This is a genomic window from Parabacteroides chongii, assembly GCF_029581355.1.
Lineage (GTDB): Bacteria > Bacteroidota > Bacteroidia > Bacteroidales > Tannerellaceae > Parabacteroides > Parabacteroides chongii.
This window is the reverse complement of sequence record NZ_CP120849.1, coordinates 378529-433521: the sequence shown is the minus strand read 5'-3', so window position 1 is coordinate 433521 and position 54993 is coordinate 378529. Positions and strand designations below refer to the sequence as shown.

Annotated in this window: 70 protein-coding genes (2 of these 70 cut by a window edge); 60 read left to right on the top strand and 10 right to left on the bottom strand. The window is 41.5% G+C overall.

The window, feature by feature from the left end; all coding sequences use genetic code 11:
• From P3L47_RS02060 to lptB, 14 genes are all read left to right on the top strand, one after another.
• Positions 1–1612, top strand: partial view of a DUF6383 domain-containing protein gene (locus tag P3L47_RS02060; RefSeq protein WP_277782528.1) — the final stretch only. It extends 2792 nt beyond the left edge of the window; only the last 1612 of its 4404 coding nucleotides appear in the window; the start codon falls outside the window, past its left edge; its stop codon occupies positions 1610–1612.
• A gap of 322 nt (positions 1613–1934) precedes the next feature.
• Entirely contained in the window at positions 1935–2393 is a 459-nt protein-coding gene (locus P3L47_RS02055) for a hypothetical protein (protein ID WP_277782527.1), read from the top strand.
• Between the two features lie 174 nt (positions 2394–2567).
• Positions 2568–3011, top strand: coding sequence for an HU family DNA-binding protein (locus tag P3L47_RS02050; protein ID WP_277782526.1), 444 nt, complete (start codon positions 2568–2570; stop codon positions 3009–3011).
• A 10-nt stretch (positions 3012–3021) separates the two neighbouring features.
• On the top strand, positions 3022–3228 hold the full coding sequence (locus P3L47_RS02045) for a hypothetical protein (RefSeq protein WP_122363803.1): 207 nt from the start codon (positions 3022–3024) through the stop codon (positions 3226–3228).
• Positions 3218–3697 carry a D-Ala-D-Ala carboxypeptidase family metallohydrolase gene (locus tag P3L47_RS02040; RefSeq protein ID WP_277782525.1) on the top strand — a complete coding sequence of 160 codons (480 nt, stop codon included), beginning with the start codon at positions 3218–3220 and terminating at the stop codon, positions 3695–3697. The genes P3L47_RS02045 and P3L47_RS02040 overlap by 11 nt, the downstream gene beginning before the upstream one ends.
• Positions 3694–4134: a hypothetical protein gene (locus P3L47_RS02035; RefSeq protein ID WP_277782524.1), complete on the top strand. Its 441-nt coding sequence runs from the start codon at positions 3694–3696 to the stop codon at positions 4132–4134. Before P3L47_RS02040 ends, P3L47_RS02035 begins: the two co-directional genes overlap by 4 nt.
• Positions 4135–4250: 116 nt before the next feature.
• A complete protein-coding gene (locus P3L47_RS02030; RefSeq protein WP_277782523.1) occupies positions 4251–5438 on the top strand; it encodes a 6-bladed beta-propeller in 1188 nt (395 codons plus the stop codon).
• Between the two features lie 593 nt (positions 5439–6031).
• Positions 6032–7213 (top strand): 6-bladed beta-propeller, encoded by a 1182-nt coding sequence (locus tag P3L47_RS02025; protein WP_277782522.1) that lies wholly within the window; start codon positions 6032–6034, stop codon positions 7211–7213.
• Between the two features lie 144 nt (positions 7214–7357).
• The gene (locus P3L47_RS02020; RefSeq protein ID WP_122363807.1) at positions 7358–7588 is read left to right on the top strand and encodes a DUF3791 domain-containing protein; all 231 of its coding nucleotides are present in this window, start codon (positions 7358–7360) and stop codon (positions 7586–7588) included.
• A complete protein-coding gene (locus P3L47_RS02015) occupies positions 7585–8100 on the top strand; it encodes a DUF3990 domain-containing protein (protein ID WP_277782521.1) in 516 nt (171 codons plus the stop codon). Before P3L47_RS02020 ends, P3L47_RS02015 begins: the two co-directional genes overlap by 4 nt.
• A 13-nt stretch (positions 8101–8113) precedes the next feature.
• Positions 8114–8305 carry a DUF3791 domain-containing protein gene (locus P3L47_RS02010; RefSeq protein ID WP_277782520.1) on the top strand — a complete coding sequence of 64 codons (192 nt, stop codon included), beginning with the start codon at positions 8114–8116 and terminating at the stop codon, positions 8303–8305.
• Between the two features lie 60 nt (positions 8306–8365).
• Positions 8366–9871, top strand: coding sequence for a leucine-rich repeat domain-containing protein (locus P3L47_RS02005; protein WP_277782519.1), 1506 nt, complete (start codon positions 8366–8368; stop codon positions 9869–9871).
• A 20-nt stretch (positions 9872–9891) separates the two neighbouring features.
• The gene (locus P3L47_RS02000) at positions 9892–11013 is read left to right on the top strand and encodes a 6-bladed beta-propeller (protein WP_277782518.1); all 1122 of its coding nucleotides are present in this window, start codon (positions 9892–9894) and stop codon (positions 11011–11013) included.
• A gap of 66 nt (positions 11014–11079) precedes the next feature.
• A complete protein-coding gene (gene lptB / locus P3L47_RS01995; protein WP_122363811.1) occupies positions 11080–11832 on the top strand; it encodes an LPS export ABC transporter ATP-binding protein in 753 nt (250 codons plus the stop codon).
• Between the two features lie 39 nt (positions 11833–11871).
• Here lptB and P3L47_RS01990 read toward each other — a convergent pair whose 3' ends face one another.
• Positions 11872–12762, bottom strand: a complete 891-nt coding sequence (locus tag P3L47_RS01990; RefSeq protein WP_122363812.1) for a CPBP family intramembrane glutamic endopeptidase — start codon at positions 12760–12762, stop codon at positions 11872–11874.
• Positions 12763–12845: 83 nt separating this feature from the next.
• Positions 12846–13091: an RNA-binding regulator gene (locus tag P3L47_RS01985; protein WP_122354268.1), complete on the bottom strand. Its 246-nt coding sequence runs from the start codon at positions 13089–13091 to the stop codon at positions 12846–12848.
• Positions 13092–13415: 324 nt separating this feature from the next.
• Here P3L47_RS01985 and tig point away from each other — a divergent pair, with 324 nt between their 5' ends.
• The 11 genes from tig (at position 13416) to mutL (ending at position 28623) form a co-directional block, all read left to right on the top strand.
• The gene (gene tig / locus P3L47_RS01980; RefSeq protein ID WP_122363813.1) at positions 13416–14768 is read left to right on the top strand and encodes a trigger factor; all 1353 of its coding nucleotides are present in this window, start codon (positions 13416–13418) and stop codon (positions 14766–14768) included.
• Between the two features lie 190 nt (positions 14769–14958).
• Positions 14959–15627, top strand: coding sequence for an ATP-dependent Clp endopeptidase proteolytic subunit ClpP (clpP, locus tag P3L47_RS01975; RefSeq protein ID WP_277782517.1), 669 nt, complete (start codon positions 14959–14961; stop codon positions 15625–15627).
• A 62-nt stretch (positions 15628–15689) separates the two neighbouring features.
• Positions 15690–16919, top strand: coding sequence for an ATP-dependent Clp protease ATP-binding subunit ClpX (gene clpX, locus P3L47_RS01970; RefSeq protein ID WP_277782516.1), 1230 nt, complete (start codon positions 15690–15692; stop codon positions 16917–16919).
• 28 nt (positions 16920–16947) lie between these two features.
• Positions 16948–19128 carry a DNA helicase RecQ gene (recQ, locus tag P3L47_RS01965; RefSeq protein WP_122363815.1) on the top strand — a complete coding sequence of 727 codons (2181 nt, stop codon included), beginning with the start codon at positions 16948–16950 and terminating at the stop codon, positions 19126–19128.
• Between the two features lie 206 nt (positions 19129–19334).
• Positions 19335–20810, top strand: coding sequence for an IMP dehydrogenase (guaB, locus tag P3L47_RS01960; RefSeq protein WP_122363816.1), 1476 nt, complete (start codon positions 19335–19337; stop codon positions 20808–20810).
• Positions 20811–20919: 109 nt separating this feature from the next.
• Complete coding sequence (locus P3L47_RS01955; RefSeq protein WP_345799065.1) at positions 20920–22509, top strand: peptidylprolyl isomerase; 1590 nt, start codon at positions 20920–20922, stop codon at positions 22507–22509.
• A gap of 13 nt (positions 22510–22522) precedes the next feature.
• The gene (locus P3L47_RS01950) at positions 22523–23377 is read left to right on the top strand and encodes a peptidyl-prolyl cis-trans isomerase (protein ID WP_277782514.1); all 855 of its coding nucleotides are present in this window, start codon (positions 22523–22525) and stop codon (positions 23375–23377) included.
• Between the two features lie 22 nt (positions 23378–23399).
• A complete protein-coding gene (locus tag P3L47_RS01945; protein ID WP_122363819.1) occupies positions 23400–24764 on the top strand; it encodes a peptidylprolyl isomerase in 1365 nt (454 codons plus the stop codon).
• Positions 24761–26395, top strand: a complete 1635-nt coding sequence (locus tag P3L47_RS01940; RefSeq protein ID WP_277782513.1) for an OstA-like protein — start codon at positions 24761–24763, stop codon at positions 26393–26395. Before P3L47_RS01945 ends, P3L47_RS01940 begins: the two co-directional genes overlap by 4 nt.
• Positions 26396–26422: 27 nt before the next feature.
• Entirely contained in the window at positions 26423–26728 is a 306-nt protein-coding gene (locus P3L47_RS01935) for a hypothetical protein (RefSeq protein WP_122363821.1), read from the top strand.
• Positions 26725–28623, top strand: coding sequence for a DNA mismatch repair endonuclease MutL (gene mutL, locus P3L47_RS01930; RefSeq protein ID WP_277782512.1), 1899 nt, complete (start codon positions 26725–26727; stop codon positions 28621–28623). Before P3L47_RS01935 ends, mutL begins: the two co-directional genes overlap by 4 nt.
• A gap of 156 nt (positions 28624–28779) precedes the next feature.
• Here mutL and P3L47_RS01925 read toward each other — a convergent pair whose 3' ends face one another.
• Positions 28780–29412 carry an HU family DNA-binding protein gene (locus P3L47_RS01925; RefSeq protein ID WP_277782511.1) on the bottom strand — a complete coding sequence of 211 codons (633 nt, stop codon included), beginning with the start codon at positions 29410–29412 and terminating at the stop codon, positions 28780–28782.
• Here P3L47_RS01925 and P3L47_RS01920 point away from each other — a divergent pair.
• The 34 genes from P3L47_RS01920 (at position 29404) to rplQ (ending at position 48092) form a co-directional block, all read left to right on the top strand.
• Positions 29404–29748, top strand: a complete 345-nt coding sequence (locus tag P3L47_RS01920) for a DUF3874 domain-containing protein (protein ID WP_233577292.1) — start codon at positions 29404–29406, stop codon at positions 29746–29748. The two genes, P3L47_RS01925 and P3L47_RS01920, sit on opposite strands and share 9 nt — an antisense overlap.
• 352 nt (positions 29749–30100) lie before the next feature.
• Positions 30101–30502: a 30S ribosomal protein S12 gene (gene rpsL / locus P3L47_RS01915; protein ID WP_009859549.1), complete on the top strand. Its 402-nt coding sequence runs from the start codon at positions 30101–30103 to the stop codon at positions 30500–30502.
• Positions 30503–30655: 153 nt separating this feature from the next.
• A complete protein-coding gene (gene rpsG, locus P3L47_RS01910) occupies positions 30656–31132 on the top strand; it encodes a 30S ribosomal protein S7 (protein ID WP_009859548.1) in 477 nt (158 codons plus the stop codon).
• Positions 31133–31152: 20 nt separating this feature from the next.
• Complete coding sequence (gene fusA / locus P3L47_RS01905) at positions 31153–33276, top strand: elongation factor G (protein WP_122363824.1); 2124 nt, start codon at positions 31153–31155, stop codon at positions 33274–33276.
• Between the two features lie 21 nt (positions 33277–33297).
• Positions 33298–33603: a 30S ribosomal protein S10 gene (gene rpsJ, locus P3L47_RS01900; RefSeq protein WP_005634728.1), complete on the top strand. Its 306-nt coding sequence runs from the start codon at positions 33298–33300 to the stop codon at positions 33601–33603.
• 21 nt (positions 33604–33624) lie between these two features.
• Positions 33625–34242: a 50S ribosomal protein L3 gene (gene rplC / locus P3L47_RS01895; protein ID WP_009859546.1), complete on the top strand. Its 618-nt coding sequence runs from the start codon at positions 33625–33627 to the stop codon at positions 34240–34242.
• The gene (rplD, locus tag P3L47_RS01890) at positions 34242–34871 is read left to right on the top strand and encodes a 50S ribosomal protein L4 (protein ID WP_009859545.1); all 630 of its coding nucleotides are present in this window, start codon (positions 34242–34244) and stop codon (positions 34869–34871) included. The genes rplC and rplD overlap by 1 nt, the downstream gene beginning before the upstream one ends.
• Positions 34872–34882: 11 nt before the next feature.
• Entirely contained in the window at positions 34883–35176 is a 294-nt protein-coding gene (gene rplW, locus P3L47_RS01885; RefSeq protein ID WP_122357131.1) for a 50S ribosomal protein L23, read from the top strand.
• A gap of 8 nt (positions 35177–35184) precedes the next feature.
• The gene (gene rplB / locus P3L47_RS01880) at positions 35185–36009 is read left to right on the top strand and encodes a 50S ribosomal protein L2 (RefSeq protein ID WP_009859543.1); all 825 of its coding nucleotides are present in this window, start codon (positions 35185–35187) and stop codon (positions 36007–36009) included.
• A 20-nt stretch (positions 36010–36029) separates the two neighbouring features.
• A complete protein-coding gene (gene rpsS, locus P3L47_RS01875) occupies positions 36030–36299 on the top strand; it encodes a 30S ribosomal protein S19 (protein WP_122357134.1) in 270 nt (89 codons plus the stop codon).
• A 53-nt stretch (positions 36300–36352) separates the two neighbouring features.
• Positions 36353–36763 carry a 50S ribosomal protein L22 gene (rplV, locus tag P3L47_RS01870; protein WP_009859542.1) on the top strand — a complete coding sequence of 137 codons (411 nt, stop codon included), beginning with the start codon at positions 36353–36355 and terminating at the stop codon, positions 36761–36763.
• A gap of 6 nt (positions 36764–36769) precedes the next feature.
• The gene (rpsC, locus tag P3L47_RS01865) at positions 36770–37507 is read left to right on the top strand and encodes a 30S ribosomal protein S3 (RefSeq protein WP_009859541.1); all 738 of its coding nucleotides are present in this window, start codon (positions 36770–36772) and stop codon (positions 37505–37507) included.
• A gap of 19 nt (positions 37508–37526) precedes the next feature.
• Complete coding sequence (rplP, locus tag P3L47_RS01860) at positions 37527–37961, top strand: 50S ribosomal protein L16 (RefSeq protein WP_005634742.1); 435 nt, start codon at positions 37527–37529, stop codon at positions 37959–37961.
• Positions 37962–37966: 5 nt separating this feature from the next.
• On the top strand, positions 37967–38164 hold the full coding sequence (gene rpmC, locus P3L47_RS01855; protein ID WP_075558840.1) for a 50S ribosomal protein L29: 198 nt from the start codon (positions 37967–37969) through the stop codon (positions 38162–38164).
• Positions 38165–38173: 9 nt separating this feature from the next.
• Entirely contained in the window at positions 38174–38431 is a 258-nt protein-coding gene (rpsQ, locus tag P3L47_RS01850; RefSeq protein WP_277782510.1) for a 30S ribosomal protein S17, read from the top strand.
• A 1-nt stretch (position 38432) separates the two neighbouring features.
• A complete protein-coding gene (rplN, locus tag P3L47_RS01845) occupies positions 38433–38798 on the top strand; it encodes a 50S ribosomal protein L14 (protein WP_046146311.1) in 366 nt (121 codons plus the stop codon).
• Positions 38799–38816: 18 nt separating this feature from the next.
• Positions 38817–39137, top strand: a complete 321-nt coding sequence (rplX, locus tag P3L47_RS01840; protein ID WP_277782509.1) for a 50S ribosomal protein L24 — start codon at positions 38817–38819, stop codon at positions 39135–39137.
• Complete coding sequence (rplE, locus tag P3L47_RS01835) at positions 39137–39694, top strand: 50S ribosomal protein L5 (RefSeq protein WP_010800552.1); 558 nt, start codon at positions 39137–39139, stop codon at positions 39692–39694. Before rplX ends, rplE begins: the two co-directional genes overlap by 1 nt.
• A gap of 3 nt (positions 39695–39697) precedes the next feature.
• Entirely contained in the window at positions 39698–39967 is a 270-nt protein-coding gene (rpsN, locus tag P3L47_RS01830; RefSeq protein ID WP_009859536.1) for a 30S ribosomal protein S14, read from the top strand.
• Between the two features lie 54 nt (positions 39968–40021).
• A complete protein-coding gene (gene rpsH, locus P3L47_RS01825; protein WP_122363826.1) occupies positions 40022–40417 on the top strand; it encodes a 30S ribosomal protein S8 in 396 nt (131 codons plus the stop codon).
• Positions 40418–40433: 16 nt separating this feature from the next.
• Entirely contained in the window at positions 40434–40985 is a 552-nt protein-coding gene (rplF, locus tag P3L47_RS01820; protein ID WP_122363827.1) for a 50S ribosomal protein L6, read from the top strand.
• Positions 40986–41006: 21 nt separating this feature from the next.
• Positions 41007–41351 (top strand): 50S ribosomal protein L18, encoded by a 345-nt coding sequence (gene rplR / locus P3L47_RS01815; protein WP_122363828.1) that lies wholly within the window; start codon positions 41007–41009, stop codon positions 41349–41351.
• A gap of 5 nt (positions 41352–41356) precedes the next feature.
• Positions 41357–41875 carry a 30S ribosomal protein S5 gene (gene rpsE, locus P3L47_RS01810; protein WP_122363864.1) on the top strand — a complete coding sequence of 173 codons (519 nt, stop codon included), beginning with the start codon at positions 41357–41359 and terminating at the stop codon, positions 41873–41875.
• A 16-nt stretch (positions 41876–41891) separates the two neighbouring features.
• On the top strand, positions 41892–42068 hold the full coding sequence (rpmD, locus tag P3L47_RS01805; RefSeq protein WP_009859531.1) for a 50S ribosomal protein L30: 177 nt from the start codon (positions 41892–41894) through the stop codon (positions 42066–42068).
• Between the two features lie 29 nt (positions 42069–42097).
• Complete coding sequence (gene rplO / locus P3L47_RS01800) at positions 42098–42544, top strand: 50S ribosomal protein L15 (RefSeq protein ID WP_122363829.1); 447 nt, start codon at positions 42098–42100, stop codon at positions 42542–42544.
• A gap of 3 nt (positions 42545–42547) precedes the next feature.
• Complete coding sequence (gene secY / locus P3L47_RS01795) at positions 42548–43888, top strand: preprotein translocase subunit SecY (RefSeq protein WP_122363830.1); 1341 nt, start codon at positions 42548–42550, stop codon at positions 43886–43888.
• Between the two features lie 4 nt (positions 43889–43892).
• Entirely contained in the window at positions 43893–44678 is a 786-nt protein-coding gene (gene map / locus P3L47_RS01790) for a type I methionyl aminopeptidase (RefSeq protein ID WP_122363831.1), read from the top strand.
• 10 nt (positions 44679–44688) lie between these two features.
• Positions 44689–44907, top strand: coding sequence for a translation initiation factor IF-1 (gene infA / locus P3L47_RS01785; RefSeq protein WP_009318521.1), 219 nt, complete (start codon positions 44689–44691; stop codon positions 44905–44907).
• Positions 44908–44919: 12 nt separating this feature from the next.
• Positions 44920–45036: a type B 50S ribosomal protein L36 gene (ykgO, locus tag P3L47_RS01780; protein ID WP_005645768.1), complete on the top strand. Its 117-nt coding sequence runs from the start codon at positions 44920–44922 to the stop codon at positions 45034–45036.
• 34 nt (positions 45037–45070) lie between these two features.
• Positions 45071–45451 carry a 30S ribosomal protein S13 gene (gene rpsM, locus P3L47_RS01775; RefSeq protein WP_009859527.1) on the top strand — a complete coding sequence of 127 codons (381 nt, stop codon included), beginning with the start codon at positions 45071–45073 and terminating at the stop codon, positions 45449–45451.
• A gap of 11 nt (positions 45452–45462) precedes the next feature.
• Positions 45463–45852, top strand: coding sequence for a 30S ribosomal protein S11 (gene rpsK, locus P3L47_RS01770; protein ID WP_005634781.1), 390 nt, complete (start codon positions 45463–45465; stop codon positions 45850–45852).
• A gap of 123 nt (positions 45853–45975) precedes the next feature.
• A complete protein-coding gene (gene rpsD / locus P3L47_RS01765; protein ID WP_122363832.1) occupies positions 45976–46581 on the top strand; it encodes a 30S ribosomal protein S4 in 606 nt (201 codons plus the stop codon).
• A gap of 12 nt (positions 46582–46593) precedes the next feature.
• Complete coding sequence (locus P3L47_RS01760; protein ID WP_122357146.1) at positions 46594–47586, top strand: DNA-directed RNA polymerase subunit alpha; 993 nt, start codon at positions 46594–46596, stop codon at positions 47584–47586.
• Between the two features lie 8 nt (positions 47587–47594).
• Positions 47595–48092, top strand: coding sequence for a 50S ribosomal protein L17 (gene rplQ / locus P3L47_RS01755; protein ID WP_122363833.1), 498 nt, complete (start codon positions 47595–47597; stop codon positions 48090–48092).
• An 80-nt stretch (positions 48093–48172) separates the two neighbouring features.
• Here the strand turns inward: rplQ and P3L47_RS01750 are convergent, their stop codons facing one another.
• The 7 genes from P3L47_RS01750 to P3L47_RS01720 all read right to left on the bottom strand — a co-directional run bounded on the left by P3L47_RS01750 (position 48173) and on the right by P3L47_RS01720 (position 54365).
• The gene (locus P3L47_RS01750; RefSeq protein ID WP_122363834.1) at positions 48173–49753 is read right to left on the bottom strand and encodes a tetratricopeptide repeat protein; all 1581 of its coding nucleotides are present in this window, start codon (positions 49751–49753) and stop codon (positions 48173–48175) included.
• A gap of 21 nt (positions 49754–49774) precedes the next feature.
• The gene (locus tag P3L47_RS01745; RefSeq protein WP_277782508.1) at positions 49775–50713 is read right to left on the bottom strand and encodes a PstS family phosphate ABC transporter substrate-binding protein; all 939 of its coding nucleotides are present in this window, start codon (positions 50711–50713) and stop codon (positions 49775–49777) included.
• A 198-nt stretch (positions 50714–50911) separates the two neighbouring features.
• Positions 50912–51727, bottom strand: coding sequence for an energy transducer TonB (locus P3L47_RS01740; RefSeq protein WP_199715796.1), 816 nt, complete (start codon positions 51725–51727; stop codon positions 50912–50914).
• A 14-nt stretch (positions 51728–51741) separates the two neighbouring features.
• A complete protein-coding gene (locus tag P3L47_RS01735) occupies positions 51742–52404 on the bottom strand; it encodes an ExbD/TolR family protein (protein ID WP_122363837.1) in 663 nt (220 codons plus the stop codon).
• Positions 52405–52416: 12 nt separating this feature from the next.
• On the bottom strand, positions 52417–53025 hold the full coding sequence (locus P3L47_RS01730; RefSeq protein WP_122363838.1) for an ExbD/TolR family protein: 609 nt from the start codon (positions 53023–53025) through the stop codon (positions 52417–52419).
• Between the two features lie 5 nt (positions 53026–53030).
• Positions 53031–53840, bottom strand: coding sequence for a MotA/TolQ/ExbB proton channel family protein (locus P3L47_RS01725; protein WP_277782507.1), 810 nt, complete (start codon positions 53838–53840; stop codon positions 53031–53033).
• Positions 53841–53966: 126 nt separating this feature from the next.
• Positions 53967–54365, bottom strand: coding sequence for a hypothetical protein (locus tag P3L47_RS01720; protein WP_277782506.1), 399 nt, complete (start codon positions 54363–54365; stop codon positions 53967–53969).
• Positions 54366–54576: 211 nt separating this feature from the next.
• On the opposite strand from P3L47_RS01720, the gene eno reads away from it, so the two are divergent.
• A protein-coding gene (eno, locus tag P3L47_RS01715) for a phosphopyruvate hydratase (protein WP_122363841.1) crosses the window boundary here: on the top strand, positions 54577–54993 show its 5' portion. It continues 870 nt past the right edge of the window; the window shows 417 of its 1287 coding nt (coding positions 1–417); it begins with the start codon at positions 54577–54579; its stop codon lies beyond the right edge, outside the window.

Genomic DNA, 54993 nt, shown 5'->3' with positions numbered 1-54993 from the left:
AGAATTCACAACAGATAAAACGTTGGGTTACTTTATCGATCCTGAAAAGAATCTAGAAGCTGACGATCAGTTGAGAGTATTTTCATTGAACTATCTGAACAATTTGAATAATGACCTGTTCGTTGGTTACAATGACGCAGACTCTATCCTGAATGTGGCTAAGACGGAAGATGCCGATCGTATTTATTTCCGTTTGATTCGTGCAACAGACTCTATTGCTTACGGGCCTGCTGAAGTAAAAGATATTGCAACTCAGTTGAAACGTATTCCTTACTACCTGCAACTGGAAACTGCCAATAAGAATATCAAGGACGAAGATAAACTGTTCATCACTCTTGATAAAGACGGTAAGTTCAAACTGATCAACTCTACGTTGACAAATGGAAAGGTAAACTATGCCAATCTGGATGCTTTCTTCCTGAAAGAATTTAAAGAAGCAGACGCACAACATTATTATGCTATTATCAAAGCTCAGCAAAATGAGAAAAACGAGATTACAGGGGCTTTGGGTTCTAAAAAGATTTCTGTAAAAGATTATCCTTCAATCCTTGTACAGGAAGATCTGGAAGGTGAAAATCAGTCGGAAGATTACTCTATATACAACTGGGGTTACCTGAATGACGGTCGTACTTCTACTTTCGGCCTGGTAGCCAAAGATGCTCCTAAATACCGTCGTCTGGGTGTAACTGATGCTGAAGACGGTTTGAACAACATGGGAACTAACGTTGCCAAGATCAACCTGACTCGCGAAGACAACCGTTATCTGTATGAAAATACAGCCAACAGAGTAGCCGGTTACGAATCAGATCCTACAGGTATCAACTACCTGGGTGCATTGTTCAATGGCGAAAACAAAGCTGCCATGTTCATCGATACTGCTTATGTACGTAACGAAACTGCACGTCCTCAGTATTTGCTGGCTGTTCGTCCTGACTTTACTCCGGATACAACATTCTGTCCGATTGACCACGGCCATCCGTACGAATTGGTAGACCAGGTTCGCGCTAACTATCTGGTAACATTGTCTGACTCTGTAGCTGCTTACAAGGGCGATAAGAAGATGTTGGATAAGTTTATGTATGAAAACAGAACTTACACTCGTCTGGCATTCGTTGATGCTGTTCACCAGGGTGATACCTTGTTGATCATGAGTTCTAAGTTCAAAGGAACAAAACTGGCTGCTAACGATACGATCGATCTAAGCAAGAACGAATTCAACAACGCTGCTGTTCAGTTCCGTCTGACAAAGAATGACGACCAAAAGGCTGAATTCTACATCGAAACTCAGAATAACGAATTCGTTCGCCTGATCAACGGTGTAGCTGTATTAACAAATGACATCGCAGACGCAGAACGTTTCAACATCGCTAAGACTGACGATAAGCCGGTTGCAAATGACGAAATCAATGCTGCCGAAGTATCAGTAATCGCAACAGAAGGTGCTGTTATTGTTAAGGGTGCTGCAGGTAAGAATGTTGTTGTCACTAACGTACTTGGTCAGACAATTGCCAACACAGTAATCACTTCTTCTGAAGCTCAGATCTCTGCTCCTGCAGGTATCGTAGTAGTAGCCGTAGAAGGTGAAGCTGCTGTTAAAGCAATCGTAAAATAAGTAACTATTTATAATCAATAAATTTAAATTGACTGCGTGGTGGGCGGTTCACGAACCGCCCCTACCAATTACCCTGTGACAGGCGAACAAGCAGTCAGTATTAATACTAAAGTAATGAAATAAAGTTCTTCTGTTCGATCTCTGTGAAGAGCGAAGACAGACAAAAAAGCAAGCCCCGGGGATTAAGTTCTTCGGGGTTTTGTGTTTTTTAGAGCCACTGAAAAAGATGCTGGAAGAGCTGGATTTAAATCCTCTTTACAGGCCTTGTTATCTTGTTTGGTGGCTTGAGGGGTGAAGGGCTATTCAACCTTCTAAGAATGTTATGAAAAAGTTATTAATGGCATTGCTGGGTGCCCAACCAGCTGTTTGTGTTTATCAGCAACATGTGAATAATTTGTTACCAGAGGAAAAGGAGGGCTTTTATAAAGATTCCTTTACTTTGGCTTTTTCGGATTGGAGAAATCTGAGTCCGGCGTATCGTGATTTTTTTGTTAGCCTGATTAAAAGTGAACGTCAGCGTTTTATCGATTTTGTGCGCAATGATACTGTTTTAGGAGAGTTTCTTTACGACGTGAAGGATGAAGCATTGTTTATCCGTATCCTGAGCCTTTTGGAACGACCGGATAAAAAGCGTAAAACATCTTATACGAAGTTGGCATTCGCTGTTAAGCTCGGATTTAATGTTGATCTGAAAGTGAAGTATTTATCGGATAAAATCCGATATGCAAGAGCAGATACGGATGACTTGTATGAGTTATTCGAGAAGATAGCAATAGAATAAAGATGTTAAAATTTTAGATTTCTGAAAAGCAACGGGAGTGTAATGGTTGCTGGGCTGTTGACTCTTTGAAGTTGAAAATCATCTTATACATGTAAGTTCCTGTTGCTTTTTATCCTTTTTTTGCCGGTATATCTTTGTGCTGTACTTAATTATTCACTAAAAACATTTTTAATTATGGCACAAGGTTACAAATTGGTTCTGCGTCCGTCGGAACCGGGAAAGAAAGATTCTCCGAAGTTGTATTATGCGGTATCGAAAAGTACCGGGTTTACAGACCTCAGACGTTTGTGCAAGTTGATTGCTGCAAGAAGTACGGTATCGAGTGCGGATGTGAAAGCGGTACTGGATAATCTGAATTATATTCTGGATTTGGAATTGCAGGATGGTCGTATTGTTCAGTTGGGAGAATTTGGCAATTTCCGTATTACGGTCGGGAGCGAGGGCATAGAAGATAAAAAGAAGTTCTCTGCAAGTCTGATTCGTGCTCCGAAGATCGTATTTACTCCCGGATTTGACCTGCGTGAGACAAAAAAGACAATGGGATATTCGCTGATTGTTCCGGAAGTGGAAAAGGCTGATAATTCCGGTGGTGAGGATGACCGTCCTGTAATCGAGTAAAGCATTCGGAATGAAAAAGATGAATGTACAATTGGTAATGGCCGTGCTGCTTTGTGCAGCCGGCATTACTTTGGTCTTTTCCGGTTTTTGGATTGCTCCGGCCGGAGAAATTCATAATAGCGTATTAGTGGCTTTCGGAGAGATCAGCACGTTTGCCGGAGCGTTGTTTGGTGTAGATTATTCATATAAAATCAAAAAAAACGAACATGGAAGATAAAGAGTTCATATTTGAGTCTCCTTTGAGTGCACAACAACAGGCTTGGAGGACTAAGCATCCGGATTGGATCAGTGACCATTTTTATATGGGAGAGTTTATGTATAGTGCAGTGGCTGTAGAACGGGGATTGGAAAATACACCGACACCGGAGGCACGGAAGGCGATCCGGAATCTGGTTAAAAATTTATTAGAGCCGCTCCGTAGATATGCCGGTTGTTCTGAAGGCATGCATATTAGCAGCGGGTATCGTTGCGAGGAACTGAACCGTTTGGTGGGAGGTGTCAAAAATTCACAACATTTGACCGGTGAGGCTGTCGATATTTATACATTGGATAATTGTTATCTGTTTAATGCCTTGCAGAGAAGTGGGTTGAATTTCGATCAGGTGATTTATAATCGTCGCCGTAATTTCATCCATTTGTCTTTGAAGTTAAAGGGAAAGAACCGTCGTCAAGTGATAATCAAATGAGAACCGTTCTTTATTTGTTTTTGGCAATGGCAGGATTATCCGGCTGTGTTACACGTAATTCCGGAAGCAAGGAACAGTTTTCTGCGTATAAGGATTCAATGACGTATACCCGGTTGGATACATCCTGTTTGCATTATAATCGACAGACCCGGTTACGGGGAACCTCCCGGTTGAAGGAGATTTCTTTTTCTTTACCGGATAGTTCGGGGAAACAGCATGTGGAGCGTGTTGTGTATGCAACGGAAGAATGGAATGTGGCAGATTCGGCAGAAATACTTTCTGCGGGACTGGCTACGACAAAAAAGCAAGTCATGAATACCGGTGTGTCAACAGAGAAAACGATTACAAAACATGAATCGAGGTATACTGGTAAATGGATGCTGGTTTTGTTTTTGTTGCCTTTCGTTTACTGGTTATGGAGAAAGTGGAGTGATTAAGTAATTTTTATTCTTTTATTTACGAAATGTTCGGAATAATGTGTATCTTTCGGATACCTTATTTTGATAAAATGTTTGTAAGTTGTTTTTGGTATACTCTTTTAATGACTCTTATTATGGATAGAAAAAAAATAGTATTTATTCTTTTGTTGTTTTTGTGCGGGTGTAAATCTGAATTAAAGCAAAAAGAGGAAGTAGTAAATAGACAAGAGTATATAGACTTGTCCAATGTGAAATATGAAAATGAACCGGTAAAGTTATCTTCATTTATAGATGAAATTACGTATATACCTCTTTCTGATACAAAACTATTAAAGGATATTGTTCAGTTATATGTAGCTGATAGTTTATTGTTCATTAGATGCGATAATGATCCATCTATCTATATATTTTCTTCTAATGGAACTTATGTAAAACCTTTATTTGATGTGGGAAATGGACCAGGTGAGGCATTTTGCCATACCTCATTTATATGTAATGATGAAAAATCAGTAATCGCTTTTAATGGTTCGGGTTATATATATAATTATACTTATGGGGGAGAGTTCTTAAAAAAAGAGAAGAGTGAGATAAATAGTAGGTTAAAAAAACTAGTAAGTTATCAGGGAGATATACTATTTTATCAATTGTCGAATTTGCTACCACAAAAAGGAGAATTGTGTAATCCTAATGGTGATTATCTATTATATGGGGAAGATGCGAATAGTAATGAACTTGTTTATTGTTATGAGAATTATGGAAAAGATGAAAAGGCTGAATATCGGGGTGTTATTGCAGAACTTGAAACTGCTGATTTTTTAACAGGGAAGCTCGATGATTCTTTCTGGTTTAAAAATCTATATATGGATACCTTGTTTATTTTTAATAAAGAAAAGTCGAATTTTTTACCTAAATATGTATTTAACTTAGGAGATAATTCTTGGGATTATAGAACTTTTGTTCATTTATATTATTTGGATAAAGATTATTTGAATATATATGATACTAAAACTTTATTACAAGAATTGTTTTTGGGGAATAAATATCTAGTTTATAGAATGAAAAAGGGGAAAGATGAAGGTGTTGGAGTTTATTCTATGTCGGATAATAAAAATTTATGTTTTACTAATAAATATCAAAATGACTTAGATTCTTTTTTGAGTATGATAGATTTAAAAGCTTTATTACCGTATAGCTTTTGTGATGGTGAGTTTTTATATCTGCCAATTAATTCATATATGTTTTTTGAAGAAGGTAATTCTCCATTTTCTTTACAGTTGACAGAAGAAAGTAATCCTATTATTCTTAAAATGAAATTGAAATGAATATCTTTGTTATTTCTGTTATTATGGAATTTACTGAGCGGCCGTTCACTGAGCGGCTGCTTAGTAAATGCAAAAATAGTATTTCCTGCTGAGAAACAAAATATTATTCAGATAAAAGCTTTGTAGCATTGTTAATGCTTTCATTGTATCTTTTAAAGAATATAAATTGTTGTCGGCTGTTGGAGGCTTTACAAGAAAGTCGATTGAACTTTGACCAGGTACTGTCGCCGTGGGTTTATTCATTTATCTTTGAAGTTAAAGAGAAAGAACCGTCGTCAAGTGATAATCAAATGAGAACCGTTCTTTATTTGTTTTTGGCAATGGCAGGATTATCCGGCTGTGTTACACGTAATTCCGGAAGCAAGTCATGAATACCGGTGTGTCAACAGAGAAAACGATTACAAAACATGAATCGAGGTATACTGGTAAATGGATGCTGGTTTTGCTTTTGTTGCCTTTCGTTTACTGGTTATGGAGAAAGTGGAGTGATTAAGTAATTTTTATTCTTTAATTTACGAAATATTCGGAATAATGTGTATCTTTCGAGATATTTGAGTGGCTAGTATAATATTAACCTTATGAAATAAAATGCCATGAAGAAGAAAAACGTAATCTTATTGCTCATACTTTTCTTAGTGAGCAGTCAAATTGTAAGTCCGCAATCAAAGACTGGGGATTTGCCGGTGTTCGATTTTTCAAAAGACTATCCCCAAAAGAAATTACGTCTTCAGGATATGGCTGATATCGAATATGTGCCGTTGGAGACAACGGATGATATTTTATTGGGCGAAATGGCTGCACTTTCTGCTGTTACAGATAAATATATTCTTGTACATGAAGCTCGGAGGGGAGATATATTTGTTTTCGATCGTAAAACAGGAAAACTCTATTCTCATTTTAATCATAAAGGGCAAAGTGGGCAGGAATATACATGGATTAATGTAGGTACTATTTTGGATGTGAAAAAAGAGGAAATCTATGTGTGTTCCCAATATATTCAGGTTTATTCGCTGAAGGGAGAATACAAACGAACATTGAAAATAAATACATTTGATAATGAAATGAGTATTTTCAACTTTGATGATGAATCTTTACTTATTTATGAAGGTGTGATAATAGAACCAGGTCGTGAAAATAAAACAAAAGAAGCACCTTACCGTCTTGTCTCAAAAAAAGACGGAAGTTTGATTTCTGTACTAGATATTCATTTTACTAAAAGATATTCAAATAAAATAGCTCAAAAATTAGATGGTAATATGTGGAGACCTTTTGTAATTAGTTATCCTCAAAATATACATTATGGTCCGGATTTAATGATTGCTGATATATCATCTGATACGCTGTTTCAGCTATCTCCGGACAAGGGGCTAATTCCCCTACTGACCCGCAAGCCTTCAGTTCATGTTTCTGAACCTCGTAATATATGGATACCATTTGTAACAACTGATAAATTTATGTTGATAGGTACGCTTATTTTGGATTTTGAATCGTTAAAAGGAGGGCCGATTCCAACGTTCATGTATGACTTTAAAACCAGCGAGATAATGAAAGTCCCGATTTTGGATGCAGAATATGACACGAGAGCCTGGAGCCAGGGAAGATGGTCACCGGAAGCATCGCCTGCCATCGGCAGGAATATGGTTGCCGAATTTATTCAGGCATCATCTGTGATAAGTGCTTATAACGGAAAACGCCTGGCTGGAAATGGCATGAAGATAGCAAAAAATCTTGTCGAGGATGATAATCCGGTGGTCAGGATAATCAAATTCAAGTAATAAGTAGCATGTATGATGAATCACTTTCTCCGATAATGTTACATTTGTTTTCAGGGGGGCTATTGCTGGAAAAAACGGTAAGATTATTATTGGATATGATTCTTTTCATTATATTTGTCCTTATCATCTCAAAAGGTAAAAGACATGACGCTGGAAGAAAAGAAAATGGAATTTGCCGTGTTTTGTATTGAAAATGTGGCGGCTCAATTGAATGAATTGCCGGAAGATATATATGAAAGACTCAGTAAGCAGGGACTTATCGATGAATTGATTTTTGATTGTTATGATGCGCTTCATACTCAAAGCAAACTGCATATTGTAGAAGATGTCATTACAGCTTTGAATAATCGGGAGAAAGGAGGGACGGTTGTATGAAAGTGTATCATGGTTCTACGTTCTGTGTGGATCTTCCTTTAGCTAGTGTTTGTCGGGATAATCTGGATTTTGGCAAGGGCTTTTATGTGACTGACTTGAAAGAACAGGCTGTTAATTGGGCTTTGAGGATCGCAGCTATTACCAAGATGGTTCCTTATCTTAATGTGTATGAGATGGATATGGAATTGGTACGTAATAACTATCAGGTGCTGACTTTCGATAGTTATAATGATGATTGGTTGGATTTTGTAATCTCTTGTCGTCGGGGTATACCTGTGTGGAGAGATTATGATGTCGTAGAAGGTGGTATAGCGAATGACCGTGTGTTCAATACCGTTGAATTATATTTTTCAAACCTTATAGGAAAAGAAGAAGCCTTAAAACGTTTGAGTTTTGAATATCCGAACAGGCAGTTGTGCTTGATTAATCAAGAGATGATAGATAATAATCTCAAATTTGTTGAATTTGTAAATTTAAGTGAGAAAGGAGGTCTGTATGTCTCAGGCAAATGAAATATTGCTTCAAATGAAGTATGCTCGTATTATTATGGGATTCTCGAAACGGCTGGAGATTGACAGTCGCCGTGGCTTACGTCTTTTTTATCAATCTGATTTGTATAAGGTTTTACGTCAAAAAATAGGTGATATTCATTGTCTTGGCGATAACTATTTAATTGATGAGTTAATCATTGAATATGCTCGTAAACAAGGTGCTTGATGAAAATAAGTTTGATCATCTGTGCCATTAAATAAATTGTTAACCTGTAAAATGAGTATCATGAAAATAAACAAAGGTCTGTTGGTATTGAGTCTGCTATTACTCTCGGTCGGGAAATTATCGGCTGAAGATTTTGGTTATGAACTGAAAGATGGTACGCTGACCATTTTGATGTATGGAGGTTTTGACGACTGGAAAAAGGCCGGTATCCATGATAAGAGTTCTGTTACTAAGATAGTGATAGATGAGGGAGTTCCTATTGTTCCGAATCAAGTGTTTAAGGATATGAGGCATGTGAAATCCGTAACAATTCCATCGTCTGTGACTTCGATCGGGACAGGAGCCTTTTTTGAATGTACGAATTTGTCATCCATCACATTTGCTGAGGATTCCAATTTGAAGTTTATCGGAGGATATGCTTTCTATCAGACAGACTTGACTTCTATCAGTGTTCCGGCTTCCGTGGAAAGGATTGGAAAAGCTGCTTTTAGGGAGTGTCCGAATTTGTCGTCGGTGAAATTTGCATCTAAGCCGCGTTTGAAGACGGTCGGAGAATGGGCTTTCTACGAAACAGATCTCAAAGAGGTTGTTATCCCGATATCGGTGACGACTATAGGGAAAGCTGCCTTTGAGGGATGCAGAAGGCTGACTTCTGTTGCTTTTCACGAAAATATCAGGCTGGAAAAGATCGGGGCAGGCGCCTTCTCCAGAACATCCATTACTTCTGTAAATATTCCTTCTTCTGTGACGGCTATCGGTGAGGGGGCTTTTAGGCTCTGCAGAAGACTGTCGTTGGTCACTTTTGGAGGTTCGAACCTGAAGACAATTGGTGAACAGGCTTTTTCAAGGACGGCTCTGACTTCTTTTTCTATACCGCCTTCAGTGACTACGATTGGGGTGGGAGCTTTCGCAAAAACTCCTTTGGAGTGGGTAGAGGTTCCTTCTTCAGTGACGAATATTGAAGGTGCTGCCTTTACGGATTGTAAAAAGTTATCTTCTGTTACGTTTGTCGGAAAATCGGAATTGGAGAAGATTGGGGCTGCCGGATTTTACGGGACAGCTTTGAAGTCGGTAGAAATTCCTTTTTCGGTGAAAACGATCGGAGCCGGTTCCTTTTCTCACTCGGCTCTTCAGTCGGTAACTATTCCTGCTTCTGTTACAAACATAGAGCGGGCCGCTTTTTCTCAAACTTCCCTGGCATCTGTTATCATACCGTCATCTGTAAGGATGATAGGGAAAGAAGCGTTCCATAGTTGTTCTAAACTGACAGATGTTACTTTTTTGCCATCGAAAGCGCCGGATGGTTTTGAAGAGAATGTATTTGGCGCGTGTTTCTCTTTGGAGACAATTTATGTACCGGAAGGAAGTATGGGTTATTCAGGAGGGCAATGGGTTAAATATGAGGATATTATCAAACGTAAAGCTACACTCATTTCGTCCGGTTCGTTAACGGCTTTATATAATTTGTTTTCTGTAGGCGGAATGGGAAGTTGGAGTACCTTTAATCCTATGTTCTATGCTCTGTTTTTGATCATGTACGTGCTGAAGAAAATGTTTTTGGGTTAATTAGGATAAAAGAAGTAGTTATGAAAAGAAGTAGTTTGGCTTTCTTACTGATTATCTTGTTTGTTATTGTCGGATGTAAAAAAGGTTCGGACGATAGAAAAGATTCTCTTCCTGTTTTTGATATGGAAGCTGTTATCGGCAGACAGATCCCCGATACGTTTACATGGAATGGCGTAGCTAAAAAGATTGACTATGTCCCTTTATCTACATCATCGGATGCCCTGTTTGGGGCGGCCCAACTAGTGCATATTGATAACGATTTTTACTGTATGATAGACCCAAAAACGAGTTCTGTCTTTTATTCAGATAAAACTGGAAAGATTATTCATTCGTTTTCGAGGAAAGGGCAAGGTCCGGGTGAGTATGCATGGCTCACGTATGTATCTATGAATCCGAAAGACTCGACTATCAGTGTCTTTGATCAAAAGAGCGGGAAATATATTATTTATGATTTGATGGGTAATTTCATAAAAGAAACTTTTTTAAAAGAGAAAGGGTTGAATACAGTTCATTTGATATCAGATAATTTTGCTGTAGCAAAAGGGCTGGATGCTGGTGGTTATAAACTCTGTGTAACTGATAAAGACCTGAACATCCGGAAGAATTTGTTCCCTATGGATACTACTCTTACGGAAATGGAACGTTTTTGTATGATATGGCAATTAAATTATAGTAAAAACCGGGATATGTTTATTGCAAATTTTGCCAATGAAGATACTGTTTTTGCAGTAACGGCAAAAGGAGCACTGCCCGTTTGTGTTTTAAAGAAAGGAAAATATGCTCTTCCGGAAGAGGAAGCAAAGAAACCTATGGATATAATTTCTACCCCTTATATTCGTTCGATGTGGCTGTCTACTGTATCTGATTACTATTTGATAACTTACCTGTTTGAGAATCAGTATTATGACGAGATATGGAATGGACGGGATAATAAAATAATATCACGTTTGTCATGTGAAAACGGAGAATGGGGTTTTCCTCTTTGTCTGCCATCTGGAAAAAAAGTATTGCTTAATACAAGGCTTTTGTATGTCAATGGCAATATAGTCGCTTCATTTATCGATGCAGCAACGGCTGTAGAAGGTGGCGTCGAGGGAGTGGAAGAGGATGATAATCCAGTCTTGGTGGTGATGGAATTGTAAGAAATGATAATAGTCTTGTGGAAAACTAATTAATTGCGTTTCTTTGTACCCGTAAATTAGTAGGATATGGCAGACGAACAACAGATGGTACTCCGGACGGAGGACCTGGTGAAGAAATATAGAACACGTACGGTAGTGAACCATGTTTCCATTAATGTGAAACAAGGGGAGATTGTTGGATTGCTCGGTCCGAATGGGGCGGGAAAGACGACTACATTCTATATGACTGTGGGGCTGGTTACTCCTAATGAGGGGAAGATATTCCTGAATGATATGGAAATCACGAAGTTCCCCGTTTATAAACGTGCCCGTAACGGGATTGGTTATTTGGCACAGGAAGCTTCTATTTTCCGTAAGATGACAGTGGAAGATAATATCCGTTCCGTGCTGGAAATGACGGAGACGACTGCAGAATATCAAAAGGAGAAGCTGGAAAGCCTGATCGCTGAGTTTGGTTTGAACAAGGTCCGGAAGAACCTCGGTGACCAGTTATCGGGTGGTGAACGCCGTCGTGCCGAGATTGCCCGCTGTTTGGCGATCGACCCTAAATTCATCATGCTGGATGAGCCGTTTGCCGGTGTCGACCCGATTGCCGTGCAGGATATCCAGACCATCGTTGCTAAATTAAAACATAAAAATATCGGTATCCTGATTACTGACCATAATGTGTACGAGACATTGAGTATCTGTGACCGTGCCTATTTGTTGTTCGAGGGTAAAGTCCTTTTCCAGGGAACGGCAGAGCAGCTGGCAGAGAATGAAATCGTCCGTGAAAAGTATTTGGGTAAAGACTTTGTGTTACGGAAGAAAGATTTGTAATAATATGCCAATTTGCTAATTAGCCAATGGATGAGGGGATTATTGGATGGTTTTCCTGATCCGTTGTACGCATACGATAAATAATAATAATGTGATGACAGCCAGTGCTGAATAAGGCAGCAGGTTGGCGTTGGATATATCTCCGGTGATAAATTCATTCTCTTTCAACCGGTTATCAGACATGCCGATCACAGCAAATGCATTATTTGCGAAATGGGCAAACACAGGGATCCAAATGTTCCTGCTCCAATATAACAGATAACCAAAATAAGCTCCTAATAACATGCGTGGAAGGAATCCATAAAATTGCAGATGGAAAGCACTGAATAATATGGCGGCCGACCAGATGACAATATGGTGATTGGCAGTCCATTGACCGATAATGCGCTGTAATGCTCCCCGGAATAAAAACTCTTCGGTGATACCAGCCATTAAAGCCATGACTACCAGATTGGATAAAAACGTCAGGAGACCATCACCGGCTAAAAGCGTATTGGTCAGCTGTTCGGCAAGCGCTTCCTGGGTCTGCATCCAGGCTTCGACAGGGGCCATGAACGAGGGTAATACCATTTGCTTGTTCAGTAATGCAGTCAGAGTGATGGTCGGCGACATCAGGATCATGCTGGCCAGTACGAGCAACAGAATCTTTGTATCCGTTTTCCGCTTTATGCAAAGGTAAGCCTCCGGATCCGGACTGCATAGCCATGCTACCGCCAGTGCCGGGAAGAGGAATGTCCCGATAGCGGAGATCAGTTGCATCATCCGCATCATCCCGGGATAATGCATTATATTACCGGCTGTACCATGCAACATAAAAAATATCCCCGTTCCGATCAGGGAAGAAAAAATGGCTCCGAGTAAAAGAGAAACTAACAGGAGCAATAACTGGAACAGTGCCGGTTTGCCGGCGTATATACCTTTTAGCATCATATTATTAAATATAAAGTAGGGACATAAAAAAACTTCTGCCCAAATATAGGCAGAAGTTTTTTATTTTTTCGAGGAAGAGTGAATTACATTTTAGGTCTGGCTTCTTTCACAACCATCTGACGACCTTCGAATTCAGCTTCGTTCAATTCGGCAATAGCTTTTTTTGCTGCTGCGTCATCAGGCATTTCTACGAATGCAAAGCCTTTAGATTTACCTGTTTCACGGTCTATGATGATCTTTACAGAATCTACCACTCCGTATTCTTCCATTACTTGTTTCAGATCTTCTTCCCGAACACGATAGTTCAGGTTACCAATGTAAATGTTCATAAAAATAGAAATAATTAAAAAATAAAATTGTTACTGATGAAAGTAGTAAACCGGAATTTCGTAACAGAAGTAGATAAATCGACACGTAACAAGTAAATGAAGAAATAAAAACAATGTTATTTACGTTCAAGGTAAATCCCCTTTCACATTACAAAGGAATACATTTATTTTAGATAAACAAGATTTTGGGTAGAAAAAAATAATATGTGTCTAAATTTGTCTTACTTAGAACAAATTAGGTAAACAATTTGCGAGATTAAAAGAATAACTCTAATTTTGCAGCCTAAAATTCGATACGACTATTAATTAAATAAATCATTCAGAATGAACGTTTCGCTTAAGAACATTGATGCCGTTAGCGGTATTGTGAAATTAGAAATAGTGAAGGCTGACTACGCTGAACAGGTTGAAAAGAGCCTGCGCAACTTCCGTCAGAAAGCAAATGTACCAGGTTTCCGTAAGGGTATGGTACCGATGGGTATGGTGAAAAAAATGTATGGAAAGCACGTGCTGGTTGAAGAAGTTAACAAGTTGGTTTCTGAAAATCTGTTCAACTATATCCGTGATAACAAATTGAACATTTTAGGTGAACCGATGCCTAATGAAACAGAACAACAGTCAATTAATTTCGATACACAGGAAGATTTCGAATTTTGTTTTGATGTAGCTTTGGCTCCGGAAATCAAAATCGAACTGAGCAAAAACGATAAACTGCCTTTCTATCAGGTGGCTATCGATGAAGAAATGATGAACCAGCAGGTAGAAGCTTATACTGCAAACTTCGGTTCTTATGACAGCGTTGAAGAAGTAGAAGAAAAAGACCTGGTAAAAGGTACTATCGCTGAATTGGAAAACGGTTCGCCGAAAGAAGGCGGTATCGTTGTTGAAGATGCAGTCCTGATGTCTTCCTATATAAAAGATGAAGCTGAAAAGGCTAAATTTATCGGCGCAAAGGTTAATTCTGTAATCGTGTTCAACCCGAACAAGGCTTATGAAGGTGCAGAAGCAGAAATCGCTTCTTTGCTGAAAGTTGAAAAAGAAGCCGTTGCCGGTATCACTGGTGACTTCAGCTTTGAAATCAAAGAAATTACCCGTCACAAAAATGCAGAACTGAACCAGGAATTGTTCGACAAAGTATTCGGCGAAGGTGTTGTTACCAGCGAAGAAGAATTTAAGAACAAGATCAAAGAAGCATTGGCTGAACAGTTCACTCCTCAGAGCGACTATAAGTTCCTGTTGGATGCCCGAGACGTATTGGTACAGAAAGCCGGCGAACTGAAATTTGCTGACGAACTGCTGAAACGTTGGTTGTTGACAGCAAACGAAAAGAATACACCGGAAAAACTGGACGAAGATTATCCTCAGATCATCGAAGACTTGAAATATCAGCTGATCAAAGAAAATCTGGTGAAGAACAATAACCTGAAGGTAGAAGATGCAGATATCGAAAACTTCGCAAAACGTGTGGCTAAAGCTCAGTTTGCACAGTACGGTATGCTTTCTGTTCCTGAAGAAGTATTGGCTAACTATGCAAAAGACATGCTGAAGAACAAGCAGACTTTGCAGAATGTTATCGACCGTGCAGTAGAAGAAAAACTGGCTGGCTGGTTGAAAGAACAGGTTGAACTGGAAGTAAAAGAAGTTTCAGCAGAAGAGTTCAACAAACTCTTTGAATAATATTATTCTTCAGAAACTGTAGTGTTTATTATGGTTTCAGCAAGAAAAAGGGGTTTCTCTCTAAAAAATATCTTACCGGATAGCAAATAAATTGTTTCTTTCAGAAATTTATTTATAACTTTGTTATTCCGATAAGTCAGAGGGAAATCCCTTTTTGTGTGACTTGCGGTTATACAATAAACAGTAAACTATGGACGATTTTAGAAAGTATGCAACAAAACATTTGAGGATGAACAGTAATGCGCTGGATGGTTATATGAATATCACCAGCAGTTATATTTCTCCGACAATTATTGAAGAACGTCAGCTGAATGTTGCGCAGATGGACGTGTTTTCCCGTTTGATGATGGACCGTATTATCTTCCTGGGAACACAGGTCGACGATTATTCGGCCAATGTGATTCAGGCGCAATTATTATATCTGGATTCAAGCGACCCCGGCAAGGATATATCCATTTATATTAACTCCCCCGGTGGTTCCGTATATGCTGGCTATGGTATTTACGATACCATGCAGTTTATCGGTTGTGACGTTTCTACTATCTGTACAGGTATGGCGGCTTCTTTTGCTGCCGTGTTGCTGGTAGCCGGAACAAAAGGCAAACGTATGGCGTTGCCTCATTCACGCGTTATGATCCACCAACCTCTGGGCGGTGTACAAGGACAGGCTTCGGATATCGAGATCACAGCTCGCGAGATCCTGAAGGTGAAAAAGGAACTGTACACTATTATTTCAACTCATTCAGGAAAACCTTATGAAGAAGTAGAACGCGACAGTGACCGCGACTACTGGATGACCGCCGAAGAAGCGAAAGCTTACGGTATGGTCGATGAGATCCTGGTTCGTAATAATAAATAACAAACATAGAGACAAGGCTTTTTGTGCCTTGTCTTTTTTGACAATTAAATAAACAAAAATCTATGGCCAAAACAGGCGACGTTTGTACGTTTTGTGGGAGGAGCAGCCGGGACGTTAATATGTTGATAAATGGGATATCCGGTGCTATATGTGACGAGTGTGCACAGCAAGCGTATGAAATTGTAAAAGAACAACAGCCTGCCAGGAAAAGCTCTTTGGGTCTTGACCGGGCAGAACTGCCGAAGCCGGAGGATATAAAAAACTTTCTGGACCAATATGTGATCGGACAGGATGACGCCAAGCGCTACCTTTCTGTTTCGGTGTATAACCATTACAAGCGGTTACTTCAGAAAGTCACCTCGGATGATGTGGAGATCGAGAAATCTAATATTATTATGGTTGGCGCAACCGGTACGGGTAAAACTTTGCTGGCGCGTACGATCGCGAAATTACTGCATGTGCCGTTTGCTATTGTAGACGCTACGGTGCTGACTGAAGCCGGTTATGTAGGAGAAGATATTGAAAGTATTCTGACCCGTCTGTTGCAGGCTGCCGATTATGATGTGGATGCGGCACAGCGGGGAATTGTATTTATTGACGAGATAGATAAGATAGCACGTAAAAGTGACAATCCTTCTATAACCCGCGATGTCAGTGGTGAAGGTGTACAGCAGGGCTTGTTGAAGCTGTTGGAAGGTTCGATCGTAAACGTACCTCCCCAGGGCGGAAGAAAGCATCCTGAACAGAAAATGATTGCGGTGGATACAAAAAATATCCTGTTTGTCTGCGGGGGAGCCTTTGACGGAATCGAAAAGAAGATTGCTCAACGTCTGAACACCCGTGTCGTCGGATATTCTGCCAGCAAGGAAACTGCCCAGGTCGACAGGAATAATTTCCTGAAATACATTACGCCGACAGACCTGAAGTCGTTCGGATTGATTCCGGAGATCATCGGCCGTCTGCCTATTCTGACTTATTTGAACCCGCTTGACCGGAGCACGCTTCGCAGCATCCTGACAGAACCGAAGAATTCGATCATCAAACAGTATGTCAAACTGTTCGAGATGGACGCCATTAAACTGACGTTTGATGAAGATGTTTACGAATACATTGTAGACAAAGCTTTGGAATTTAAGCTGGGAGCCCGTGGTCTTCGTTCAATCGTCGAGGCTATCATGATGGATGCTATGTTCTGCATGCCGTCAGAAAAGAAAAAGAAACTCCATGTTACTTTGGAGTATGCGAAGGAGAAGTTTGAAAAATCAGATGTAAACCGTTTGCAGATAGCGTAATGCCTGCGGTTTGTAAAATATAATAAGTATGGCGAAGAAGGATAGTATAACTGAGCATTTAAAGACTCATTTTGGTTTTGATACCTTTAAAGGGAATCAGAAAGCAATCATTGAAAATGTGCTGGCCGGGAATGATACCTTTGTGTTGATGCCCACCGGCGGAGGTAAGTCTCTCTGTTACCAGTTGCCTTCTATTATGATGGAAGGTACGGCGATCGTAATTTCCCCCCTGATTGCTCTGATGAAGAATCAGGTAGATGCCATGCGTAATTTCAGTGAAGAAGATGGGGTAGCCCATTTTATCAATTCGTCGCTGAATAAGTCTGCCATCGACCAGGTGAAGGCTGATATAATGGCCGGTCGTACAAAATTATTGTATGTTGCCCCGGAGTCGCTGACCAAAGAGGAAAACGTGGAATTTCTGAAAAATGTGAATATCTCGTTCTATGCTGTCGACGAAGCGCATTGTATTTCTGAGTGGGGACATGATTTTCGTCCGGAGTATCGTCGGATACGCCCCATCATCAATGAAATAGGGAAACGTCCGTTGATCGCATTGACAGCCACTGCCACTCCGAAAGTGCAGCATGATATCCAGAAAAACCTGGGCATGATAGATGCTTCAGTTTTCAAATCCTCCTTTAACCGTTCTAATTTATATTACGAAGTTCGTCCGAAGGATGAAAATATAGACCGCGAGATCATTAAATATATTAAGGCCAACGAAGGTAAATCGGGTATTGTTTATTGTTTGAGTCGCAAGAAGGTGGAAGAGTTTGCCGATATTCTGAAAGCAAACGGGATCAAAGCCCTTGCCTATCATGCCGGAATGGATTCGGCGCAGCGTTCAGCCAATCAGGATGCGTTCCTGCTGGAAACGGCAGATGTCATTGTGGCTACTATCGCTTTCGGTATGGGTATCGATAAGCCGGACGTGCGTTATGTCATTCATTACGATATACCGAAAAGTCTCGAAGGTTATTACCAGGAGACAGGCCGTGCCGGCCGTGATGGCGGCGAAGGCCAGTGCATTGCCTTTTATGCTTACAAGGATTTGCAGAAGCTGGAAAAGTTTATGCAGGGAAAACCTGTAGCGGAGCAGGAGATCGGCAAACAGTTGTTGCTTGAAACAGCCGCTTATGCCGAGACTTCCGTGTGCCGCCGTAAAGTTCTGTTGCATTATTTTGGTGAAGAGTACCTGGAAGATAATTGTGGAAGTTGTGATAATTGTTTGAACCCCAAAAAGCAAGTGGAAGCGAAAGAATTATTGAGTGCAGTACTTGAAGTGATAAGTACGTTAAAGGAAAAATTTAAGGCAGACTATATTGTCAATATGTTGGTCGGAAACGAGACCTCCGAAATTCAATCTTACAAACACAATGAAATGGAAATCTTCGGTTCCGGAACGGACGAAGATGACAAGACCTGGAATGCAGTGATCCGTCAGGCACTGATCGCCGGGTATCTGACAAAAGATATCGAAAATTATGGTCTGCTGAAGATTTCGCCGAAAGGGAAAGACTTCATGAAGAAACCGGTGTCTTTCAAAATAACGAAGGATAACGAGTTTGAAGAAGAGGAAGAAGAAGTGCCGGTACGCGGTGGTGCTACTTGTGCTGTAGACCCGGTTCTTTATTCTATGATGAAAGATTTGCGTAAGAAATTGTCCAAACGTCTGGAAGTTCCTCCTTTTGTGATTTTCCAGGACCCGTCATTGGAAGCAATGGCTACCACTTATCCGGTGACGTTGGATGAATTGCAGAATATCCCCGGTGTCGGGGCCGGCAAGGCAAAACGCTACGGGCAGGAATTTATTACGCTGATCAAAAAACACGTCGAAGAAAACGAGATCGAACGTCCGGAAGATTTGCGTGTACGTACGGTTGCCAACAAATCGAAACTGAAAGTTTCCATTATCCAGCGGATCGACCGTAAGGTGGCTTTGGATGAGATCGCCTTGACGAATGGTCTTGAATTTAACGAATTGTTGGATGAGATCGAAGCGATCGTTTATTCCGGAACACGCATCAATATCGATTACTTTGTCAATGATGTGATGGACGAAGATCATGTGGAGGATATCTATGAATATTTCAAGGATTCTGAAACGGACGATCTGGAAGATGCGATCGAAGAATTGGGCGGTGATTATACGGAAGAAGAAATTCGTCTGGTACGCATTAAGTTCCTTTCAGAGATGGCCAATTAATACACGGTCCTTCTTAAACAGGAATTAAAAAGGTTCTTTCCCGCAAACTGAACTGCAGGAAGGGACCTTTTTAGTTTCCATCCGGGAGAAAATTCAGTTTCATTCGGATGAAAATTATATTTCTTTCGAAAGGAATTTTTCAAACATTGCATAGTTCCCGGAAAAATCGTATATTTGCGCGCAATAATTTTTAAAGCATACGTTTTATGTCATTTATTGCAGACAGGTTAGTTATGGACGGATTAACATTCGATGATGTATTGTTGATCCCTGCTTACTCAGAAGTTCTTCCCCGAAATGTCGACCTCACGACAAAGTTTTCACGAAACATTACGTTGAATATCCCGATGGTATCGGCGGCCATGGATACGGTTACCGAGGCAAAGATGGCTATCGCTATTGCCCGCGAAGGAGGAATCGGTGTTATTCACAAGAACATGACGATTGCTGAACAGGCAAAGCAGGTTCAGAGCGTTAAGCGTGCTGAAAACGGGATGATCTATGATCCCGTAACCATCACGAAAGGGAAACGTGTAGCCGATGCATTGGCTATGATGGCGGAATATAAGATCGGCGGCATACCTGTGGTGGACGAAGGCGGTTATCTGGTGGGTATTGTGACCAACCGCGACCTTCGTTTTGAAAGAGACATGAACCGTTCGATCGATGAGGTGATGACGAAAGAAAATCTGGTGGTGACGGATCAGTCGACTGACCTGGAAGCTGCTGCCCAGATACTTCAGGAACACAAGATCGAAAAACTGCCGGTGGTGGACAGCCATAATAAACTGATTGGGCTGGTAACCTATAAAGATATTACGAAAGCGAAAGATAAACCGTCTGCCTGCAAAGACTCTAAAGGACGTTTGCGCGTAGCTGCCGGTGTCGGTGTGACATTCAACACGTTCGAACGTGTTGCTGCCCTGGTGGAAGCCGGAGCAGATGCGCTGGTTATCGATACGGCTCACGGGCATTCGAAAGGAGTGGTCGATGTGCTGAAACAGATCAAAGCCCAGTATCCGGGTATCGACTGCGTGGTAGGTAATATCGCGACGGGCGATGCAGCCAGATACCTGGCAGATGCCGGAGCAGATGCTGTTAAAGTAGGTATCGGTCCGGGATCTATTTGTACGACCCGTGTGATTGCCGGAGTCGGTGTGCCGCAGTTGTCTGCGATCTATGATGTGGCAAAAGCACTCAACGGTACAGGCATTCCTTTGATTGCCGATGGCGGACTCCGCTATTCAGGCGATATCGTGAAAGCCATTGCTGCCGGCGGATCATCTGTGATGATGGGATCGTTGTTGGCGGGAGTTGAGGAATCACCGGGTGAAACAATTATTTTCAACGGACGTAAGTTTAAATCCTATCGTGGTATGGGATCGCTGGAAGCTATGCAGAAAGGATCGAAAGACCGTTATTTCCAGGATGTGGAAGACGATGTGAAGAAGCTGGTTCCGGAAGGTATTGCTGCCCGCGTACCTTATAAAGGTTCTCTGTTTGAAGTCATCTATCAGATGGTCGGCGGTCTGCGTGCCGGTATGGGATATTGCGGAGCCCATAATATTGAAGAACTGCACAAGGCTAAGTTTACCCGTATCACCAATGCCGGTGTACAGGAAAGCCATCCGCATGACGTTGCAATTACACAGGAAGCGCCTAATTATAGCCGTGGCGAATAATAAATGCGCATAAATCCCGTTATATAAAAAACACTAATTTAATCGGGTAGCATACTTTTTGGGGATGCTATCCGTTAGATTAGTGTTATTTTTGTAATGTGTACGTAGTATGATAAACGGATTTTTGATGAAAAAGTTACTTGTATTATCTTTGTTATTCGCTTGTTTAACCGGAGAAGCCGCTAATAAGGCAGACTCTGTAGTAATGACTGTGGCCGGAAAACAGGTATCGCTGGATGAGTTTGTTTTTATGGCACGGAAGAATGGTGAAGTTAATTTATCTGATCGTAAATCGTTGGAAAGTTATGTGGAGCTGTATAAAAACTTCAAGTTGAAAGTGGCGGCAGCAGAAGCAGCAGGTCTGGACAAGACGAAAGAGTTTACCGACGAGCTGGAAGGATACCGCGCTCAGTTGACATCGAGTTACTTGTCGGATAAAGACGGGGAAGAGGCTGCCGTTCGGGTTGAGTATGACCGCTTGGGAGAAGTCCTGGAGTTAAGCCATATCCTGTTCCGCCTGCCGGAGAAGACGGTTTCGAAAGATACGGTAGCTGTTTATGAAAAAGCCATGAAAGCCTATGAACGTATAAAGAACGGGGAAGATATTGCCGTTGTCGGTCAGGAGCTTACCAAGCTCGATTCTACCAAACAGACCGGATACGAATATACGCGTTGTCTGATGCCCATGCAGACTATAAAAGCGTTTGAAAATTACGCCTACTCCATGAAGCCGGGCGAATTATCCATGCCGGTTCGTTCTACCCTGGGATTTCATATCATCAAACTACATAGCCGCAAACCCAATCCGGGTATGCGTCATGTCGCTCACATCCTGATCCCGTTCCAGAAGGATTCTGTAACACGCAGTGATAGTGAAACGCTGGCTTTGGCTGAAGATGTTTATCAGAAGATACAGAACGGTGCCGACTTCGGGAAGCTGGCTGAAGAATATTCATCGGACGGAGCTTCGGCACGCAAAGGTGGCGAGCTGCCTTGGTTCGGTGTCGGAGAAATGGTGGAACCGTTTGAAAGAGGCGCCTTTGCCTTGAATACTCCGGGTGAACTTTCAAAGCCCGTCAAAACACGTTTCGGTTATCATATCATCAAACTGATTGAAAAGCGCGGAATACCTTCTTTCGAAGAAAAGAAAAAAACATGGTCACGCACGATGGCGCAGGGCGAACGTAATTTTGAATATTACAAGGCATTCGACGAACGCCTGAAAAAAGAATACGGCTATGTGTTCTATCCGGAAGCATATGCCGAACTGCAGGCTTTGTGTAATGATCATTTCCCTACCGATAAGGAATTCTATGAAAAGGCGAAGGATATGGATAAGACACTGATCCATTTGGTGGATACCGATTTCCCGCAGAGTGAGTTCGCTTACTATATTCAGCGCTGTCCGTTCTCGACAAAAACATATGCAGGTGATTTTATGCAGGAAGTGTTCGACCTGTTCGTCCGTGATATTGTCACGACAGCCGAACGTAAGAATCTCGAAACCAAACATCCTGAATTTATACATCTCATGCAGGAATATCGTGACGGCATCCTGTTGTTCAATATCAGTAACCAAAAAGTCTGGAGCAAGCCCGCTGCCGAACAATCCGAGCTGGAAAATGCCTGGTTGAAGGAGTTGAATAAGGAATATCCTGTTACGATTAACTGGAAATTGTTGAAAAAACTAAAGAAATAAGAAAGAGAAGGTTATGAAGTATTGCTTCATTTTTATAGCATTCGTATCTTTGCTGTGTTCTTGCAAACGGACCCAGCCCACCGACGATGCGGATGTGCTGGTAAGAGTGAAGGACCGGGCGTTGAAACGTTCGGATGTGGTTAGTCTGATTCCGCGGGGGACGTCCTCTGCGGATAGTTTGTTGTTAGCCGAAAGCTTTGTAAAGAAATGGGTGAAAGATGCCCTGGTTTACGAAGTCGCCCAGCGGAATCTGGGAAACGAAAAGGAAGAGGTCGACAAGCTGGTAGAAGAATACCGCCATTCGCTGGTCCGTTACCGTTATCAGGAGCGCCTGATCAAAGAGAAATTGTCGGCTGATATCCGCGAAAGCGATAAGCTGAACTATTATGAAGAGAATCAGAAAAAGTTTACACTCGATAAAGCCCTGATCAAAGGACTTTTCCTGAAGATACCGGCAGATGCTCCCGGTTTATCGGAAGTAAAGGGGTGGTACAAATCGACTTCTGAGGCTTCTTTGGAAAAAATTGAGAAGTATAGTGTGCAAAATGCCGCTATTTATGACTACTTTTACGACAAATGGGTGGATTTTGACGAAGTGATGGATAATATCCCTGTTCATGTATCCAATCCGAACGCCTATCTGAAGGCGAATAAATTCGTGGAAGTGGCAGACAGTAGTTATTGCTATCTGCTGAATATTAAGGAGTATCTTCCGGAAGGAAGTGTCGCTCCCTATGATTATGCCAGTGCGCAGATCACTGAGATGCTGATCAATCAGCGGAAAGTGGATTTTTTGAAGACGTTTGAAGAAGAGTTATATAAAGATGGAATCAGAGGAGGTGATGTAAAGTTTTATACGGAACCGTAATTTGTAACTTATAAAGGTAGATATGATGAAAAAGATTTTAACTGTATTCTTTCTTGCCTGCTTATCTTGTGTGGCAATGGCACAGGATAATGTGATTGATGAGATTGTGTGGGTGGTAGGAGATGATGCTATTTTACGTTCGGACGTAGAAGCGCAACGTTTGTATATGCAAAACGAAGGCGAACGTTTGGATGGCGATCCCTATTGTGTGATTCCGGAGCGGATGGCAATACAGAAACTGTACCTGAATCAGGCGAAGATCGACAGTATCGAGGCCAGCGAAAGCCAGGTGATACAACAGGCCGACCAGTGGGTGAACTGGGCGATCAACCAGATCGGATCACGGGAAAAGGTAGAGGAATATTTCGGAAAGAAAATCTCGCAGATACGGGATGAACAAAAGGAGAAGTTCCGCGAGCAGCAGATTGTATCGGAAATGCAGCGTAATCTGATCGGTGAGATCAAGTTGACACCTTCCGAGATCCGTAAGTTTTACAACCAGTTGTCGAAAGACAGTCTGCCGACTATCCCGACAACCGTGGAAGTACAGATCATTACTATCGAACCGAAGATCCCGTTCGATGTGACGGATGCCATCAAAGCCCGTCTGCGTGATTTCACAGAACAGATCAATAGCGGAAAGATGGAATTTTCCACACTGGCCCGTCTGTATTCGGAAGACCCGGGTTCGGCTGCACGTGGTGGTGAGCTGGGCTTTATGAGTAAGACCGACCTGTTGCCGGAGTTTGCCAACGTGGCGTTCAACCTCTCGGATCCGAAACGTGTGTCACAGATCGTACAGACTGAATATGGATACCATATCATCCAGCTGATCGAAAAACGTGGTAACCGTATCAACTGCCGTCATATCCTGTTGAAGCCGAAAGTGTCGGAAAAGGAACTGACTGACGCGACGGTTCGTATGGACTCTTTGTATACGGACCTGAAAGCTGATAAATTCTCGTTCGAGGAAGCCGCTACATTTGTTTCATACGATAAGGATACCCGTAACAACAAAGGGTTGATGGTGAATCAGAATCATGAAGGAAACAATTACGGTACTCCGAAATTTGAAATGCAGGAGCTCCCTCAGGAAGTAGGTAAAGTGGTGTATGATATGCAGGTGGGCGACATCTCCAAACCGTTTACCATGATTACCGACAAGCAGAAGGAAGTGGTTGCTATCGTTAAGTTGAAATCCCGTACAGAACAACATAAGGCGAATCTTTCTGATGACTTCCAGGCGATGAAGAATCTGGTGGAGCAGCAGAAGAGAGAAGAATTATTGGATAACTGGATCAAGAAAAAGCAAAAATCCACCTATGTTCGTATTGCCGAAGGATGGCGTAATTGCGATTTCAAGTATCCGGGTTGGGTGAAAGAATGAAAATTGTAAACAAGTATTTCCTTACAGGACTGTTCTGTCTGCTGATTGTTTGTGCCGGTGCACAAGCGCAGGATATTGTTCCCGTCAACCGGGATTCGGTTCCGGGAGAGACACTTACTGCCGATACAGTCACTACTAAAAAGACATTGGTTTATCTGTTGCATGCCGATACGGTGTCTTATGATAAGGACGTGATGAAGGCGGATGCACAGTTTTTGGAGGGAAATGTCAGTTTCCGGCACGACAGTTCGTATATGTATTGCGACAGTGCTTACTTTTTTGAGACAACCAATTCATTGGAAGCATTCAGTAATGTGCGGATGGAACAGGGCGATACCTTATTCGTGTATGGCAATTACCTGTTTTATGACGGCAATACGCAGATTGCTTACCTGCGCGAAAATGTCCGTATGGAGAACGGGGAGGTGACGCTTTTTACCGATAGCTTGAACTATGAACGTATTCCTGATATCGGCTATTATTTCGAGGGCGGTCTGATTGTCGATTCATTGAACCAGTTGTCTTCTTTCTACGGACAATATTCTCCGGGAACGAAGCTGGCAGTCTTCAATGATAGCGTGCGTTTGGAGAATCAGAATTTCACATTGTATTCGGATACGCTCCATTATGATACGGAATCGAAGATTGCCACTATACTGGGACCGTCGATTATAGTTTCCGACAGCGGCACGATCCATTCTTCCCGTGGTTGGTACAATACGGAGACAAGCACCGCTCTGTTGCTGGACCAGTCTGAAATCTATTCGGGCGACAAGATCCTGATCGGTGACTCTATTGCCTATGATCGGGATGCCGGTTTCGGTGAAGCTTTCGGGAATATGTGTCTGCGTGATACGGCTCAGAAGGTGATGCTGGAAGGACAATACGGTTTTTATAACGAACGGACGGAATATGCGTTTGCTACCGACAGTGCCCGTTTCCTGGAGTTTTCGCAGGGAGATACGCTGTATCTGCATGCCGATACGCTTGAGATGACGACGCTGGATTCGACAGCCCGTGAGATCAAGGCTTTCCACGGGGTGCGTTTTTATCGTACCGATATGCAGGGTGTTTGTGATTCCATGCAGTTTAATACGCGTGACTCTATATTATATATGTATGATAATCCGATCCTGTGGAATGAGCAATATCAGATATCCGGCGATACGATCGTTATCTATATGAATGACAGTACGATCGACTATGCACATGTGATCCAGTATGCGTTTGCTGTGCAGCATCTCGATTCGTCTTATTATAATCAGTTGAAAGGGAACGACCTGAAAGCCTATTTTGAAGGTCAGACTGTCCGGCAGATCGATGTTGAAGGGAATGCGGAATCCATCTTCTACCCGTTGGATAACGGTGCGATGATCGGTTTGAATGAAACCAAGAGCGGATTCCTGACAATTTGGGTGAAAGACAATGCTTTGGAACGGTTGAAGATATGGCCCAGTCCGCAAGGAAGCCTTACGCCGATACCCGACCTGAAGCCGGAGCAGAAAACACTGAAGGATTTTTATTGGTTCGATTACCTGCGTCCGAAAAACAAAGACGATATCTATCATGTGATACGGAAGAAAGTCGAAGACGCACCGGTTCGAAGTAATAAGTTTAAGCACGAGCAATAGCACATTAATTATTAAATTTAGTAAGTCATGGCACTTTTCTCATTTTATAATACACGTAAGCCCCGGCAGTTCAATCATAAGCCGATCTATTGGGATCCCCATAAGGAGGCGATGGAAGAACGCGTGCGTAAAATTAAGCGCGAGATGGGAATGGAAGAATCGCTGGAAGATTATAAGCCGCAGATCAAAGGAACTTTTGTTGAAGGTACTTCTCATCTGAAGAAAAGCCTTGACAGAGGCGACGATGCGCGAAGCCGTAAATATAAGAGTGCAAAACTAATCGTTGGCATTGCTGTCCTGGGTGCATTACTTTGGTTCCTGTTTTGGTCATGAGCGATATAATTCATTTATTACCAGATAGTATAGCCAATCAGATAGCGGCCGGTGAAGTCATTCAACGGCCTGCTTCCGTTGTAAAGGAACTGGTTGAGAATGCGATTGACGCAGGTGCCGGTCATATCCAGGTGAATATAAAGGATGCCGGTCGTACATTGATTCAGGTGGTCGATGACGGGAAAGGTATGTCCGAGACAGATGCCCGTATGGCATTCGAACGGCATGCCACTTCTAAAATATCTTCTGCCGAAGACCTCTTTTCCCTTCATACCATGGGCTTTCGCGGCGAAGCGTTGGCTTCTATTGCTGCAGTGGCCCATGTGGAATTGCGTACCCGTCTGAAAGGAACTGAACTGGGTACGAAGCTCTCTATTGCCGGATCCGACCTGGTCGATATAGAACCGGATGCTTGTACCGAGGGGAGTATCTTTTCGATCAAGAACTTGTTCTTCAATGTGCCTGCCCGTCGTAAATTCCTGAAATCGAATGAAACGGAGTTCCGTAATATCATCAATGAGTTCGAGCGGATCGCTTTGGTCAATCCGCAAGTGGCATTGGTACTGAATCATAATGATACCGAGATATTTAATTTGCCGGAATCCGGTTTGCGCCAGCGTATCATTAACGTATATGGCAAGAACCTGAACCAGAAGCTGCTTTCTGTGGATGCGCAAAGCTCGCTGGTCACTATCTCCGGTTTTGTAGGCCGTCCTGATTCCGCCAAGAAACGCGGTGCCCTGCAATACTTCTTTGTGAACGGCCGTTTCATGAAGCATCCCTATTTTCATAAGGCTGTCATGCAAGCCTATGAACAGTTGATCCCTTCCGGTGAACAACCCAATTATTTTATCTATTTTACGCTTGATCCGGCAACGATCGATGTAAATATCCATCCGACCAAGACCGAGATTAAGTTCGAAAATGAGCAGCCTATCTGGCAGATACTGATGGCGGCCACTCGTGAGGCGCTAGCCAAATCGAGTGCTATTCCTACCATTGATTTTGATGTGGAAGATGCGATAGACATACCGGTCTACAACCCTGTCAGGGAGGTTGATGGCTTTAAGGCACCGACCGTGCAGCTCGATTCGGGATATAACCCGTTCAAATCGTCTGCTCCGAGGTCTTCCTATTCGCCGTCGTCATCACCGGCTTCGTCTGCCGGAAAGTCGAATTTCGACTGGTCACAACTCTATCAGGGCTTTGAAAGCGACCGGGATGCCGTGCGTAAAGACCTGGAAATGATGGGAGAGGTGATCGATACGGAAGAGGATGAGTTGTCGGAACCGGTTGCACCGGTTGCTTCCGGCGAGACTTTGTTTGCAGAAACGACTACTCCCTGTTATCAGTATAAGGGACGTTATATTATCACTTCCTTGAAGTCCGGTCTGGCATTGATAGACCAGTACAGGGCGCACGTCCGCATCCTGTTCGACCAGTATCTGAACAATATGAGGCAACAGAAAGGGGCGTCGCAACAGGTTCTTTTCCCCGAAGTGATCGAATTTACAGCCGCCGAAGCTGCTGCATTGCCCGTTCTCCTGGACGATATGCGTTTTATCGGTTTCGATTTGTCCAATCTGGGAAATAATAGTTATGCTGTCAACGGCCTGCCTGCCGGACTGGAGAACGTCGACCAGGTGGTATTGATTAAGGATATCGTGAACCGTGCCATCGAGACCGGTTGCGAAGTGCATGAGGAGATCTGTGAAGCAATCGCCTTGTCGCTGGCTAAAGCAGCTGCTATCCGTCCGGGTAAAACCTTGTCGGCAGATGAAATGGATCACTTGATCGCCACGTTGTTTTCCTGTCCAAATTCGAATCTGACACCCGACGGAAAGACGATTATTTCCATGCTGACTGACGACGAGCTGGAGAAACGTTTCAAGTAAGAAAGCCTGTATTCGTCCTATTATTGTATGGATATTACCGGTCGGCAGATTTTCCTCCGTTTAATGCGATGGTAACCGGTATACCCTTCACCTGTCACCTTGATGTAATGGCCAGGTGAACAGCTTGTTAAGGTGAAACCAGACGTTTCACCTTTGTTATTTTCTGTAATTCCCGGGAACCGGTGCGTACACAGGAAAACGGTATAACCCTTCCTTCCTGAGTTTCCCTTCCTGCACCAGTTGGGCCAGTCTGCGATTGGCCGTTCCTTTGGTGAAACAACACAGATCCTGAAATTTTTCCCGGCTGATGGATGGATGATCGAGAAAATATCCGGTCAGCAGGTTGTCCACTTCTATTTCTGAATAGCTGGCAGAATGATTTTTCCGTGTGGTGCGTACGAAGTGGGTTGTTTTCAGTGCATCCTTCAAGGCTATCTCCGGTCGGAAGGCTACCGACTTGAAATGTACCGACTCGGCACGTATTTCTTTGGGATATTTAACCGGAGGACATTGCAGAGTCATCTGCAGATACCCCAATCCATTAATGTGAACACGGTCGCCGCGCCGCAAATGTTCGGTTATCATCTTGCTGAGCGAGATGAGTGTAGCATGGATATCAGCGGTTGTCAACGTGCTCCGGCCATGTATTTCTTCAGCCAGTTCTTCCGTACTTATTGTTCCGTTTGTTACTATGCGTGCGTGTAGACGCGGTTTTCTCTTGCTACCGGGAGGTATTGTTTTCTTTGTGTTGAGATAGAAGAGAAGATCGACTGTTCGCCTGTGGATCATGCCCAGCTGTATGCCCAATTGAAAGCGGAATTACTTGCCGGCGAACGTTATTGGTTTACGGGGGAAGAAGAAGCAAAGATAATGGCTTCGAATGCTGCTTTCTATAAGAGTCCGGTCGAGGAGGAGGTGTTTTACTCTTGCTTTCGTCCGGCCGAATATGGTGAGGAAGCATTGTCTCTTTCGTCTGCCGAAATCTTCAAACGATTGAAAAAATTTAATCCGGCAGCTATGCGAAGCGTATCGGTAGCCAATTTCGGCAAATTGCTGGTTGCTATGGGTGTGGAACGCAAACATACCAAGTATGGAAACTTTTATCAGGTGGTGTCACTGCAATAGATTGACAAATAGAGTATTGCAAGCAGTGACGGGTGAAGGGTAGTTGTGTTGTTTCTGTTGTAGATATACTTTTAGCTTATTATTTATGTGTGCGAAGGATGCCGGCAAGCCCCGTTGGTTTTAAGCCGGCGGGGCTTCGTGTTAAATAATAATAAATAGTTTAAATTCGAATGTTATAGAGCAGAATCAAACGGAAACTATTACGTAACTTTGCACCGTTTTTAGCGCGGATTATGCAGAAAAAGAGTTGTAACTCGTTGGTTATACGGAAATAATGCGTATCTTTGCAGCCTGAAATAGAAAAAGAGATAAATATAATTATAACACATTCAAAGTTTAAAAAGAAAAAGAAATGCCTACAATTCAGCAATTAGTTAGAAAAGGAAGGGAAACTTTGGTGGTAAAAGGTAAATCACCTGCACTGGATGCATGTCCTCAGAGACGTGGCGTTTGTGTACGTGTGTATACTACAACCCCGAAAAAGCCTAACTCTGCAATGCGTAAAGTAGCGAGAGTTCGTTTGACAAATGGTAAAGAAGTAAACTCTTACATTCCGGGAGAAGGACATAACCTGCAGGAACACTCTATCGTATTAGTACGTGGTGGTCGTGTAAAGGACCTTCCTGGTGTACGTTATCACATTGTACGTGGTACCTTGGATACAGCTGGCGTTAACGGTCGTACTCAGCGTCGTTCTAAATACGGTGCAAAACGTCCTAAAGCAGGTGCTGCTCCAGCAAAAGGAAAGAAGTAAAAATCACCCTTTCAAACTGAGAATTTAAATTTAAGTATTAAAGCTGGTTTGAGTTATTTGGATAGGCTATAGGTTGAGTAAATGGTTCAGCGGAACCGTTGAAGACAAAGTTAAAAAGGCAACCAAAGACAAAAACGAAATTTTTGAAACAAAATGAGAAAAGCAAAACCAAAGAAAAGACAGATCCTGCCGGATCCTGTTTTCGGTGATGTAAAGGTTACGAGATTCGTTAACCATTTAATGTATGATGGCAAGAAAAATACTGCCTTCGAAATTTTCTATTCCGCTCTGGAAAACGTTAAGGCTAAATTGCCTAACGAAGAAAAGTCTGCTCTCGAAATTTGGAAAGCTGCACTCGACAATATTACCCCTCAAGTCGAAGTGAAGTCACGCCGTGTAGGTGGTGCTACTTTCCAGGTACCTACTGAAATTCGCCCCGATCGTAAAGAATCAATTTCTATGAAGAACCTTATTATCTTCTCACGTAAGAGAGGTGGTAAGACAATGTCTGACAAGCTGTCTGCAGAGATTGTAGATGCTTACAACAACCAGGGCGGCGCATTCAAAAGAAAAGAAGATATGCATCGTATGGCTGAAGCTAACCGTGCATTCGCTCACTTCAGATTTTAATTTAGCATAAAGGATATACAATGGCAAACGATAAACAATTAATGTTTACAAGAAACATCGGTATCATGGCGCACATCGATGCAGGTAAGACTACGACTTCTGAACGTATTCTTTTCTACACAGGTTTGACGCATAAGATCGGTGAAACACATGATGGTACTGCTACCATGGACTGGATGGCTCAGGAGCAGGAACGTGGTATTACAATTACTTCTGCTGCTACAACAACTTTCTGGAACTACTTGGGTGACAAGTATAAGATCAACTTGATCGACACTCCGGGACACGTTGACTTCACAGTAGAGGTTGAACGTTCACTTCGTGTACTGGATGGTGCTGTTGCTACTTTTTGTGCAGTAGGTGGTGTTGAACCTCAGTCTGAAACTGTATGGCGTCAGGCTGATAAATATAATGTACCTCGTATCGGTTACGTTAACAAAATGGACCGTTCTGGTGCAAACTATTACGAAGTTATCCGTCAGATGAAGGATGTACTGGGTGCTCATCCGTGTCCTATCCAGATTCCTATCGGTGCAGAAGAAACTTTCAAAGGTGTAGTAGACCTCATTAAGATGAAAGCTATTTTCTGGCATGACGAATCAATGGGTGCTGAATATTCAGTTGAAGAAATTCCTGCTGACCTGCAGGCTGAAGCTGAAGAATGGCGCGACAAAATGTTGGAAGCATTGGCTGAATGTGATGATGCTATTATGGAAAAATACTTCGATGATCCTTCTACTATCACAGAAGAAGAAATCAAGGTGGCTATCCGTAAAGGTACATTGGCTATGCAGATCAACCCGATGACTTGTGGTTCTTCTTTCAAGAACAAAGGTGTTCAGACATTGCTTGACGCTGTGTGTGCATTCCTGCCTTCTCCTGAAGATACTCCTGCTATCGAAGGTACTGATCCTAATGATCCCGAAAAAGTAATTATCCGTAAGCCGTTGTTTGAAGAACCGTTGACTGCTTTGGCATTTAAGATTGCAACAGACCCTTATGTAGGACGTTTGTGCTTCTTCCGTGTGTATGCAGGTTCATTGAATGCAGGTTCTTACGTTTACAATACTCGTTCAGGTAAGAAAGAACGTATTTCTCGTCTGTTCCAGATGCACTCAAACAAACAGAACCCGATGGAAACTATCGGTTGTGGTGATATTGGTGCAGGTGTAGGTTTCAAAGATATCCGTACTGGTGATACTTTGTGTGACGAAAATCATCCGATCACATTGGAATCTATGGACTTCCCGGATCCGGTTATCGGTATCGCAGTAGAGCCTAAAACTCAGAAAGACCTGGATAAACTGGGTATGGGATTGGCTAAGCTGGCTGAAGAAGATCCTACATTCCGTGTACAGACTAACGAAGAAACAGGTCAGACTGTTATTAGCGGTATGGGTGAGCTTCACCTCGATATCATCGTTGACCGTTTGCGTCGTGAGTTTAAGGTTGAATGTAATCAGGGTAAACCTCAGGTTACTTATAAAGAAGCTATCACTAAGCCTGTTGAACTTCGTGAAGTTTATAAGAAACAGTCTGGTGGTCGTGGTAAGTTTGCTGATATCATCGTTCGCGTTGAACCGGCTGACGAAAATTTCGAAGGTACTCTGCAGTTCATTGACGAAGTAAAGGGTGGTAACGTTCCTAAAGAATTTATCCCTTCTGTTCAGAAAGGTTTCGAAAAGGCTATGAAGAACGGTATCCTTGCCGGTTATCCGTTGGATAAGCTGAAAGTGACTTTGATCGATGGTTCATTCCACCCGGTTGACTCTGACCAGTTGTCATTCGAAATCTGTGCTATTCAGGCATTCAAGAACGCTTCTGAAAAGGCAGGTCCTGCTTTGATGGAACCGATCATGCAGATGGAGGTTGTTACTCCGGAAGAGAGCATGGGTGATGTTATCGGTGACTTGAACAAACGTCGCGGTCAAGTAGAAGGCATGGAAACAAGCCGTACCGGTGCACGTGTTGTTAAAGCGAAAGTGCCTTTGGCAGAAACATTCGGTTATGTAACTGCTTTGCGTACTATCACTTCAGGTCGTGCAACATCTTCAATGCAGTTCTCTCACTATGCTCAGGTATCTTCTTCTATCGCTAAGCAGGTACTGACAGAAGTACAGGGTCGTGCTGATTTGATCAAATAATTTAGAAACATATATAACAATATGAGCCAAAAGATCAGAATTAAATTAAAGTCTTACGATTATTCTCTGGTAGACAAGTCTGCCGAGAAGATCGTGAAGACGGTAAAGGCTACAGGTGCTGTTGTTAGCGGACCGATTCCTCTGCCTACACACAAGCGTATCTTTACTGTGAACCGCTCTACTTTCGTTAATAAGAAATCACGTGAGCAGTTCGAACTGTCATCTTATAAAAGATTGATAGATATCTATAGCTCAACTGCAAAAACAGTTGACGCATTGATGAAGCTGGAATTACCCAGCGGTGTTGAAGTAGAAATTAAAGTGTGAGTTATTTAAAAATTAAGTGAAATGCCAGGATTATTAGGAAAAAAAATCGGAATGACATCCGTTTTCAGTGCCGAGGGAAAGAATCTTCCATGCACTGTTATCGAAGTGGGTCCTTGTGTTGTTACACAGATTAAGACTTTGGAAAAAGATGGCTATGAAGCTGTACAGTTAGGTTTCGAAGACAAAAAAGAGAAACATACTACACAGCCTGAAATGGGTCACTTCAAAAAAGCCGGTGTAACTCCCAAGAGATACTTGGCCGAGTTCAAGAATTTTGAAACTGCATACAATCTGGGTGACGTGATCACTGTGGATTATCTGGAAAATGCAGGTTTCGTTGATGTAGTTGGTACATCAAAAGGTAAAGGTTTCCAGGGTGTAGTAAAACGTCATGGTTTCGGTGGTGTAGGTCAGACTACTCACGGTCAGCATAACCGTTTGCGTGCTCCCGGTGGTATTGGTGCTTGTTCTTACCCTGCAAAGGTATTCAAGGGCATGCGTATGGCCGGACAGATGGGTAATGAACGTGTAACAGTTCAGAACCTGGAAGTGATCAAGGTAATGCCGGAACACAATCTTTTATTGGTTAAAGGATCTGTTCCAGGAGCAAAAGGTTCAATCGTATTAATTGAAAAGTAATGGAACTGAGCGTATTTAATATTAAAGGTGAAGATACCGGAAGAAAGGTAACTTTGAACGATGCTATCTTCGGCATTGAACCCAATGATCATGCCATCTACCTGGATGTAAAACAGTATTTGGCTAACCAGCGTCAGGGTACTCACAAATCGAAAGAAAGAAGTGAGATCTCTGGTAGTACACGCAAACTGATCCGTCAGAAAGGTGGTGGTGGAGCCCGTCGTGGTGATATCAACTCTCCTGTATTGGTTGGTGGTGCTCGCGTTTTCGGTCCGAAACCGAGAGATTATGAGTTCAAATTGAATAAGAAGGTAAAAGGTCTGGCTCGTAAGTCTGCTTTGGCTTATAAAGCTAAAAATAATGCAATTGTAGTTGTAGAAGATTTCGCTCTGGAAGCTCCGAAGACTAAAGAATTTGTAACAATTGCTAAAAACCTGAAAGTGGCTGATAAAAAGTTACTTATGGTTTTACCGGAGAAAAATAATTTTGTATATTTGTCGGCTCGTAATTTAGAAAAGACAAATGTTATAACAGCTTCTGAATTAAACACATACAAAGTGCTTGATGCAGCTAATTTGGTTTTGACTGAAAGCTCTGTTGCTGTTATAGAAAAACTTTTTAATGCATAAGGAGTAAAGAAATGGGAATTATCATTAAACCTATAGTAACAGAGAAGCAAACAGCGATTACAGAAAAAATGGCTAATCGCTATGGTTTTCGTGTTTCTCCTGATGCCAACAAGTTGGAGATCAAAAAAGCTGTACAGGATATGTATAATGTAACCGTAGTTGATGTTAACACCATCAACTACTCTGGCAAGCAGAAAAGCCGTTATACAAAATCAGGTATTATCAATGGTAAACAATCAGCTTTTAAGAAGGCAATCGTAACGTTGAAAGAAGGAGAAACAATAGATTTCTTTAGTAATATCTAAAAAAAGAAATGGGAATACGTAAATTAAAGCCCACAACACCGGGGCAGAGACACAAAGTTATTGGTGCATTTGATAAAATCACTGCAAGTACACCAGAGAAGTCTCTTGTGGTAGGTAAGAGCAGTACTGGTGGTCGTAACAACACAGGTAAGATGACTATGCGTTATCTTGGTGGCGGTCACAAACAAAAGTACAGAATTATCGATTTCAAGAGAAATAAAGATGGCATTCCTGCAACAGTAAAGTCTATCGAGTACGATCCAAACCGTACTTCTCGTATCGCTTTATTGTATTATGCTGACGGAGCAAAGAGCTATATCATCGCTCCGAACGGCTTGGAAGTTGGCCAGACAGTGGTTTCAGGTAGCGATGCCGCTCCTGAGGTAGGTAATACTTTGCCTATGGCAAATATTCCCGTTGGTACTATTATTCACAATATTGAGCTTCGTCCTGGACAGGGTGCTAAAATGGTACGTTCTGCAGGTGCATTTGCTCAGTTGACTTCTAAAGAAGGTGCTTATGCAATTATTAAGATGCCTTCTGGCGAAACCAGAAAGATTCTTGCTGCATGTAAGGCTACAATTGGTAGTGTAGGTAACTCAGACCATGGTCTTGAAAAATCAGGTAAAGCCGGTCGCTCTAGATGGTTAGGTCGTCGTCCTCACAACCGTGGTGTTGTAATGAACCCGGTTGATCACCCAATGGGTGGTGGTGAAGGTCGTGCTTCCGGAGGTCATCCAAGATCTCGTACAGGCTTGTATGCTAAGGGCTTGAAGACAAGAGCACCGAAGAAGCATTCTTCAAAGTATATTATTGAAAGAAGAAAGAAATAATCTGATTAATTAAGTAAACTATGAGTCGTTCACTAAAAAAAGGCCCGTATATTAACGTAAAGCTGGAAAAGAAAGTCTTGACTATGAATGAGTCAGGAAAGAAAGCCGTAGTTAAGACATGGGCAAGAGCTTCAATGATCTCGCCTGATTTCGTAGGCCATACTATTGCAGTTCACAATGGAAATAAATTTATTCCTGTTTTTGTAACCGAGAATATGGTAGGTCACAAGTTGGGAGAATTTTCACCAACTCGTACGTTCCGTGGTCACGCCGGTAACAAGAAGAAATAATTATCGGTAGTAACAGGAATTCAGGAATCTGAAAATAAAAAGAATCAATAAAAATGGGTGCTAGAAAAAGAATATCAGCTGAAGCAAGAAAAGAAGCCCAAAAGACCATGTACTTCGCAAAATTGCGTAATGTACCTACTTCTCCGCGTAAGATGCGTCTCGTTGTAGACATGATCCGCGGTATGGAAGTATTCCGTGCACTTGGTGTTTTGAAGTTTTCTAACAAGGAAGCTGCAGCAAGAGTAGAAAAATTGCTTCGTTCAGCAATTGCCAATTGGGAGCAGAAAAATGAACGTAAAGCAGAAACTGGTGAGTTGTTTGTTTCTTCAATCAGCGTAGACTGCGCTACTACATTGAAGAGAATGCGTCCGGCTCCCCAGGGTAGAGGATACAGAATTCGTAAACGTTCGAACCATGTAACCTTGTTTGTGGATACACTTAGTAAAAACGATAGTCAAAATTAATTGTAGATGGGACAAAAAGTTAATCCGGTTAGTAATCGTTTAGGAATCATCCGTGGTTGGGATTCCAATTGGTATGGCGGCAAGAATTACGGAGATACTTTGCTGGAAGATAGCAAAATTCGTAAATATCTGAATGCTCGTCTTGCTAAAGCTAGTGTATCTCGTATCGTTATTGAACGTACGCTTAAGTTGATCACAATAACAGTTTGCACATCACGTCCGGGCATTATCATCGGTAAAGGTGGTCAGGAAGTTGATAAATTGAAAGAAGAGTTGAAAAAGATTACCGACAAAGAAGTTCAGATCAACATCTTTGAGGTAAAAAGACCCGAATTAGACGCAGTCATTGTTGCAAACAATATTGCTCGTCAGCTTGAAGGAAAAATTGCTTACCGTCGTGCTATCAAGATGGCTATCGCCTCTACCATGAGAATGGGTGCCGAAGGTATTAAAGTGCAAGTATCTGGTCGTTTGAATGGTGCTGAAATGGCCCGTTCTGAAATGTACAAAGAAGGAAGAACTCCGTTACACACTCTGAGAGCAGATATCGATTACGCTTTGGCTGAAGCGTTGACGAAAGTTGGCTTGCTGGGTATCAAGGTGTGGATCTGCCGTGGTGAAGTTTATGGTAAGAGAGATCTTGCTCCTTCATTCACTGCCTCTAAAGATTCAGGCCGCAGAAATGACAATGCCGGTGGCAACAGAGGAGATAAAAACTTCAAGAGAAAGAAAGCTAATCGTTAAACGTTAGAATTAAGAAGAGATGTTACAACCAAAGAAAACCAAGTTCAGAAGACAGCAGAAAGGCCGCATGAAGGGTGAAGCTCAACGTGGCAACCAGCTGGCATTCGGTTCGTTTGGTATAAAAGCGTTAGAGAATAAATGGATTACCGGTCGCCAGATTGAAGCTGCCCGTATCGCGGTAACTCGTTATATGCAACGTCAAGGTCAGGTTTGGGTTCGGATTTTCCCGGATAAACCTATTACAAAGAAACCGGCCGAAGTACGTATGGGTAAAGGTAAAGGTAATCCAGAAGGATTTGTTGCGCCTGTTACTCCAGGTCGTCTTATTTTCGAAATCGAAGGTGTTCCCTTTGATATTGCCAAAGAAGCTTTGCGCTTAGCTGCTCAAAAGCTTCCGGTGACAACGAAGTTTGTTGTGAGACGTGATTATGATATGGCTAATCAAAATGCGTAATTGTTATGAAGATTGCAGAAATTAGAGAATTAAGCACAAAAGAATTGCTTGAAAGAGTAGATGCTGAGGTTGCTGCCTACGATCAGAAGGTTATTAACCACACTATCTCTCCGACAGACAACCCTGCTCAGATTAAACAACAACGCAGGATGATTGCGCGCATGAAAACAGAATTGCGCCAGAGAGAACTTAACAACAAATAATTGAGCCTGATGGAAACTAGAAATTTAAGAAAAGAAAGAGCGGGCGTGGTTACTAGCAACAAGATGGAAAAAAGCATCACTGTTGCTATTAAATGGAAGGAAAAACACCCCATTTATGGTAAGTTCGTTAATAAAACGAAGAAATATCATGCTCATGACGAAAAGAACGAGTGTAATATAGGTGATACCGTAAAAATTATGGAAACTCGTCCTTTGAGCAAAACAAAGAGATGGAGATTAGTTCAAATAATCGAAAGAGCTAAGTAACATGATACAACAAGAATCAAGACTAGTAGTAGCAGATAACAGTGGCGCAAAAGAAGCATTATGTATCCGTGTTTTAGGCGGAACAAGAAAACGCTATGCCACTGTTGGGGATGTAATTGTAGTTGCAATTAAGAGTGTAATCCCGTCAAGTGACGTGAAGAAGGGTGCTGTTTCTAAAGCTATCATTGTTCGCACTAAAAAAGAAATCCGTCGCCAGGATGGTTCATACATCCGTTTCGATGATAACGCTTGCGTATTGTTGAATGCCGGTGGTGATATTCGTGGAAGCCGTATCTTCGGTCCGGTTGCCAGAGAACTTCGTGCAACAAATATGAAAATTGTTTCACTTGCACCTGAAGTACTTTAATTCGTAAAATTTAAGGTAATGAGTAAATTACATATCAAAAAAGGCGATATAGTTTTTGTTAATGCCGGCGAAGACAAAGGTAAAACAGGTCGTGTTTTACAGGTGCTCGTAGACGAGAACCGTGCTATTGTTGAAGGCGTTAATATGGTATCAAAGCATACCAAGCCTAATGCAAAGAATCCGCAAGGAGGAATTGAAAAGAAAGAAGCTCCTATCCATCTTTCAAACCTGAACGTGGTTGACCCTAAATTTGGAAAACCGACGCGTATCGGCCGTAAGGAAAATGCAGAAGGTGCTTTAGTTCGTTATTCTAAAAAATCAGGGGAGGAAATTAAGTAATGAGCAATACTGCCAGTCTTAAAAAAGAATATCAGGACAGAATTGTTCCTGCTTTGACGAAAGAGTTCGGATATAAATCAGTAATGCAGGTTCCTGTACTGAAAAAGATTGTTATCAATCAGGGATTAGGTATGGCTGCTGCTGACAAGAAGATCATTGATATCGCTATCAGCGAATTGTCTACAATTACAGGTCAGAAAGCTGTTGCGACAGTATCTAAAAAGGATATCTCAAACTTTAAGTTACGTAAAAAAATGCCGATCGGTGTGATGGTAACACTGCGCCGCGAGCAAATGTACGAATTTTTGGAAAGATTAGTTCGTATCGCTCTTCCGCGTATTCGTGACTTCAAAGGTATTGAAAGTAAATTAGATGGTAGAGGTAATTATACCATGGGTATTCAGGAACAGATTATTTTTCCTGAAATTAATATCGATAATATTACTAAAATATTAGGAATGAATATTACCTTTGTGACCTCTGCGAAAACAGATGAAGAAGGGTATGCTCTGTTGAGAGAATTTGGGTTGCCTTTTAAAAATGCAAAAAAAGACTAAGTTATGGCTAAGGAATCAATGAAAGCCCGCGAGGTTAAGAGAGCAAAGCTTGTAGCTAAATATGCTGCTAAAAGAGCAGAATTGAAAGCTGCCGGCGACTATGAAGCTTTGCAGGCTTTACCTAAAAATGCTTCTCCTGTACGTTTGCACAACCGTTGCAAGATCACAGGACGTCCGAAAGGGTATGTACGCCAGTTCGGCATTTCACGTATTCAATTCCGTGAAATGGCATCCAATGGTTTAATCCCGGGTGTAAAGAAAGCAAGTTGGTAAGTTTTTTTATTTAAATATTGTCCGGGTGGCCGGATCAATTTAATTCATTTATATATGACAGATCCTATTGCAGATTATTTGACAAGATTGCGTAACGCAATCAAAGCGAAGCACAGAGTTGTTGAAGTGCCGGCGTCAAATTTAAAGAAAGAGATCACGAAGATCCTTTTCGAAAAGGGCTACATTCTTAATTTTAAGTTTGTAGAAGAAGGTCCTCAGGGTACAATTAAGATTGCCTTGAAGTACGACTTGGTAAACAAAGTGAATGCAATCAAGAAACTTGAGAGAGTTTCTTCTCCAGGTTTGCGTAAGTACACTGGTTACAAAGAAATGCCGAGAGTATTGAATGGTTTAGGTATTGCCGTTCTTTCTACTTCTAAGGGTGTGATGACAGACAAAGAAGCCCGCGATCTTAAAATCGGTGGCGAAGTATTATGTTATGTTTATTAATTAGGAGGAAAGAAGAATGTCAAGAATAGGAAAATTACCAATTCATGTGCCAGCCGGTGTAACGGTTACGATTAAGGATAGCGTAGTGACTGTAAAAGGTCCTAAGGGCGAAATGACTCAGGCTGTTAATCCTGATATTAATGTAACTCTGGAAGATGGAGTTATGCATTTAACAAGACCGACTGACGACAAGAACCATCGTGCATTACATGGTTTGTATCGTTCTTTGATCAACAATATGGTGATCGGTGTATCTGAAGGATACAAGAAAGAACTGGAACTGGTCGGTGTTGGTTATCGTGTGACTAACACAGGACAGCTGTTGGATCTTTCTTTAGGTTATACTCACAACATCTACATGCAGTTACCTAAGGAAGTGAAGGTTGAAACGAAGACTGAGAGAAATAAGAATCCTCTTATTATCCTTGAATCAGCTGATAAACAATTATTAGGTCAGATTTGTGCTAAGATTCGTTCATTCAGAATGCCGGAACCGTATAAAGGTAAGGGTATCAAGTTCGTGGGTGAAGAAATTCGCAGAAAGTCTGGTAAATCAGCAGGTAAGTAATCTACGTAAACTGAAATTATCATGACAACGAAGGAAGAAAGAAGATTAAAAATAAAACAAGGCATTCGCGGTAAAGTATCAGGTACTTCTGAACGTCCGCGCCTTACTGTGTTTAGAAGCAATAAGCAGATCTATGCACAGGTTATAGATGATACTACAGGTAAGACTTTGGCTGCTGCTTCTTCTTTGAAGCTGGATGTAAAAGCTCCTAAAAAGGAAGTTGCTGCAAAAGTTGGCGAATTAATAGCTAAATCAGCTCAGGAAGCTGGTATTCAGACTGTTGTTTTCGACCGTAATGGTTACCTGTATCATGGGAGAATTAAAGAATTAGCAGATGCTGCACGTAACGGCGGCCTTAAATTTTAATGAAGATGGCAGGAGTTAATAATAGAGTTAAATCGACCAACGACTTAGAGTTGAAGGACAGATTGGTTGCAATCAACCGCGTAACTAAAGTTACAAAAGGTGGACGTACTTTTAGTTTTGCTGCTATCGTAGTAGTAGGAAACGAAGACGGTATCATCGGTTGGGGCTTAGGTAAAGCTGGTGAAGTAACGACAGCTATCGCTAAAGGTGTAGAAGCTGCTAAAAAGAATTTGATCAAGGTTCCTGTTCACAAAGGTACTATTCCTCACGAACAACTTGCTAAATTCGGTGGTGCACAGGTGCTGATCAGACCGGCATCTCATGGTACTGGTGTAAAAGCCGGTGGTGCTATGCGTGCTGTATTGGAAAGTGTTGGTATTACTGACGTTTTGGCAAAGTCTAAAGGTTCTTCAAACCCTCACAACTTAGTAAAAGCTACTATTGCTGCTTTGAGTGAATTGAGAAGTCCGTTTACTGTTGCTCAGAATAGAGGTATTGCTGTTGAAAAAGTGTTTAGAGGTTAATTAGGGAGGAAAAATTATGGCGACTATTAAAATTAAACAAGTTAAGAGTAGAATTAAGTGCCCGAAAGACCAAAAAAGAACACTGGATGCACTGGGCCTGACAAAGTTGAACCGTGTAGTAGAACATGAAGCTACTCCGGCTATCTTGGGCATGGTTGAGAAAGTGAAACATTTGGTTTCAGTAGAAAAGTAATAATTGGTTGAAAAAATAAATTATAAGATATGAACTTATCAAATTTAAAACCTGCTGAAGGATCTACTAAGACCAGAAAAAGAATCGGCCGTGGTCCGGGTTCAGGATTAGGAGGAACTTCAACAAGAGGTCATAAAGGAGCAAAGTCTAGATCTGGTTATTCAAGAAAGATCGGATTTGAAGGTGGTCAGATGCCAATTCAGAGACGTTTGCCTAAATTTGGTTTCAAGAATATTAATCGTGTTGAATATAAAGCTATCAATATCGCTACATTACAGTTAATGGCTGAAGCTCAGAACTTAACTAAAATTGGTGTTAACGAATTGATCGAAGCTGGTTTTATTTCTTCATCTCAATTGGTTAAAATTCTTGGTAATGGTAGCCTGACTGTTAAATTAGATGTTGAAGCTCACGCTTTCTCTAAGAGTGCAGAAGCAGCTATCCAGGCCGCAGGTGGAACTGTTGTTAAACTCTAAGTCATGAGAGCAGTTGAAACAATAAAAAATATCTGGAAGATTGAGGATCTGAGAAATCGGATCCTCACCACTCTTTTATTGGTGGCTATATATCGCTTCGGAACGTATGTAGTACTTCCTGGTATTGATCCTCAAGCGTTAACCGCTTTACAGGCGCAGACAAGAGGCGGATTGCTTGCACTGTTGGATATGTTTTCAGGTGGTGCATTCTCTAATGCTTCAATTTTTGCATTGGGTATTATGCCTTATATTTCCGCTTCAATTGTTATGCAGTTGTTAGCCATAGCAGTTCCTTCTTTCCAGAAACTACAGAGAGAAGGCGAGAGTGGTCGTAGAAAGATCAATCAGTGGACACGCTATTTGACAGTAGCTATCCTGTTATTCCAGGGACCGACTTATCTTGTGAATCTGAGTGTTCAGTTGAAAGCCGCTGGTGCAGCATTACCTCCGGGTATCATGTTTACTGTCTCTTCTACTATTATTTTGGCTGCAGGAAGTATGTTTATCTTATGGCTAGGTGAAAGAATTACAGATAAAGGTGTTGGAAATGGTATTTCATTTATCATTTTGATTGGTATCATAGCCCGTCTGCCCCATTCATTGTTCCAGGAATTTATTTCAAGAACAAGTGAAAAAACTGGTGGTCTGGTTATGTTCTTGTTTGAGATGCTGTTTCTTTTACTTGTTATTGCCGGTGCTATTTTGCTGGTTCAGGGAACTCGTAAAGTGCCCGTACAGTACGCAAAGAGAATTATAGGAAACAAACAGTATGGTGGCGCACGTCAGTATATCCCGTTAAAGGTAAATGCTGCGAACGTTATGCCTATCATCTTTGCTCAGGCAATTATGTTTATTCCTATTTCTATTGTAGGATTCTCTAGTACTGGTGATCAAAGTGGTTTTTGGGCTGCATTTATGGATAATACCGGTTTTTGGTATAACTTCGTTTTTGCGGTATTGATTATCCTCTTTACTTATTTCTATACAGCTATCACGATCAATCCGACGCAGATGGCTGATGATTTGAAGAGAAACAATGGATTTATTCCGGGTGTTAAACCTGGAAAAAGTACCAAAGACTATCTGGATACAATCATGGACCGCATTACTCTTCCAGGTGCATTCTTCCTGGCATTAGTAGCTATTATGCCTGCTTTTGCAAGAATCGCTGGTGTGAGTATGGAGTTCTCTCAGTTCTTTGGAGGAACATCTTTGTTGATTTTGGTTGGTGTAGTGTTGGATACGTTACAGCAAGTCGAAAGTCATTTGTTGATGCGTCATTATGACGGTTTGTTAAAGTCAGGAAGAATTAAGGGTCGTACAGGCTCAGTTGCCGCTTATTAATAGAATGATCTATTTAAAAACAGATGAAGAAATCGAGTTGATGCGTTCGGCCAACCAGTTAGTAGGCCGGACACTAGGAGAGCTTGCTAAGCACATTGCTCCCGGAGTAACAACTCTTCAACTCGATAAAATTGCTGAAGAATTCATTAGGGATAATGGAGCAGTTCCAGCCTTTTTAGGGTATGGTGGTTTTCCAAATTCAATATGTGCTTCTGTAAACGAGCAAGTAGTACATGGTATTCCTTCCTCAAAAGCTATTTTAAAGGAAGGTGATGTCATATCTGTTGATTGTGGAACAATATTGAATGGTTTTGTTGGTGATTCCGCCTATACATTTTGTGTGGGAGAAGTCGATCCGGCAGTGAAGAAATTGTTGAAAACAACGAAAGAATCTCTTTACCTGGGTATCCAACAAGCTGTGGAAGGAAAACGAATAGGGGATGTGAGTCATGCGGTACAGTCATATTGTGAATCGAAAGGATACTCTGTAGTAAGAGAACTGGTAGGGCACGGTATCGGTCGCAAAATGCATGAAGAACCTGAAGTACCTAATTATGGAAGATATGGTTGCGGACCGTTGTTGCGTAGTGGAATGTGTATTTGCATTGAACCTATGATCAATATGGGAAGTAAGAATATCGTTTTTGAAAAGGACGGTTGGACGGTACGTACAAAGGACAGAAAGTGCTCTGCTCATTTTGAACATTGTATTGCAATCAGACCCGATGGTCCTCAGATTTTGTCTTCATTTGAATTTTTAGAAGAAGTCCTAGGAAGTAACGCAATTTAATTTGATTTATATGGCTAAACAAGCAGCTATTGAACAAGATGGAGTTATTGTAGAAGCATTGTCAAACGCAATGTTTCGTGTAGAATTAGAGAACGGACATGAGATTACTGCCCACATATCAGGAAAGATGCGTATGCATTATATTAAAATTCTTCCTGGTGATAAAGTGAGAGTGGAAATGTCTCCGTATGATTTATCAAAAGGTAGAATTGCTTTTAGATATAAATAAAAATAACTAGATATGAAAGTAAGAGCATCTTTAAAGAAGCGTACCCCTGAATGTAAGATTGTAAGAAGAAAGGGTCGCTTATATGTAATTAACAAGAAAAACCCTAAGTATAAACAACGTCAGGGATAATTTATTATTTTTGCAAAATAATTAAGTAAGTAATATGGCTATAAGAATAGTTGGTGTAGACTTGCCACAAAATAAAAGAGGAGAAATCGCTTTGACTTATATCTATGGTATCGGTCGGAGTGCTTCAAAATCTATTTTAGAGAAAGCAGGCGTTGATCGCGATATCAAAGTGAAAGACTGGACAGACGATCAGGCTGCAAAAGTACGTGAAGTCATTGGCGCTGAGTACAAGGTAGAAGGTGATCTTCGTTCTGAAGTTCAGCTAAACATCAAGCGTCTGATGGATATTGGATGCTACAGAGGTGTTCGTCACCGTATTGGTTTACCGTTGAGAGGTCAGAGTACAAAGAACAATGCTCGTACTCGTAAGGGTAAGAAGAAAACTGTTGCAAATAAGAAAAAAGCTACTAAATAATAAGAGTTGATATGGCAAAAAAAACAGTCGCAGCAAAGAAGAGAAACGTAAAAGTTGACGCTTACGGTCAAGCTCATATTCATTCTTCTTTCAATAACATTATTGTGTCTCTTGCCAATAGCGAAGGTCAAGTTATCAGCTGGTCTTCTGCAGGTAAGATGGGATTCAGAAGTTCTAAAAAGAACACTCCGTATGCCGCTCAGATGGCAGCACAAGATTGTGCTAAGGTAGCTTATGATCTTGGTTTGAGAAAAGTAAAAGTATTCGTTAAAGGACCGGGTAACGGACGTGAGTCTGCTATCAGAACTATCCACGGTGCCGGTATTGAAGTAACAGAAATTGTTGACGTTACTCCGCTGCCTCACAATGGTTGTCGTCCTCCGAAAAAGAGAAGAGTATAATTAACTATAGTTTCTTGAACATTGAATCCGGAATTGTGAATAGATTGCACAAAGACCTTATCCTCTCTGTAATCGCGGCTGCACGGTTCCAGATTCAGACAGAAAAATTAAAACAATAAAAAAATGGCAAGATATACTGGACCAAAAACAAGAATTGCCCGTAAGTTTGGTGAGGCTATATTCGGACCGGATAAAGTTCTTTCTAAAAAGAATTATCCTCCCGGACAACATGGTAACGCCAGAAAGAAAAAAACTTCTGAATACGGAATTCAGCTTCGCGAGAAGCAAAAAGCAAAATACACTTATGGTGTATTAGAAAAACAATTTAGAAATCTGTTCGACAAAGCGCAGAGTTCAAAAGGTATTACCGGTGAAGTTCTGCTTCAGTTACTGGAAGGCCGTTTGGACAATGTTGTATACCGTTTAGGTATTGCTCCCACAAGAGCTGCTGCTCGTCAGTTGGTTTCTCACCGTCACATTACAGTAGACGGTAAGGTTGTAAATATTCCTTCTTACTCTTTGAAAGCCGGTCAGATCGTTGGTGTTAGAGAGAAATCCAAGTCGTTGGAAGTGATTGCTGATGCATTGTCAGGATTCAACCACAGCAAATATCCTTGGATTGAGTGGGATCAGTCTTCTTTAAGCGGAAAATTACTGCATCTGCCGGAAAGAACTGACATTCCTGAAAACATTAAAGAGCAGTTGATCGTAGAATTGTATTCTAAATAATAATTGATTTCCATGGCGATATTAGCATTTCAAAAACCCGATAAAGTATTAATGTTGGAAGCGGACAATTTCTTCGGAAAGTTTGAATTTCGTCCGTTGGAACCCGGCTATGGTATTACTATAGGTAATGCTCTGCGCCGTATTCTCCTGTCGTCGCTTGAAGGTTTTGCTATTACATCCATTAAGATCGAAGGGGTTGACCATGAATTTGGTACAATCCCCGGTGTTATTGAGGATGTAACAAACATTATCTTGAACTTGAAACAGGTACGGTTCAAGCATATTGTAGACGACATAGAGAATGAAAAAGTAAGTATTACTGTTTCGGGTTCCGAAGTGTTCAAAGCCGGTGATATAGGTAAACAACTGACCGGATTCGAAGTATTGAATCCTGACCTGGTTATTTGCCGTTTGGATCCGAACGCTAGTTTCCAGATTGAATTAACGATAAATAAAGGACGCGGATATGTACCCGCTGACGAAAACAGAGATCCGAATGCAGACGTTCACGTTATTGCTATTGACTCTATTTTCACTCCTATACGTAACGTTAAGTATTTAATCGAAAACTTCCGTGTTGAGCAAAAGACGGACTACGAAAAGTTGGTTCTTGAAATAGCCACAGATGGTTCTATTCATCCGAAGGAAGCGTTGAAAGAAGCTGCTAAGATTCTGATTCATCATTTTATGTTGTTCTCAGATGAAAAGATTGCGATCGAGACAGTGGATACTGACGGCAATGAAGAATTCGATGAAGAAGTACTTCACATGCGCCAGTTGCTTAAGAGCAAGCTAGCAGATATGGACCTTTCCGTTCGTGCTCTGAATTGCTTGAAAGCTGCAGATGTTGAAACGTTGGGTGAACTGGTTAAATTCAACAAGAACGATTTGTTGAAGTTCCGTAACTTCGGTAAGAAGTCGCTCACTGAACTTGATGAACTGCTTGAAAGCCTGAACCTTTCATTCGGTATGGATATCACGAAATATAAATTAGATAAAGAGTAAGTAAAGCGATGAGACATAATAAGAAATTCAATCATTTAGGTCGTACAAATACTCACCGTGAAGCAATGCTGTCTAATATGGCTTCTTCTTTGATCAAGCATAAGAGAATCTTTACGACAACAGCAAAAGCAAAAGCACTTCGTAAGTTTGTAGAACCTCTGATCACAAAATGTAAAGAGGATACAACTCACTCAAGACGTGTAGTATTTAGTACTTTACAGGATAAAAACGCTGTAACAGAACTGTTCAAGGAAGTAGCTCAGAAGATCGGTGATCGTCCGGGTGGTTATACTAGAATTATCAAGACTGGTAACCGTTTAGGTGACAACGCAGCAATGTGCTTCATTGAATTAGTAGATTACAACGAAAACATGTTGAAGGACACTGCAACTAAGAAAACTGCGAAAACAAGACGTTCTCGTAAGAAATCTACAGCTGCTGAAACAGCTGCTCCGGTTGCTGAAGCTCCTGCAGCAGAAGCAACAGAAGAAAAAGCTGCAGAGTAATTTCTGTAACTTATATAAAACAAAAAGAGCCGTCATTTTTATGATGGCTCTTTTTGTTTTATAGGGTTCTATATTTCTGTTCATTTGATATTCTTTAACGCCTCTTGAGCGGTAGTATTGGAGGGATCGATAGTTATAATCTTATTCCAGTAATTTTTAGAATTTTCCATATCCTGTTTCAGGTAATGGTAGTAACCCAGATAGCGGTAGCATTCTATCAATTCATTTCTATATTTATCTTTATTCTTTTCAAGAATTGGAATACATGATTCGTAATAAGGTTTAGCCAAGCCCTGTTCCGTTTCCGGATCTGACAGAGCCTGCGTACGTGCCTGCCATAAACTACCCAGATGACTGTCAGGTACGCGTTCTTTTACAATAGCAAACAGACTGTCAGCTTTAGACAGGTAGTTTTTTGATATCGTACTGTCCTTGGATGCAGCTGTATAATAATATTTACCTAACTGATAATAGTCAGCGGCTTCTGCAGACTCTCCCATTGCTTCTATATATTGCCTGTATGCAGTTATGGCTTCAGTGTTATTCTCGCTATTACTATAGACTTCCGCCAGGTCTTTGTAGATCTCACTGTGGGAAGGGTTTTCTTTTATTGCTTTTTGTAATGCCTCCGCAGCCTTATCGTACTGTTTTGCTTTATTGAGTAAGCGGCCATAATATAAATAATCCTGCCATATGTATTTGGCATCCGGATCATTGAAGAATGTTTTTACTTCTTCCAGTCCTTTTTCATAAGCCTTGGTTTCATAATCGTTGTAGATAGCCAGGCGTTTCAGTAAGAAGTTGCCCGGATCTGTAGCCTGTCCTTTATTGATTGCTTTTTCTGCTTCTGCATATTGCTTGTTAAAGAACAGAGCTGATGCATAATGAATCAGATTGTCTATTGAATATACTCCTTCGGTCATGTAGGTTTTATAGGCTGCTATTGCCTGGGAATAATTCCCTTGTAATGAGTATATATTACCTAGCTTGTAATATGCCGGTAAATAATCCGGATAATTGGCTATTACTTTTCTGAGCATTTCTATAGACAAGGCTGGAGTGACCCCCTGATATACATCTGCATATTTAATATAAGCTTCTTTGCAGGCCGGATCAAAATGGATAGCCTGTTCGTATCGTCCGGCGGCATCTCCGGGTTTGTCTTTACTGATAAGCCAGTCCCCTTCATATAGGTAAATGGACGGATCGTTGATGTTCTGTTTTTTTGCATTATCGAGAGCCGCCTGCGCTTCCGCTTCCATTCCGTTTATTAAATAAGCTTTTGCAATGGCAACATAGACGGGAGGATCTTTTTTATTCACTTTGATTGCGGTATCAAACGCTTTTTGTGCTGCAGATTTGTCCGTTTTAAGTAATACTTTCCCTTCTCCGATTTTATTGTATGCATAATCAGGAGATGCATTCCAGCCTTTTTGGTAATAAGTCAAGGCTTCAGAGATTTTGTTCGTATCATACGCTATTTCTCCTAAATAGTACAAAGCCTCTGCCTGATCGGCAGGGGAACCGTTAAGCTGTTTCTCAAAAAGCCGGCTTGCAACGGTTGGTTCACCGGCTTTGAAGAAATCAATGCCTTGCCGGTTATCAGCCTGAACGGCTAAAGCAATAAGACTTAAAATAATTATATATAAATTTCTTTTCATGACTGTAGATATTTATAGGGTTTATAACTGATCTCTGACATTTACCAACCTGACAGGTTGTGTTGCTGGAATAATTCCGGATTTGAGTATGATCCGTTGTCCGCGATCGCTGGAAATAAAGGTCGTGAACCCGGAAGCCAGTCCCATGCGCGGTTCTGATAAAATCAGAACAACCGGTCTTGTCATTGGATAGTTCTTTAAAGCAATATATGCCTGATACGGTTTGAAACTATTTGTGACAGTCGCATTCCTGTAAGGACTTACTGCCATAACTCTTATATTTTCAAGAAAGCTCATGTTTGTGCTATCAGATGGATTGCTGATCCAGTTTACTCCAATGATTCCTAATGCTCCTCTGTTTCGGGTTACATACTCTATCACTTGCCTGTTATCTTTCATAGCATGCAGATTTCCTGCAAAAGCCTCTCCTGCGCAAATCGAGTCAATGGCATAATGCACTGTTCCGGAATTGGGATTATCGAATACGACTTCAATCATCCCTGATTTATTATCCCGATTGACATCTTTCCATTCTTTCATCTTTCCGGTCAGTATGTCTTTCAATACAGGTATTCCGATCAGGGAATCCGTATTTTCTTTATTAACGATCAATGCGATGGCATCAGTCGCTATTTGCATACTTTTAGGGAATAACTTTTTTGAATTCATGAATTCTGTTTCTTCTTTGGTCAGCGGACGTGACGTGATTGCCAGTCGGGTACTATCGTGCAACAAACTGTTGATCGTTTCTGTTTCACCGGAGAAATAAGGAACAATTCCCGCTTCCTTATAAATACTCTCGAATACCGCTATCTCCTCTTCTACGACAGGAGCAAAGCAACCATCAGAAGCGATTGCTATCACGCCACTGGTAGGTGTATCTGTCGGAGTGTCGGTATTTTTGTTTTTACAAGAAACCAACAGAACTATACATACCGTTATATAAAAGAAGTTTTTCATTGTTTACTGTCTTTTTTTAGTCTATAGCTTCTGAATAAAGTATAACAGAAGAATAGAATGCCAAATAACATTCTCATCGGGAATGACATCTGCTCATTAAACAAATTGGTGAAAATCAAAAGAAAGGTCATGCCGAGGTATATCAAAATCATGAATATACCCCAGACAACCTTCATATTTATACACTTTACCTCCATATCACTGTAATTTGAATCGTACCGGAACTGTAAAATAGACCGGAACCGGTTTGCCATTCTGTTTTCCCGGGAGCCATTGCGGAAGAGACTTGATAACACGTATCGCTTCTTTATCGCAAGATGGATCCAACTGCTTTAGTATTTCCACTTTCGTTACATCTCCAGTAGGACTGACAACAAAGCGGAGAGTTACTGTTCCCTGAATACCGTTTTCAGCGGCAATAACCGGATACTTCAAATGAGTACTGATGAATTTCAATAACGCTTCGTTTCCTCCGGGAAATTGCGGCATTTGCTCTACTGCAACGTAAGGGACTGTTTCTTCCTCAATCACCTCTTTGTTATCCTTCAAGTCCGCAATATCTATTGCATCTTCACTTTCTGAACCTTTTACATCAGCAACGGATATGGCTAGTTTGGAGGTCGTCAACTCTTCCTGTGTCTTGATCTCTTCTTCATCCCTTACATCTTTATCCGCCTTGATGACAGGTGGTGTAAATTTGATCGTACTTTTCAGTACAGGGGGAGGAGGAGCCTCGATCGTACGAATTTGATTTTCTTCCGGTACTTTCGTTTCCATTTGCAGATTAGAAAGTGTAGTCACTTCCAGTACCTGCTCTTTTGCATGTTGTGGAATTACAGATTTGATCAAAGCCGGCACCGTCATTACCAGAATTGCTCCGATAGCGACGATGATCAGGGCGCGGATATGTCTGTTTGAGGAATTTTTGCGTAGTTCGTACGCTCCGTATTCTTTGTTTTTCCCCATAAAGATCAGCTCGCACCATTCCGGAGAATTCAGATTTATATTTTTAATATTAATCATGATCGTCATTTTTTATTTGCCTGAGCTATTTCCTTCGAAAGTTCTCCTCCGCTTTTCAGATTGTCGACCAAAAACTTGTCTCCATCCGTGATGTCGACGATTGCATATTTGCCGATATTGCATATCTGCATTTCGTCGAGAGCATCTACCAGGTCTTTATAAGAGGCTTCATTGGTAGCTTTGATCAGTACGACCGGCGCATCTTTGCCACCTTTTATTTCTGTAGCCTGCTTTTTGAACTCATCTTCAGAAATTTCCTTGTTTAACTTTTTCACTTTCAACTCTGTTATCTTTTGCACGGCATCGGAATTACGTTCCAGTAAGATGTTGCGTAATCCGGTAGGTGAGAAATCGGTCGTTTTCAGTGACTCTACATGTTCATAGTCCGGTTCACCGAAATAGTAATACACCTTGTTGTCTTCTCCCAGTATGAGGGTGATAGCTTTAGATGCTTTTACCTTTGTCTGTTCGGCTTCCGTGACATGATCTTTCGACGGCATACTAATCTCCATCGTTTGCGGCTTGCTGAGTGAAGTACAAAGCATGAAGAACGTAATCAGTAACATATTCATATCCACCATCGGCGTAAAGTCGACACGGATATTTATTTTTTTCTGTTTGCCCTTCTTTCCGTCGCTTTTTCCTTTGTCTGTATTTACTTCTGCCATAACGTACGTTGTTTAAACATTGTCAGGTACATTTTTGAGCGTTGTTATCAGATTGTATCTGTTTTCTCTCAGGTCCTGCAATGTGTTCATTATATTCTTGATCTTCGGATAAGGCGTCTGCTGGTCAGCCTTGATGGCGATCACCAGGTCGCGGTTCACTTCGCGGGCATGTTGTACCCATGCCTTAAACTGATTATTGGTGCTGTCGGCCGGGATTCCGTAGTTTTGCGTCAACCGGTCTTGTTCGGAGGATGGCAAATTCAGAAATTCCTGCATGTTCTGGATTGGAACACCAAAAGAAGGAAGCAGGCTGAATTCGTATATCTCTTTGTCGGTAAAGCTGATACCATAGTCTTGTCCCAACTTTTTCAATACATTAGCCTTGTCTTCCTGTTTGTCCATGCTCATGAATACTTTTCCGTCCGTATCTACCAGGATTGAAAGAATATTCGTTTCCGGTATTTTGATTTCGGAAACGGAAGCCGGAGTAGTGACCACTACCGGCTCTTTCTGAATGAAAGTAGATGTCAGCATGAAGAAAGTAAGCAGCAACACCGTTACATCACTCATTGCCGTCATGTCAATGAATGTGCTTTTGCGTTTTACTATAAGTTTAGGCATATGCTTCAGTGTTTAGCGGCAAACGTTTGTACGATGGAGAAACCTATTTCATCGATGGCATACGTGATATTATCTATTTTACTGGTGAAATAGTTGTACGAGATGATAGCCATAGCACCGGTAGCAATACCCAGTGCCGTGTTGACCAGTGCTTCGGAGATACCAGTGGACAGTGCAACAGAATCCGGTGCTCCGGCATTAGCCAGGGCGGCGAATGAACGGATCATACCTAAAACGGTTCCAAGCAATCCGAATAAAGTACCCAGGGTTGAAATGGTTGCGATTACCGGCAGGTTCTGTTCCATGGCAGGCAATTCCAGCGCGGTACTTTCTTCGATCTCTTTTTGTAGGATGACCATTTTCTGTTCTTTGGTCTGATCGGTTCTGTCCTCGACATCGGCGTAACGTGTCAATGCCGCATTTACTACATTGGCTACGGAACCCTGTTGTTCTCCGCATGCTTTCCGGGCGGCATCGAGATTACCCTCTTCAAGATCCTTTTTTATGGTATGAACAAATCCAAGTAAAGCCTTTTTCCCTTTTGAACGACTTATGGCAATAAAGCGTTCCACACTTAGTGTGATAACGGTAAGCAAAAGAGTGATAACTACAGGGACGATGAAGCCACCCTTATAAATTGTTCCGGCATAGTTGCCCGGAAGAGGATGATTGTCCGGATTATTATCCATGAAGTTGGCAGGATTTCCTAATACAAATTTATAAAAGCATACTGCCAGGATAAAGCACACAATGATGACGACACCGGCCGATATACCGTTCGCCGATTTCTTTATAATAGAATTATCTGTTTTCATATTTCAGATTATTAGTTGATTATGGATAAAATAGAAAATAAAAGAGTTGTACATAATGGAATATGTACTTTCTGTATTCCTGTTAAAGACGGGAATACAGACGGGTATTTTATTTTATCGCAGTGATCAAATAACAATCTTTCGCAATACGTACACCTGATGGCCCGTGCGATTACGAAGGGTAGAATAATTTAAGATGTTGTAATAGGCTCTTATTTCTGAGGTTTTCTGTAGCCTGTTCTGTTCTTTCAGGGTGATGAAATAAGACAATTTGTTCGCTGTCTTCAGTAATGAGGCATAGCCTTCTGCTGTTGAGAAATTACGTGCAACAAACAGCCGGTACGCGTCGTTGTTTTTGTTTAACTCAAAATGGTTGAATTGTTGTTGCAGGTCATTCGGCTCGGTGTAGTTTGAAATACAAATCTGCTCTTCGGGTATTCCTGTACTATTCTTGCTGAAAGCTGCGTCCTGGCTCAGAAGAAACAGGATTAAAATACTTACTATGTTCAGCAACTTTTTCATCATGGTACAGCTAATATCTTTCTATATTAACATATCAGGATATAAAAAGTTGAGAAAAATTTAGAGAAAATGAGTATAATTTGTCTTATCGGCTTTTGTCTAATCTATTCCAATATTCATAAATTCTATCGGCTCAGACCAACATTCTGTCGGGACGGATTGTTATATTTGTACTGACATGAAAAATAGTATAAAGCAACTAAATATTTAGGTTATGAAAATTGAAAAAGTAGTAGGTAGAGAAATCCTTGATTCCCGTGGTAACCCGACAGTAGAAGTAGATGTACTTCTCGAATCCGGTGCATTTGGTCGTGCAGCAGTTCCTTCCGGTGCATCAACCGGCGAAAATGAAGCGATCGAGCTTCGTGACGGCGATAAAAAACGTTATGGAGGTAAAGGTGTTCTGAAAGCGGTAGAGAATGTCAATAAGGTAATAGCACCTGCCGTTATCGGAATGAGTGCATTGAACCAGCGTGAGATCGACCATAAGTTACTCGAACTGGATGGTACAAAGACCAAATCAAAACTGGGTGCCAATGCCATGTTAGGTGTTTCGCTTGCCGTAGCAAAAGCTGCAGCTAATTATCTCGACTTGCCGCTTTACCGTTATATAGGCGGAACAAATACCTAT

Excerpts from the sequence above, each read along its gene's own strand:
- rplE (WP_010800552.1), top strand. The coding sequence starts at position 39,137 with ATGAGCAATACTGCCAGTCTTAAAAAAGAATATCAGGACAGAATTGTT.
- rplC (WP_009859546.1), top strand. The coding sequence starts at position 33,625 with ATGCCAGGATTATTAGGAAAAAAAATCGGAATGACATCCGTTTTCAGT.
- rpmD (WP_009859531.1), top strand. The coding sequence starts at position 41,892 with ATGGCGACTATTAAAATTAAACAAGTTAAGAGTAGAATTAAGTGCCCG.
- P3L47_RS01725 (WP_277782507.1), bottom strand. The coding sequence starts at position 53,840 with ATGAAAACAGATAATTCTATTATAAAGAAATCGGCGAACGGTATATCG.
- P3L47_RS02040 (WP_277782525.1), top strand. The coding sequence starts at position 3,218 with ATGGAAGATAAAGAGTTCATATTTGAGTCTCCTTTGAGTGCACAACAA.
- mutL (WP_277782512.1), top strand. The coding sequence starts at position 26,725 with ATGAGCGATATAATTCATTTATTACCAGATAGTATAGCCAATCAGATA.
- rpsM (WP_009859527.1), top strand. The coding sequence starts at position 45,071 with ATGGCTATAAGAATAGTTGGTGTAGACTTGCCACAAAATAAAAGAGGA.
- P3L47_RS01950 (WP_277782514.1), top strand. The coding sequence starts at position 22,523 with ATGAAGTATTGCTTCATTTTTATAGCATTCGTATCTTTGCTGTGTTCT.
- rpmC (WP_075558840.1), top strand. The coding sequence starts at position 37,967 with ATGAAGATTGCAGAAATTAGAGAATTAAGCACAAAAGAATTGCTTGAA.
- rplN (WP_046146311.1), top strand. The coding sequence starts at position 38,433 with ATGATACAACAAGAATCAAGACTAGTAGTAGCAGATAACAGTGGCGCA.
- P3L47_RS01990 (WP_122363812.1), bottom strand. The coding sequence starts at position 12,762 with ATGATGCTAAAAGGTATATACGCCGGCAAACCGGCACTGTTCCAGTTA.
- P3L47_RS01940 (WP_277782513.1), top strand. The coding sequence starts at position 24,761 with ATGAAAATTGTAAACAAGTATTTCCTTACAGGACTGTTCTGTCTGCTG.
- P3L47_RS02020 (WP_122363807.1), top strand. The coding sequence starts at position 7,358 with ATGACGCTGGAAGAAAAGAAAATGGAATTTGCCGTGTTTTGTATTGAA.
- rplX (WP_277782509.1), top strand. The coding sequence starts at position 38,817 with ATGAGTAAATTACATATCAAAAAAGGCGATATAGTTTTTGTTAATGCC.
- rpsJ (WP_005634728.1), top strand. The coding sequence starts at position 33,298 with ATGAGCCAAAAGATCAGAATTAAATTAAAGTCTTACGATTATTCTCTG.
- clpX (WP_277782516.1), top strand. The coding sequence starts at position 15,690 with ATGGCCAAAACAGGCGACGTTTGTACGTTTTGTGGGAGGAGCAGCCGG.
- rpsK (WP_005634781.1), top strand. The coding sequence starts at position 45,463 with ATGGCAAAAAAAACAGTCGCAGCAAAGAAGAGAAACGTAAAAGTTGAC.
- clpP (WP_277782517.1), top strand. The coding sequence starts at position 14,959 with ATGGACGATTTTAGAAAGTATGCAACAAAACATTTGAGGATGAACAGT.
- rplV (WP_009859542.1), top strand. The coding sequence starts at position 36,353 with ATGGGTGCTAGAAAAAGAATATCAGCTGAAGCAAGAAAAGAAGCCCAA.
- tig (WP_122363813.1), top strand. The coding sequence starts at position 13,416 with ATGAACGTTTCGCTTAAGAACATTGATGCCGTTAGCGGTATTGTGAAA.
- rpsG (WP_009859548.1), top strand. The coding sequence starts at position 30,656 with ATGAGAAAAGCAAAACCAAAGAAAAGACAGATCCTGCCGGATCCTGTT.
- rpsD (WP_122363832.1), top strand. The coding sequence starts at position 45,976 with ATGGCAAGATATACTGGACCAAAAACAAGAATTGCCCGTAAGTTTGGT.
- rpsC (WP_009859541.1), top strand. The coding sequence starts at position 36,770 with ATGGGACAAAAAGTTAATCCGGTTAGTAATCGTTTAGGAATCATCCGT.
- rplR (WP_122363828.1), top strand. The coding sequence starts at position 41,007 with ATGACAACGAAGGAAGAAAGAAGATTAAAAATAAAACAAGGCATTCGC.
- infA (WP_009318521.1), top strand. The coding sequence starts at position 44,689 with ATGGCTAAACAAGCAGCTATTGAACAAGATGGAGTTATTGTAGAAGCA.
- rplB (WP_009859543.1), top strand. The coding sequence starts at position 35,185 with ATGGGAATACGTAAATTAAAGCCCACAACACCGGGGCAGAGACACAAA.
- P3L47_RS01925 (WP_277782511.1), bottom strand. The coding sequence starts at position 29,412 with ATGATCCACAGGCGAACAGTCGATCTTCTCTTCTATCTCAACACAAAG.
- rpsS (WP_122357134.1), top strand. The coding sequence starts at position 36,030 with ATGAGTCGTTCACTAAAAAAAGGCCCGTATATTAACGTAAAGCTGGAA.
- P3L47_RS02030 (WP_277782523.1), top strand. The coding sequence starts at position 4,251 with ATGGATAGAAAAAAAATAGTATTTATTCTTTTGTTGTTTTTGTGCGGG.
- fusA (WP_122363824.1), top strand. The coding sequence starts at position 31,153 with ATGGCAAACGATAAACAATTAATGTTTACAAGAAACATCGGTATCATG.
- rpsQ (WP_277782510.1), top strand. The coding sequence starts at position 38,174 with ATGGAAACTAGAAATTTAAGAAAAGAAAGAGCGGGCGTGGTTACTAGC.
- P3L47_RS02005 (WP_277782519.1), top strand. The coding sequence starts at position 8,366 with ATGAAAATAAACAAAGGTCTGTTGGTATTGAGTCTGCTATTACTCTCG.
- P3L47_RS02050 (WP_277782526.1), top strand. The coding sequence starts at position 2,568 with ATGGCACAAGGTTACAAATTGGTTCTGCGTCCGTCGGAACCGGGAAAG.
- P3L47_RS01750 (WP_122363834.1), bottom strand. The coding sequence starts at position 49,753 with ATGAAAAGAAATTTATATATAATTATTTTAAGTCTTATTGCTTTAGCC.
- P3L47_RS02015 (WP_277782521.1), top strand. The coding sequence starts at position 7,585 with ATGAAAGTGTATCATGGTTCTACGTTCTGTGTGGATCTTCCTTTAGCT.
- rpsE (WP_122363864.1), top strand. The coding sequence starts at position 41,357 with ATGGCAGGAGTTAATAATAGAGTTAAATCGACCAACGACTTAGAGTTG.
- rpsH (WP_122363826.1), top strand. The coding sequence starts at position 40,022 with ATGACAGATCCTATTGCAGATTATTTGACAAGATTGCGTAACGCAATC.
- lptB (WP_122363811.1), top strand. The coding sequence starts at position 11,080 with ATGGCAGACGAACAACAGATGGTACTCCGGACGGAGGACCTGGTGAAG.
- P3L47_RS02025 (WP_277782522.1), top strand. The coding sequence starts at position 6,032 with ATGAAGAAGAAAAACGTAATCTTATTGCTCATACTTTTCTTAGTGAGC.
- P3L47_RS01985 (WP_122354268.1), bottom strand. The coding sequence starts at position 13,091 with ATGAACATTTACATTGGTAACCTGAACTATCGTGTTCGGGAAGAAGAT.
- rplP (WP_005634742.1), top strand. The coding sequence starts at position 37,527 with ATGTTACAACCAAAGAAAACCAAGTTCAGAAGACAGCAGAAAGGCCGC.
- secY (WP_122363830.1), top strand. The coding sequence starts at position 42,548 with ATGAGAGCAGTTGAAACAATAAAAAATATCTGGAAGATTGAGGATCTG.
- rplQ (WP_122363833.1), top strand. The coding sequence starts at position 47,595 with ATGAGACATAATAAGAAATTCAATCATTTAGGTCGTACAAATACTCAC.
- recQ (WP_122363815.1), top strand. The coding sequence starts at position 16,948 with ATGGCGAAGAAGGATAGTATAACTGAGCATTTAAAGACTCATTTTGGT.
- P3L47_RS02045 (WP_122363803.1), top strand. The coding sequence starts at position 3,022 with ATGAAAAAGATGAATGTACAATTGGTAATGGCCGTGCTGCTTTGTGCA.
- rplD (WP_009859545.1), top strand. The coding sequence starts at position 34,242 with ATGGAACTGAGCGTATTTAATATTAAAGGTGAAGATACCGGAAGAAAG.
- rplF (WP_122363827.1), top strand. The coding sequence starts at position 40,434 with ATGTCAAGAATAGGAAAATTACCAATTCATGTGCCAGCCGGTGTAACG.
- P3L47_RS01760 (WP_122357146.1), top strand. The coding sequence starts at position 46,594 with ATGGCGATATTAGCATTTCAAAAACCCGATAAAGTATTAATGTTGGAA.
- P3L47_RS01945 (WP_122363819.1), top strand. The coding sequence starts at position 23,400 with ATGATGAAAAAGATTTTAACTGTATTCTTTCTTGCCTGCTTATCTTGT.
- rpsL (WP_009859549.1), top strand. The coding sequence starts at position 30,101 with ATGCCTACAATTCAGCAATTAGTTAGAAAAGGAAGGGAAACTTTGGTG.
- P3L47_RS01935 (WP_122363821.1), top strand. The coding sequence starts at position 26,423 with ATGGCACTTTTCTCATTTTATAATACACGTAAGCCCCGGCAGTTCAAT.
- P3L47_RS02000 (WP_277782518.1), top strand. The coding sequence starts at position 9,892 with ATGAAAAGAAGTAGTTTGGCTTTCTTACTGATTATCTTGTTTGTTATT.
- P3L47_RS01955 (WP_345799065.1), top strand. The coding sequence starts at position 20,920 with ATGATAAACGGATTTTTGATGAAAAAGTTACTTGTATTATCTTTGTTA.
- rplW (WP_122357131.1), top strand. The coding sequence starts at position 34,883 with ATGGGAATTATCATTAAACCTATAGTAACAGAGAAGCAAACAGCGATT.
- P3L47_RS01720 (WP_277782506.1), bottom strand. The coding sequence starts at position 54,365 with ATGATGAAAAAGTTGCTGAACATAGTAAGTATTTTAATCCTGTTTCTT.
- P3L47_RS01735 (WP_122363837.1), bottom strand. The coding sequence starts at position 52,404 with ATGGCAGAAGTAAATACAGACAAAGGAAAAAGCGACGGAAAGAAGGGC.
- rpsN (WP_009859536.1), top strand. The coding sequence starts at position 39,698 with ATGGCTAAGGAATCAATGAAAGCCCGCGAGGTTAAGAGAGCAAAGCTT.
- P3L47_RS02035 (WP_277782524.1), top strand. The coding sequence starts at position 3,694 with ATGAGAACCGTTCTTTATTTGTTTTTGGCAATGGCAGGATTATCCGGC.
- P3L47_RS02055 (WP_277782527.1), top strand. The coding sequence starts at position 1,935 with ATGAAAAAGTTATTAATGGCATTGCTGGGTGCCCAACCAGCTGTTTGT.
- P3L47_RS02010 (WP_277782520.1), top strand. The coding sequence starts at position 8,114 with ATGAAGTATGCTCGTATTATTATGGGATTCTCGAAACGGCTGGAGATT.
- P3L47_RS01745 (WP_277782508.1), bottom strand. The coding sequence starts at position 50,713 with ATGAAAAACTTCTTTTATATAACGGTATGTATAGTTCTGTTGGTTTCT.
- guaB (WP_122363816.1), top strand. The coding sequence starts at position 19,335 with ATGTCATTTATTGCAGACAGGTTAGTTATGGACGGATTAACATTCGAT.
- map (WP_122363831.1), top strand. The coding sequence starts at position 43,893 with ATGATCTATTTAAAAACAGATGAAGAAATCGAGTTGATGCGTTCGGCC.
- ykgO (WP_005645768.1), top strand. The coding sequence starts at position 44,920 with ATGAAAGTAAGAGCATCTTTAAAGAAGCGTACCCCTGAATGTAAGATT.
- P3L47_RS01730 (WP_122363838.1), bottom strand. The coding sequence starts at position 53,025 with ATGCCTAAACTTATAGTAAAACGCAAAAGCACATTCATTGACATGACG.
- rplO (WP_122363829.1), top strand. The coding sequence starts at position 42,098 with ATGAACTTATCAAATTTAAAACCTGCTGAAGGATCTACTAAGACCAGA.